A 56,406-nucleotide genomic window follows, 5' to 3' on the forward strand; every position below is an offset into this window, starting at 1 on the left:
AAGCCTCGGGGGCCAGCTGCAATGACGGCAACGCGTGCACGACCGGTGACGTGTGCAACGGCTCCGGCACTTGCGGTGGCTCGGCGCTGAGCTGCAACAGCCCTCCCAGCCAGTGCTACGAGGCGGCTGGATGGTGAACTCCACGCGGCGGTTGAGGGCCATGCCCTCCTCCGTGGCGTTGTCGGCCAGGGGCATGCTGCGCCCGTAGCCCTGCGAGCACACGCGCTCCGCGGCGACGCCGGTCTCGATGAGGAAGCGCTTCACGCTGGCGGCGCGGCGCTTGGACAGCTCCAGGTTGTACTGGTCGCTGGCGCGCGAGTCGGTGTGACCCTCGATGAGGATGCGGTCCATCTTCGGGTTCTCCTCCATCACCCGCGCGACCTCCTCCAGCACCGGATAGGACTCGGAGAGGATGACGTCCTGGTCGGTGGCGAAGTTCACCTGCTCCAGGATGACGATCTTGTTCCCCGACGTGCGCGCGAGCGGACAGCCGTCACGGCCGCGCTTGCCCTGCGGGACGTCCGGGCACTTGTCGATGCGGTCCACCACGCCGTCGGAGTCCGCGTCGGTGTCCGGGCAGCCGCTGTTCTCCACCGGGCCCGCGAGGTTGGGGCAGCGGTCGCGCTCACCGATGACGCCATCGTTGTCGGGGTCCACGGGCGGCGGGGGCGGCTCGGGCGGCTCCTTGAAGCGCTCGATGGCCTCCCACTCGCGCGTCTTTGCGGGCACCCAGATGATGGACGTGAAGAAGCTCAGGTTCGGCGACGCCAGCGAGCAGCCGCAGCCCAGGCCACCGCCGAAGGTGAAGGTGACGCCCAGCGAGCTGTACCAACGCAGGCCGATGAGCAGCTCCGCGGGAATCTGCCGCTCCTGGCCCGGAGCCTTCTTGAGGCCGAACGCGCCGTTCACCATGCCGAGCGCGGTGATGCCGCTGCCGCGCAAGAGGGGCACCTCCGTGCCCAGGCCGAACGGCGCCATGTCGCCCAGCTGCGTGCCGCTGAAGATGACGTCCGGCCGCTTCCAGAAGCCGCCGTTGAAGGCGAGGAGGATGCCGGACTCGAAGCGGTAGTCGAGCACCAGGCCCGGCGCCCAGGTGAGCTCGCCGTCGCCCGCGAAGGCCTCCTGCACGCCGGTGGGGAAGCTGACGTTGAGCGTGAGTGACGCGCCCCAGCCGTGGCCCTCCGCGGAGCGGCGGAAGCCGGGGATGGCCACCTTGCCCATGAGGCGGAGGTCGCCCAGGGCGAAGCTCTCCACGGGCCCTTCGGTGCCGATGACCTCCAGGTTCTGGCCGCCCTGCAGGAGCACGAGCGGCATGTCCACGCCGACCTCGAACCAGTCGAAGAGGCCCACCGTGGCCATGACATCCAGCTGGAGCCGGTTGCCCACGAGGCTGATGGAGCCCAGGTCACCGTCCTTGGGGACGAGGGAGAGCGGGTTGAGGGAGTAGCTGAAGTAGGGCCCGGCGGCGACGGACAGGTGGGACAGGGGGCGGGACTGGGTGACCATCACCAGGTCCTGCGGCGCGCCGGACGGGCGGAAGACCTGGATGTTGAAGCGCGGATCCGGCGCGGCGTGGGCGGCGGTGGACAGCGCGAGGGCCAGCAGCAGCGGGAGGAGCGGCGTGCGGGAGGGCTTCATCGGACGCGGCGAGTGGAGCGCAGGAAGAGGAAGCCCAGGGCGAGGGTGACCAGCATGGCGGTGCTGCCGGTGGGGGTGTCCTCGGCGGTGGTGCCGCAGCAGAAGGCGCCGCCCTGGGGTTCAGTGCCGGGTTTGCGGCGGCCGCGTTCGCACTGCTGGGTTTCGGCGGAGCAGAACTCGACGCCCAGGCAGTCGCCGCTGTCGGCGCAGGTTTCGAGGCAGGTGTTGGAGGTGAGGTCGCAGGTGCCGCCGCAGGGGCAGTGGGCATCGGCGAAGCACTCGACGCACGTGGAGCCGTCGCACACGCGCCCCTGCTCGCACGTCACGGCGCAGGCGCCGGTGTTGGTGCAGGTGCGGGTGGTGGGGTCGCACTTGCCGCTGCCGCAGTCGGTGTCGTTGACGCAGCCCACGCACACGCTGTTCTGCGCGGTGCCGTCGGAGAGGCAGAACGGAGCGCCCTCGCCGCACGAGTCGCAGCGCGGGCCGCAGCGCTTGTCGGTGGTGCAGGAGCTGCATTCACCGCTGACGCAGGTCTGGCCGTCGCCGCATTCCAGGTCGTTGCGGCACTGGACGCAGACCTCGCCGTCGAGACAGTAGGGGCGCTCACCGGGGCACTTGGAGCAGCCGGGGCCGCAGCGGTCGGAGGTGTTGCACTCGGCGACGCTGTCGACGCAGGCGCCGTTCAGGGTGTCGCAGCGCTGGCCGTTGGAGCACTGGCTGTCGGTGGTGCACTCGACGCAGGAGGGCGGGGCGCCGGGAGTGGGTGCGGCGCACTGGGTGCCATTGGGGCAGCAGTTGCAGGAGTTGCCGGCGCAGGCGTCGTTGGTGTTGCAGGGCGTGCAGACGTTGTTGGAGCAGCTCTCACCGCGGTCGCATTGGGTGTCTTTGTTGCACTCGACGCAGGTGTTCGCGGTGAGGTTGCAAACCTGGCTGCCGGGGCACTCCGCGTCGGAGGTGCACTGGACGCAGGTGAAGTTCGGCTCGTCGCAGACCTGGCCGGAGCCGCAGTCGGAGTCGCGGACGCAGCCGGTGCACACGTTGGTGGTGGTGTCGCAGCGGCCCGTGGCGCAGTCACTGTTCTGGGTGCAAGCGACGCAGGTGAACTGGCCGTTGACCTCGGCGCAGATGGGCGCGGTTGGTCCGCACGGCGTGCACGTGCTTCCGCAAAGGAGGTTCGTGTCACAGGGCGCGCAGAGCGCAGCGGAGTTGCAGTAGTAGGACGAACCGCAACTGCCATTGCCGGGCTGATTCGCGAACTGGCGGTTGCACTGGACGCACTGGTCCAGGTTGTCCGGGAACGACGGCCGGCCGGTTTCGGTCTGGAACAGCTGCGCGGGCTGGACCAGGGTGAATCCGGCGGTGTTGAGCGGAACGACCGGAACTTGATTCGCCGGGCGGTCGTAGTCCGTGAACGCGCCGTCTAGAACCGAGAACTCCAGCGCCGCGTGCTCCACGATCTGCACGTAGAGCAGCTCAATGGCATAGAGCCCGGATTGGTTGAAGGTGACGGAGTTGGTGGTGCGTCGCGTGGGTGCACCGAGCTCTGGTGGCCGGATGACGATGTCGTACCGCGCGCTGGCCTTGTCGAACAGCACGAGGCTGATGGCGTCGTCGGCATAGAAGCCGAAGTGCAGGACCCGCCCGACCATGCTCGGAGTGACGTTCAAGTAGCCGCGGAAGCGGGAGACGAACCGGGTGGTCGAATCGTTGTAGTGGAATGGGCAACCGCCCTGCGCGCAGCCCGAGACCACATTGATGAAGTCGCCGTAGCTCAGGATGCGACCGTCGTTCAGGTTGTTCGACAGGTCGAACGCGGAGCGCAGCACGGAGGTCATGCGCGTCCCGCGGTTCTCCTCCATGTATGCATTCAGGACGTCCGTATAGAGCGACTGACTTTGCGGATACTCCGCCGCGGTGCGCGTCCACACGTTGGACGCCATGCAGAGCCCTGTGCCGACATCGTTGACCGGAGAGGGCGCCGCGGGTGCCCCCGTCACCACGACGGCCGGCAGCTTCTGTGCCACGGCAGGCGCGCTCGCGAGGCACACGGCGAGCAGGGACAGCGCGGCGTACGCGCGGAGCGGGAGGGGAGCTGTGCGCAAAGCGCGCGCAGCCTTACAGATTAAGTTGACGTTCTCAACCTTCCGCCCACGTCCCGAGTCCCAGTGCCTGAATGCGACCTGCAGGGTCCTCTGTCCCTCAGGGCCGCCATCAATCCGGACAGCGCGCAAAACAGGAAACCGTCACGCGCGACGGCACGCGACGTCCCCGTCCTGCGAGCGGATGAACGCCGCGGCGAGTTCGTTCCCCAGGGCCGCGCACAGCACCTCGAACGTCCGCCGCCGGGCTCCACCGAAGAAGCCCGGCTGCCGCGCCAGGGTCTCCGGGTGACGCACGAAGACGTTGTACCCGAGGATGCACCCGTCCGCGCGCAGCACGGTGATGCCGTCGGTGGCCATCATGCCGCGCAAGAGCTGCGCGGCCGCCCGCACCGCTGACGCCGCGCTGCCGTCCTGGGTCGCGTGGTGCCGGTCCAGCAACGCCACCACGTCCATGGGCCGGGGCAACAGGATGCCGTCCACGAACAGCGCTGAACCCGCGCGCTCGCGGGGCAGCACCGCCACCAGCGTGCCGTGCGAGGACTGCATCACCTCGAACAGCACCCGCCGGAAGAAGCCCCGCGCGTACTCGCGGCTGGAGGGCAGGACCTGCTCGGTCACCGCGCTCGCCAGCGCGTCCAGCACCGCGGAGGGCGGCTCCAGGTCGACGCGCGCGCCGGACAGGTACACGTGCCGGCACAGCCCGCCGCCTCCGCGCAGCTCGATGATGTTGTCAGCGAGCTGCAACACGCCCACCACCCGTGCGCCCCGGTCCGGCGCGTGCCGCAGGCGCTCCAGCGGCGTCTCCGCCAGGGGGAACGGATCCGTCCGGAAGATGCCGTAGGTGAGGCCCGAGGGCTCACGCAGCAGGTACAGCGCCCACCAGCGCCCCTGTCCCAGCGGCGCGCACTGCTTGAGCGCACGCTGGATGGTGTCGCGGTTGCGCGGCCCCGAGCCCAGGGGAATCGGGTCGTGCCCGCCCAGCATCTCCAGCATCGCGCCCAGGTCGTCACCCAGGAACGCGGTGGGGAACAGCAGTGCGCCCTCTTCGCGGTAGCGCGACAGCGTCACCAGCAGTTCGCTGAGCGCGTCCGCCGTCTGCGGACATGTCATGTCCGCCTCGTCGAGGAACGCACTGACGGACTCGGTCAGCAGGTGACGGAACGACAGGATGAGAGGAGAACCCGCCTCCGGGCCCGGACCGGTCATGGCGGACCCAGCATGACGCATCGGTGGCGACGAGGCACGAAGTCTCGCCGCCATCGCGGAGGCCGGGCCCTGTCAGAAACCGGCCGCCTACTCCGCCGCCCGCCGTGCCGTCTCCAGGGTGGAGGCGGTGCGCAGCCAGCCTTCCGCCTGGCCGTCCAGGTGGGACAACAGCTCCGCGAAGAAGCGCTTCTCCATGGCCTGAGCCAGCGTGGCCCCGTGCGCGTCCGCCCACTTGCGCGTCACCGTCGCGCGCACCTGGGCGCCCAGCAGATCCACGAAGCGCTCCAGCAGCGGCGTGGACAGGAGCGTCCCCGCCCACACCACCGCGTCATGGCCCAGGCCGCCGGTGGCCACCGTCACCACCGCCGCCGCCCCGGACGGCACCGAGTACACCAGCGTGGTGAGCGCCTGGAGCAACTCCTCGCGCATGCCGCCCTGCAGCTCGCTGCCCACCAGCTGGCGACAGAAGTCATACAGCGTGGCCCGGTCCGCCGCGTGCGCGTGCAGCGCGCCCAGGTCGAGCGGTGCATCCAGCCTGCCGAGCATCGCGGGCCCGAAGGACTGCTCCAGCTTCTCCCGCGTCTCCGCGTCTCCGCGCCACGCGGCCACTTCCGGCGCGAAGGCGTCCACCAGCCTGCGCAGCCCGTCCTTCAGCGAGTCATCCACCGCCTGCGTGGGCAGCGCCTCATTCGGCCGGGGGCCGGTGAAGGAGTCACGCACCTTGCGGCTCACGAACGAGAGCGCCGTGGCCAGCCCGCGGAACGGCAGGCGCACAAAGCGGTGGAAGGTGCTGCGCGCATCCAACTCGTCGCGGAACGCATCCACGAGCACGTCCGCGGGCACGGCCTTCAGCGCCGCCTGCGCGCCAATGCCTTGCAGGTCGTGCCGCAGCCGCTGCCGCAGTCGTTCCGGCTCACGGGCCGCGCGGGTCGCCGCTCGCGCCACCGCGTCCAGCTCCGAGCGCGCATCCGACAGCGAAGCCTCCAGCGCCCGTGCCTTCAACTCGCGCGCATGTTCCGCCTGTCCCAGCAGCGCGGCGAGCGGCGGCCGTCCATCCAGCGCCTCCGTGGCCAGCGGCTTCAGCCCCGCCTCCACCTCCGGCTGGTGCGGCGCCAGGTATCGCGCGATGGGCGGATGGCCCACGTCCTGGGCCAGCTTGTCCAGGTGGCCGCGCGCCACCTCCTCGCGCGTGGCCTCGTTGTAGACGAGCAGGTACGGCTTGCCGTGGCCCACCGCGGCGCGCAGGAAGTCCACCAGCGCCGCGTTCTGGTACGTCTGCCGGCTCACCACGAACACCAGCACGTCCACCGTGACGAGCAGGGCCTCCGCCCGCTCGCGGTTGTCGCGGTACACGCTGTCGAAGTCCGGCGTGTCCATCACCAGCAGTCCGCGCGGTACGGCATCCGACAGCACCAGGTACAGCCGGCCGGCAGGCCCGGGCTCGTCCACGGGCGCCACGGTGCCGTCGGCCACCGGGATGATGTCGTAGCGCTGGGTGAGCACGTCCTTCGGCGCGCCCGTCCACGTCTCTTGATTCGCAGCGGCCAGGCACTGCTTGGTGAGTCCGCCCTCGGGACGCGCGGGGGACAGGGACGCCTTCGCCAGCGCGTTGAAGAGGGTGGACTTCCCGACGTTGTTGGGGCCGGCGATGGCCACGAGGAGCAGCGGCGCATCCTCGGCGCCGGAGCCCAGGCGGGGCAGCAGGTCGCGGCGCAGGCGTTCAGCCAGGCGGCGGGCCACGTCGGCGTCACCGCTGTCGGGGAAGCGCTCGGAGGCGGGCAGGGCGTCCAGGGCGGACGCGAGGGCGGTGCGCAGGGCGCGAGGGTCCTTCATGGGCATAAGGGGCCATGTGCAAGACAGCACGCACGCGGCGTGGTGCCCAGCGCAGTGTGCGTACACTGTCCACCGGGGACACCCCTGGAGAGGCGCGATAGGGTGCGCCGCATGCGCTCCCTCCTCGCCTGCCTGCTCCTGTCGGGGTCCATCGCCTGCACGGCCACGAACGCCAATGCGCCCGCGTCCGCCGAGGCCCATGCCGAAGGCCCGCTGCCCTTCATCCCGGATGACTACGCCCGCGCGCTCGCGGACGCGAAGGCGAAGGGCGTGCCCCTGTTCGTCGACACCTGGGCGCCGTGGTGTCACACCTGCCGCTCCATGCGCGCGTATGTCTTCACGGACAAGGCGCTGGCGAAGCACGCGGACCGCTTCGTGTGGCTGGAGCTCAACACCGACCTGACCCAGAACGCGACGTTCCAGGAGAAGTACCCGGTCGAGTTCTGGCCCACCTTCTTCATCATCGACCCGCGCGAGGAGAAGGCCCTGCTGCGCTTCGCCGGCAGCGCGACGGTGCCGCAGCTGGAGCGCCTCTTCGAGGACGGCGAGCGCGCCTACCAGGGCGGTGCCACCGGCGCGGAAGCGCTGCTCGCTCGCGGTGATGCCCTCTACGGAGAGCGCAAGCCCGCGGAGGCCGCCGAGGCCCTGTCGCTCGCGCTCGCGGAGGCCCCCGCGGACTGGTCCCGCCGGGGCCGCGCGCTGGAGTCGCTGCTGATGGCGCAGTACGGAGCGAAGCAGTACGAGGACTGCGCGCGGAAGGCGGTCGTGGAGCTGCCGAGGGTGCCGCGCTCGCTCAGCCTGGCCAACGGCGTCCTCAATGGCCTCGGCTGCGCGCTGGCCATCCCGGAAGGCACGCCCGAGGCGGCGGACCTGCGGCACGCGCTGGAGGCGAAGGCGCGTGAGGTGCTCGCGCCGCCGGCCATCGACATGGAAGCGGATGACCGCTCCGGCCTGTACGAAGTGCTGGTGGAGGCGCGCAAGCAGGACAAGGACACCGCGGGCGCGAAGCAGGTGGCCCAGGAGTGGCTGATGTTCCTGGAGGGCGAGGCCGCGAAGGCGCCGAACCCCGAGGCGCGCAGCGTGTTCGACTCGCACCGAATGCTCGCGGCGATGACGCTGGAGCAGCCGCAGCGGGCCATCCCCGCGCTCGAACAGAGCGAGAAGGACCTGCCCCAGGACTACAATCCACCCGCGCGGCTCGCGACGCTGTACCGCCTGTCGGGCCGGCTGGACGACGCGCTCGCAGCGAACGACCGGGCGCTGGCGCGAGTGCAGGGAGCGCGGCGGCTGTCCGTGCTCTCCGGCCGCGCGGACATCCAGGTCGCGCGCAAGGACTCCGCGGGCGCGGTGAAGACGCTGGAGGAGGCGCTGACCTTCGCGAAGACGCTGCCCGCCGCGCAGGTGTCCCCGCGTCAGGTGGAGTCGCTGGAGAAGAAGCTCGCCGGGCTCAAGACCCCGGCCGCCGTCCCTGGTGCGGCGCCGTAACAGAAGCACGAGCCTTCGCGCGCGCCCCGCATGAGGCACGCGCGAACGTTCACCGAGCCAGCGGCACCGCGCGACGCGCGTCCAGGTCGAGCAGCTCGAAGTCCTCCGCGCGGCCCTCGCGCATGGCGCCGTCGGTGAACACCATCACCGCCTCACCCGCGCCCGTCACTGGCGGCGGGCCGTGCGCATAGTCCACCCGCGCCCCGTCCGTCACCAGGTGGCGCAGCACTCCATCTCGCACGGGACCGGGGGACACCAGCTCCCGCACCCGCTTGTCCCGCGTGTGGCCCACGACCTGGGTCAGCCCGAGCGGCAACCGCCGGGGATCAAACCTGCGACGAGGCGTCCCCTGCACGCGCTCCTCGTCCTCCGCGGCCAGGCTGGGCCGCTGGTAGAAGATGCCCACGCCCTCGCCATCCTTCGCAGTGCCCGGATGGTGCAGTCCTGGCAACACGAGCGGCCCGCCCTTCCACCCGGCCACCGCCCGGTCCATCACGCCGTTGAGCGCCTCCGCCACCGCGCGCGCATCCCCCCATCGCTCGGGCTCGAGCCCTACGACTCCCAGGTCCTCGCGAGTGACACCCGCGTGCAGCACCAGCAGCGAATCCCCGGCCGCATGCGCCACGCGGAAGCGCCGTGCGCGCAGCAGATACTCCACCCACGCGCGCTGTTCCTCGGTCCAGGTGCTGAAGTCCCGCGCCGCCAGCTCCGCCGTGGGCAATCCAGGCCAGCGCTGGAGGAAGTCGCGCTCCGCCGCCGCGTCGGTGTCGTCCCCCGCATAGACGCGGTCCGCCTCCACCTGCGCGGCGCGGAACGACGCATCGGTGAAGTCCGCCAGCTCTCCCACGCGTCCCAGGTCGTGGTTGCCCAGGAGCATCACCGCCTGGTCCGCCGGATGGGACGCGAGCCACGCCACCAGCCGGAGCGCGCTTCGGGCCACGCGCTCCCGGTCCGCCGCGGGACCCCAGTCGAAGTGGTCGCCCACGGAGACCAGGCACACGTCTGGCCGCAGCCCTCCCTCTTCGTCCAGCAGCCCGTGCAGCGACAGGATGGACAGCACCCGGTCGAAGTCCGCCTGCGGGTCTCCCATCGCCACGTGCAGCGTGCGGCGCTGGCCATCCGCCGCCAGCGCGTGTGGCCCCTTCGCCACCGCCGCGTCGGCGCGGGCCAGCGCCTTCCTCAAGAGCACGTCGTCCATCCCTCCATCCTAGTCATGCGCCGGGCAGTGCCCACCGGCCCATCAGGACTGGAAGAAGCGCGAGATGAGGGCGGAGCGGCTCTCCACCTGTGCCTTGTTCAAGAGGTGCGTGACGTGCACCTCCACCGTGCGCTCGGCGCAGCCCAGGTGCAGGGCGATGGCCTTGTTCGTCTCCCCTTGCACCACGTGCTCCAGCACCTGCGCCTCGCGCGCGGTGAGCCCCCAGCGCTGGGTCAGCACCGGCAGGCGCGAGGTCGGATCCATCGGCGGTCCGGGGTCCAGCACCAGGTAGTGGTCAGGCAGCCCCTGCGTGCGCAGCGGCCCGGAGGAGAACAGCGGCCCCGCGCCCGGGGGGCTCCGCAGACACTCGCGCACCTGCGTCGCCAGCGCCTGCGAGTCCTGCTCCCACCGCGCCTGCCCCGCCTTGTTCGCGTGCATCACCCGGCCGCTGAACGTGACGACCCATGCGGGCCGCCCCAGCACCTCCAGCGCCGCGCCCAGGGCCGGCCCCAAGAGGCCCGCCTCGCGCAGCCGCCGGTCCATGGCCATCCGCCGCTGGATGGCGGGCGTCAGCGCCTGCAACAGCCGCTGCTCCCGCTCCGTGAAGGGTTCGGCCCGGAAGGCGCCCACCCAACCCAGCATCATGTCGCCTTCACACACCAGCACCCGCAGCTGCGCGAACTGCTCCAATCCCAATTGCCGGTAGAGATTGAAGGCATACCCGGCCAGCTGCGTCCGCGCGTGCTCCCACTCCGCCTCGCTCAATCCCAGCCGCTCCCACAGCGGGCCTTCTCCCTCGCCGGTGATGGGCAGGGCCCGCAGCGTCTCCGAGATTCCCAGGGGCGAGAAGCGCATCGCCCGGTTGCGCTGGGCCAGCGGCGGACGCGCGGGATCGAAGTAGCCGAAGCGGCTCCCCGCCGGCGGCAGCGACGCGTCGAAGGCCTCGGAGAGGATGGAGGGCGGCTGCGGGAAGCCGACGCCGTGGACGAACGCCGTGTGATAGCGGTCCGGGCCCACGTCCACGCCGTAGGCCGCCGTCCGCTCCGCGCGCAGGGCGCTTCGGAGCGCGGCGAGGACCGTCGGCAGGGCCTCGGAGCCGGGCTCCAATCCCTCCAGCAGGCCCTCCAACTCCTGCAAGAGACGTTGGTCCTCGGAAATCAAATCAATCACGATTTTCTTACTATAGCCGTTGGGGACAATTGGAAGACTTGTGAGGTCGGGAGTGGAATCAGTGCTTCTTCCGCCTGTCCAGGTCGGAAGTGATTTCCTGCCCCCCGAGTCGTTTGGGACTCGCGTGATTTCCTCAATAGAAATGACTTTCGGCTGACGGCACCATGGCGTCACGTGCCCTTCCGGGGGGGTGGGCCGACCTAGGAGTCGAAGTATCCGCGTGTGCGCGCGCCGGGCGTTCCCCCAGGGATGTCCGGCGCGCTGCCCCTTTTGCGGCTCCTCTCCCTGCCTGTCCACCACCCCACGCGCCCGGTGCCATCATGCTCCGGACCCGAGGGGGCGCGGCGATGATGTCCGCGCCCGGAGGCACTGACATGCCGCGTGATTACGCCTACTACGCCCAGGCGCTGGAGGGACGGAGGCTGCCCCTGGCCTTCGCGGACCTGGACCTGCTGAACGAAAACGCGGCGGCGCTGGTGCGGCGCGCGGGCGGGTTGCCGGTGCGGGTGGCCACGAAGTCGGTGCGGTGCGTCGCGCTGCTGCGGCGCGTGCTCGACGGGCATCCCGGCTTCCGGGGCCTCATGTGCTTCAGCGCCGACGAGGCCGTGCACCTGCGTGAGCGCGGCTTTACCGACCTGCTCATGGGCTACCCCGTCGTGGATGCCGAGGCCCTGGCGGAGCTGTGCCGGCCGCCAGCGCCCGTGACGCTGATGGTGGACTCGGTGGAACACGTGGCGCTCGCCGCCCGCGCGGCCCGCCGGCATGGGACGCGAGCGCCGCTGTGCCTGGACGTGGACCTGTCCGTCGACCTGCCGGGCCTGCGCTTCGGGGTGCACCGCTCGCCGGTGCGCTCGCCGGAGGACGCGCTGGTGGTGGCCCGGAGCATCGCGGCGGAAGGGGACGCCGTGTTCCTCGCGGGCGTCATGGGCTACGAGGCGCAGCTCGCGGGTGTGCCGGACGCCGCGCCGCACGCGGGGCCGAAGAACGTGGTCATCCGCGCGCTCAAGCGGGGCTCGGTGGGCCGCGTGCACTCGCGCAGGCAGGCGGTGGTGGCCGCGCTGAAGGAAGCGGGTTTCGCGCCGCGCTTCGTGAACGGCGGTGGCACCGGCAGCCTGGAGTCCACGCGCGAGGACGCGAGCGTCACGGAGCTCACCGCGGGCAGCGGCCTGTACTCGCCCGCGCTCTTCGACGGCTATCGCGGCTTCCACCATCAGCCCGCGGTGGCGTTCGCCATCCCCGTCACGCGACGTCCCGGCCCGGGCCTCTTCACGCTGCAGGGGGGAGGCTTCGTGGCCTCCGGCTCGGCGGGCGTGGACAAGCTGCCCGTGCCCTACCTTCCCGAGGGCGCGAAGCTCCTCCCGCTGGAGGGTGCGGGCGAGGTACAGACGCCCATCGCGTACGCGGGGCCGGTGCCGCTGCCCCTGGGCGCGCCGGTGTTCTTCCGGCACGCGAAGGCGGGCGAGGTGTGTGAGCACTTCCGCACGCTGCTGCTCATCTCCGGCGGCCGCGTCGTGGAAGAGGTCCCGACCTACCGGGGCGAATGGGGGTGACGGCATGACGACCGAGGCGGCGAAGACGAAGACGTGGCGCAACTGGTCCGGCGGGGTGGTGGCCCATCCCTCCGGCTTCCTCCAGCCGGACTCCGTGGACGCCCTGAAGGCCGCGCTCCGCGACGCCAGCGCTCAATCGCGCACCGTGCGCGTGGTGGGCAGCGGCCACTCGTTCCCGCCGCTGTGCGCGACGGACGAGACGATGGTGTCGCTCGAAGCGCTGCGGGGCCTGGTGTCCGTGGACGACCGCACGCGCGAGGCCGTGGTGTGGGCGGGCACGAGCCTGCGCGAACTGGGGACGCTGCTCGCGTCGCACCGGCTCGCGATGGAGAACCTGGGCGACATCAACAAGCAGTCGCTGGGCGGCGCGCTGGGCACGGGCACGCACGGCACGGGCGTGGGACTGGGCATCCTCTCCACGCAGGCGGCGGAGATGACGCTCGTCACGGCGAGCGGGGACGAGGTGACGTGCTCGGAGGACACGTCGCCGGAGTTGCTCCAGGCCGCGCGGGTGTCCCTGGGCGCGCTGGGCGTGGTGACGCGGGTGCGGCTGCGCTTGCTGCCGGAGTACCGGCTGCGGCTGACGCGGCGGAACCTGGGGCTGGAGGAGTGCCTGGCGGGATTGGATGAGGCGCGGGCGCGCCACCGGCACTACGAGTTCTTCTGGTTCCCGCACTCCGACCGCGTGATGACGAAGGCGATGGACCTCACGGACGAGACCCCGCACGGGGTGGGCATGGGGCGCTGGTTCAGTGAGATGGTGATGGAGAACGCGGTCTTCGGCGCGGTGAGCCGTGCGTGCCGGATGCGGCCTGCGTGGTGCGCGCCGGTGAGCCGGCTGTCGGCGAAGCTGGCGTCGGAAGGCGTGCTGGCGGGGCAGAGCCACACGCTGTTCGCCACGCCGCGGCTCGTGCGCTTCCAGGAGATGGAATACGCCGTGCCGGTGGAGCGAGGGCCTGACTGCCTGCGCGAGCTGTCCGAATACATCACGCGCGAGCAACTGCCCGTGCACTTCCCGGTGGAGTACCGCTTCGTGCGCGGCGACGACGTGTTCCTCAGCCCGGCGCACGGCGGGGACCGCGCGTTCATCGCGGTGCATCAATACCGGGGCATGCCGCTGGAGCCCTACTTCTCCGGCGCGGAGGCCATCTTCCGCAACCACGGCGGCCGGCCGCACTGGGGCAAGCTGCACACCCAGACGGCGGAGACACTGAAACACCTGTATCCCCGCTGGGATGACTTCCAGCGCGTGCGCGAGCAACTGGACCCGGAGGGACGCTTCCTCAATCCCTATCTGAAACGTCTCTTCCTGGAGGAGGGTTCCCACCGGACCCGGGGTGAAATCGGAAGCGCGAGGCTCGCGTAAGGCGCGAAGCGCGTGACGCACCTTGGAGGCGGATTTTCGCGTCGTATCGCGTCAGACGATCCAGCAACCTCTCGATAATGCACAATCCAGCGCCCGGCATGCGGTTGGCTAGGGCACTGGCTGGCGCCAGGCCCGGTGGCGCCTTTTCGAGGGGGATGGATGCGGACGAAGTCTTCATGGAAGCGCGCGGTGACGGCGTCGATGCTGATGCTCGCCGTGGGGTGTCGCACGCCCGCCGTGGGCTTGAGGGCCGCGGGGGCGTCGGACTCGGGCAACTCGTCGGACTCGGGCGCTTCCAGCCAGGGTGACTCCAGTCAGTCGGACTCGGGCAACTCCAGCCAGGGTGACTCCAGCCAGGGCGAGTCCAGCAAGTCCGACTCGGGCAACTCCAGCGGTGGGGATTCGAGCAAGTCGGGTTCCAATGGCTCCAGCGACGAGGGCTCCAGCGAGTCGGGCTCGGGCGAGTCCAGCGACTCCGACTCGGGCAACTCCAGCCAGGGGGATTCGAGCAAGTCGGACTCGGGCGACTCCTCGGGTTCCAGCGACCACAGCTCCAGAGAAGGGGGCTCCAGCCACTCCGGTTCCAGCGAGAACAGCAACGCGGGCACCAGCGAGTCGAACCAGGTGGACCAGGGCGACGACTCGCGCACGCGCAGCGAGAGCAGCAACGGCCGCGAGAATCAGCTCCTGTCGACGGCCACGGTGGCGCTGACGGTGATGGGCCTGGGCATCATCATCTGGCAGTCGTACGCGCGCGCGGAGCGGCGCAAGGGCAAGCGCCCCTCACCGAAGGAGGTGGGGCACGCGGCCCAGGTGTACCTGCGGGCTCGCACGCACCAGCTGCGAGAGGACCTGGCGTTGGGCGCGGGCCCGACGGTGGAGGACCTGGCGCAGGCGGCGCGCATCCGCCGTGAGAACCTGGATGTCTTCGGCAAGTTGCTGCGCACGCACCGCAAGGAGCTGCTGATGATGGCGGACGCGAAGACGCTGACGCCCGAGCGCGCCCGCGCATGGCTGGAGCGCGTGGGCCAGCTGGCGCGCACCGAACCCCGGCTCGAAGAGGACCGTCAGGCCTTCATCCTGGAACAGGAGGGTGCGACCCAAGCGGCCGAGGCCCTCCAGTGAGGCCTCGCACAGCCTGGATGGGGTTGCTCACGGTGCTGCTGTTGCCGGTGAGCGCGCAGGCTCATGAGCAGCTCCAGGACACACCGTTCGAAGAACCCCTGGGCCACCTCGCGGTGCCTGCGTTCTTGAAGGAGCAGTCCCCGGAGGTCGTCCTGGCCGAGCGGGTCGCGGCACTGGAGGCCACGTCGGGCATCCTCCTGCGCGGTGCCGCGGCGCGGGATGCCTCGCTGGTCTCGGACGTGGAGGCGGGGCTCGCCGCCCTTCCTCCCGCGATGCGCCGTCCCCCAGGAGGCAAATTGGAGTTCGCGCTCCACCCGGAGCCCGCGCCGCTGGGCCTGGGTGACGGCACGAAGGCCCGTCCGGACTGGTCGGAGCAGCGCGAGCAGTTCCACCTCTACCGCTACGCCCCTTCCGAGGAGCGTCGCGCCACGTTGCGCCTGTCACGCCTCACCGACACGGAGGCCGAACATCTGTGGCGCCGCCGTGCCGTGGTGCACGCCGTGATGCAGCGCTGGGACGACGCTCGCGGTTGGAGCCGGCGTCCCCAGTGGCGCAGGCTGGACGGATGGCTGCTCCCCTTCGAGCGCCCGCTCACGTGGAAGGAGTCCGCGAGCATCACCTACGCGGGAGCCTTCAGCCGAGCCCGGGGCCAGGTCAGCGCCTCGCTGGACCTCGTCACGTTCGCGGAGGAGCTGTTCGTCCCCGTTGAGTCCCTGCGTCCGGACGCATTGCCCGAGGATGATCAGGTGCGCTGTCAGGAGCTGTCCAAGACGCGCGCCCTGTCGGAGTTCATCTCGGAGGCGCGCCTGGGCACGCTGCCCACGCGAGGAGACTGCCCGGCCTTCGACACGTGGGCGGAAGCGGATGCGCTCTCCCATCTGGAGGTCCTGCTCGTCGCGGCCACGGGCCGCCAGCCCCAATCCCTCTTCGGCCACCTGCTCCTGCGCCCGGTCTGGCGCGAAGGCGCCACGGTGCAGGGCCCCGGCTTCGAGCGCGTCGTGCAGCTCGTGGCCCTCACCGGAATGGAGGAGAAGGGCCTGGGCTACCTGATGAAGGGCATGACGGGCGGCTACAGCACCGTCTTCCTCACGGGCACCCTCGGCGACAGCACCCACGAGTCGCTGGAGCTGGAGCAGCGCACCATCCGACGCTTCCGGCTGAACCTCACGCCCGGCGAGTCCCAGCGCATGCTGGAGCGCATCTGGGAACTCGAGCGTCGCGGCTACCTGGGCTACTACTTCTTCACCGACAACTGCGCCGCCGCGCTGCTCTTCCTCCTCAATGGCTCGCTGGAGAACGGCCGTCACGTGAGCGCCCCCGGCACGCTGTGGGTCCTGCCCACGGCCACGCTGGACACGCTGGCGAAGACGAACGTCGTGGACGCGAAGGGACTCACGGTGCCGCTGCTGGAGCACGTCCCGGACGCCCTCGAATCCACGGGAGACCGCGCCCGGCGCGCGCTCGTGGAAGAGGAGCGGCTGCTCACGAAGCTGGCCTCCCTGCTTCCGTCCCCCGCGCTCGCGCCGTTGCACCACGTGCACCGCCGCCTCCAGTCCCCTGAACCCGACGTGCGCAGGCAGGCCTACGAGCTGCTGCCTCACGCCGTGACGACAGCGCTCGACGCCGCTCCTCCATCCGCGCGCGCCGAAGTCCGCGATGCCCTGCACGCCTACGTGGCGCACGCGGTGCGGGTGGAGCGCGCGGCGGTGGACCAGGCCGAAGGGGAGAAGCTCGCCATCGAACGTGAGCGCTTCGTCGCCCTCGAGCTGAAAGGGCAGGGCGGCGCCGCCCAGGGCGTCAAGGACCGGCAACTCCTCTTCGAGCGCGAGGACGACATGCAGCGCAAGCTCGCGGTGCTCGACCGCACGGCCCTGCTCCAGCAGGCCCTGGACACGGCCATCAAGCGGCCGCCCACGCCGGACGAGCTCAAGGCCCTGGTCCGCGCGGAGCACACCGAAGCCGCCTTCGCCGCGGCCACCGAGGCGCAGGGCGAGCTCAACGACGGACCGCTCGCGGATGTGGATCCGCGGGCCTTCCTCGCGAAGGACCATGAACAGAAGGTGGAGCTCGAGACCACCTGGGCCCGGGGCGCGCTGCGCGAATCCGGCGCGGCCCGCACGGTGGTCAGCGGCGGCGTGGACTTCCCGGAGGTGGGCGCCGCGCGGCCGGTGGTGAGCCTGCGCACCTCCGCGATGAACGAGGCCCTGGGCGACGCGCGCCTGCACGGCTTCCAGTCCAGCAGCGAGCTGCGCGTGCTGGACGGAGAGCTGTCGGTGGAGCCGCGCTGGGGCGTGCCGCGCATCCTCGGCTCGCGGCTGACGCTGGTGGGCTACCGCACGCTGCTGCCCGAACTGCCCCAGCAACAACGGTCGTTCTCCGACTCATTGGGCTGGGGCGCGGAAGCGAAGATGTCCACGGACATCGACCGTCCGCTGCCCTACCGCGCGACGGTGGAGGCGGAGGCGCTGGGCGTGGTGGCGGCCTCGGAGCGCTTCGACACCTTCCTCGCGGTGGGGGTGGGCGCCCAGGCCACGATGGCCTGGAGCCCCCGGGAGACGGTCCCCACGGTGGGGCCCCGTCTGTCATTGTCCCATCGCATGGGCCTGCCCGGCCCGGGCAACAGCGCCCTGCGCCTGGAGGCCACGTACGTGCCGTCGTGGCGCACGGGCATCACGCCGGGCTTCACGCACGAGGCGGACGCGACGCTCCAGGTGGAGTGGTACCTGGGGCGCATCTCCCGGTGGAGCGTGCTGCTCACTCCCCGCGCACAGGTCCACTGGGAGGGGACACTCGCGTCGTGGGCAGGTCCCGGGAGAAGTCTCGCGAGCCTTCCGGAAGGGCTGGCGCGACATCGCCTTGCGCTAGGAGTGGAGGTCCGCTGACGTACTGCGAGCGGAAGATGGGGACCTCACCGGTCCACACCGGACGGCTGGAGGCGCCGCAGAGGGCCCCGATGAACAGGCCGATGACGTGCAGCATCGTCCAGTTCCACCAGCCCAGGCCGTAGAAGACGCGCACGGAGCCCACGCTGAAGACGTTGAAGGCCACGAAGAACGCGGCGGGCACCACCACCGAAGCGACGAGCGCGGCGGCCAGCGCCCGGCGGGGGCGTCCCGCGTGGAAGCCGCCGAACGTGCCGGCCAGCAGGCCGTTGAACAACGGAATGAAGAACGTGACGGCGCTGATGAGCACCATCGTCAGCACGCTCACGTCGAACCGGTTGTGCTTCCAGACGACGCGGCTCTCCTCCACGCGCGTGTCGGGCGGGAGGGTCGCGTACTCGGACCGCCCGTTCTCCATCTCGAAGCGGCGCTCCGGAAGCGCGACGCGTCCGGATTCCTCCGTATAGGTCTCATCCATGGAGCTTGTCCTCCGTGCGGGCGGGGGAAGAACGTGCCCGGACACCTTGGGAGATGGTGCTGGAAGCGGGCGGGTGGAAGGGCTGACGGCTCCACCGGTCCTCGGGGAGGAAGGCGCATGCCGTGCCTGCCCGCCGGGAATTTCCCGACCCGGCGTGGGGGCGGATGCCGCACACGGGGGCTGTAACGCACCGGAGACTTGGCGTCCGGTGGCTGGCGGCTATGCTGCCGCGCCTCCGCCGTACCGCTTCCCAGCCTGGATGGATTCCATGAGCCTTCGCCGCAACCTGCTGACCATCGCCGTCCTCTCCTCCGCGCTGCTGTCCGCCTGCGCGCTGCGCCCGCGCTACAACGAAGTCATCCAGGCGAACGGCGCCACCGAGCTCCAGGCGGGCCAGCTCGTGGTGCTGCGCGTGACGGACGCCGCGACGGGCCAGCCGGTGAAGGGCGCCAAGATTCTCGGTGGCGAGTACCGCAACCACATCAACGCGACCACCGACGAGAACGGCGAGTTCTCCCTCCAGCTCGACCCGGGACTGGTGAAGGAGAACCCCCTGGTGGAGGTCGTGCTGCCCAAGGGCGTGGCCCACTACAAGCTCCAGGTGGTGCCCTCCGGTCAGGCCCCGGCTCCCGAAGGCGCCCCCATCGCTCCCCCGGCTGAGTCCGCCGTGGAGCCGTCCACCACGCCCGCGACGCCCGGCGCTCCGTCCGAGACCGCGGCCCCGGCTGCCTCCGAAACGGCGAAGTAGGTCCGGTTCGTCAGGTGAACCAGCGAATCAGGCGCCTGCCCTGCAAGCGCCTGAACGCACCCAGCCGCCGCTGGAAGTCCTCGCCGATGGTGACGAAGCGCACGCCGCAGCGTCCCCGCGTGCGCTCTCCGGCGGAACGGCGGGACCACATCACCTGGGCCTGGAAGGGGACCTCCTCGTCCCCCAGCAGCAACGCGCCTTCGACGAGATCGCCCGCCTTCATCGGCTGGAGCATCTCCGCGCAGAAGCCGCTCTCCGACACATCCCGCGTGTAGAGCGGCAGCATGCCGCGCAGACGGACGGCCAGGCGATGCTCGAAGCGAGGCACGGCTCGGGGGAGGTGCATGCCCTCGAATCCTGGCGGATTCCGTTCAAGTAGTAAAATTGCGCCAATAGAAAGCAGGCGGGCAGGCGGACCCGCTGTGCAAAGCCCGAGATTCGTTGAGAAATCTCCTGGGAGGAGGGAGCGGGCCATGTCGAAGGCATTCACCAAGGAAGACGGGGGCGGCGACGAGGGGCTCACCCCCGCGCGTCCACGGTCGACGTCGGCGGAGCAGCGCTACATCACGCCGGAGGGCTACCGCGCGCTCCAGGAGGAGCTGCTGGAGTCGCAGGGCCCCGCTCCTCAGGACTGGCCGGAACTGGAAGCGGGAGTGCGCAAGCGCGAACGGGAGCGACGGGCGCGCGAGCTCACCGCCATCTTGGAGGACGTGCGGGTGGTGGAGCCGGATCCATCGCAGGCGGGCCGCGTCTTCTTCGGCGCGTGGGTGGTGCTGGAGGACGAGGACGGCGCGCGCATGCGCTATCGCATCGTCGGTCCGGATGAGGCGGACGTGAAGGCGGGGCGGCTGAGCGTGGAGTCCCCGCTGGCGCGCGCGCTCCTGGGCAAGGAGGCCGGAGAGGCCGTGCAGGTGGAGCGTCCGCGCGGCACGGTGGAGTACGAAATCCTCGCGGTGGAGTACGCGGAGTCCGAAGCGGCCACTGCCGCGCCGTGATTCAGCGCTTCGTGGCGACGACGGTGACGAGCCGGCCAAAGGGCTCCGGCATGTCGCCCTCGCGCACCTCCACGTCGAATCCCGCCGCCTCCAGCAGCGTGCGGGCGCGGGGCACGAGGAACGTCAGGTAGTACATGACGAACGGCGGCTTCCAGAGCGCGTTGCGCACGCGCATGGCGGCGTTGAAGCCCTTGGCCACCCAGTAGCCGGGGTTGAGCGCCGACGGCGGCTGCGCGGTGACGAAGACGAAGCGGCCACCGGGCTTCAGCGCTCGTGTGATGCCTTCGACGAGGCGCGGCTCGTCCTCCTCCAGGATGTGCCCGAAGGCGCCGAAGCTGGTGATGAGGTCGAACGCCGCGTCGAAGGGCAGCGCCAGCGCATCGCCCCGGACGAAGTCGAGCGCCGCGTTGCCCGGTGCATCCGCGAGCCTGCGCCGCGCTTCATCCAACATGCCCTGGCTCAGGTCGAACCCGACGACGCGCTCGCGGCACAGCGGGCGCAGCACGCGCATCGCGGCGCCGGTGCCGCAGCACACGTCCAGCGCGCTGCCCACGCTGCCTTCCGGGCCCACGTGCGCGAGGGCGGCCTTGAGCACCGGATCCGGCGTGCGGAACGGCGTGTGCTCGAACTTGGGCGCGAGCAGGTCGTAGCCCTGCTCGACGGAGGTGAGGGCCTGCCGTGCAAGTTCGCGGAAGGTGGGGCCGTCGCGGTGGAGCATGGGACGAGGTGTACCCACATCCCCCCTGGCTTCGCCACCGGGGTGGAGAAGGACTCGATGGGATTTGAATGTTCCGGCGGGGGCCCCGTCAGTCAGGACAAGCAACTCGGACGGAGGATGGAAGACATGGCTTTCAAGCTCGGACTCGCGACCCTGGCCTTCGGTGCAATGCTGCTCGGTTCCTCCACGTCGTTCGCGGCGGACTGGCGCGGCCCGACCCGGGCGGATGCGCAGTGGGGCGGCCAGCAGCGGTACAACGGCGGCTGGGATTCCGCGCCGCAGGGCCAGGCGTTCCGCTACGACAATGACGACGCGAAGACGCGCCGCTTCATGGGCTGCCGCGGCCCGAACTGCAACCAGGGCCCCATGCCGCGCCCGGTGGATTCGCGCGGCCGCTACGAGCTGCAGACGGTGGAGCGCTGGGTGCCGGCGCGCTACGAGCAGGTCTGGGTCCCCGAGCAGTGTGTGTCCCGTGGCCGCCACGGCCGCCACACGCGGTGCACGCCGGGCTACTACGACCAGCGCTATGTGGCGGGCGGCTACCAGGCGGTGACGGAGTGGGTCTGGGTGCCGTACGGCGGGCGCCGCTGGCAGACGGTGGTCTACTACCCGTAGCCAACACGAGGAGACGAGACGGGACGGACGACGCAAAGGGGAAGCAGGGGAACAACGCGGGGCGGCACCTGGTGTGGGGACTCCAGGTGTCGCCCCGCGTTGTTTTTTCGCGGGCGGGCCTGTTAGGCAGGGCCCGCATATGGGGACCGCATTCATCACGGGCGCGGGCGTGCGCATCGGCAGCGCGGTGGCGCGAGCACTCGGCCGCGCCGGCTACGACCTGGCGCTTCACGCGAACCGCTCCATGGGGCCGCTGGAAGCACTGGCGCAAGAGCTGCGGGAGCTGGGCCGCGGCGTCACGCTGTACAGCGGCGACCTCTCCGACGCGCAGGCCGTGGACGCGCTGGGCGCTCGGGTCCGGGAGGCGCACCCCGCGCTGGACGTGGTCGTCCACAACGCGGGGCTCTACGAACGCGTGGACTTCGAAGCCGTGACGCGCGAGCAGTACCGCCGCATGCTCGCCGTGAACGTGGACGCGCCCTTCTTCCTCACGCAGGCGCTGCTGCCGTCGCTGCGCGCGGGGAAGGACCCGCTGGTGGTGCACCTCACGGACATCGGCGGGGAGCGGGCGGTGAGCCACTACTCGCACTATTCGGTGAGCAAGGCAGGGCTCGTGATGCTGACGCGAGCGTTGGCGGTGGAGCTGGCGCCGCACGTGCGAGTCAACGCCATCTCGCCGGGCGTGGTGGCCTTCCCGGAGCACTTCGACGAAGCCGCGCGGAAGGAAGTGCTCGACCGCGTGCCCATGGGCCGCGAGGGCAGCGTGGAGGACGTGGCGCGCACGGTGGTGTTCCTTGCGCGCGAGGCGCCGTACCTCACCGGGCAGGTCATCGCCGTGGATGGCGGAAGGAGCGCGCAGCTGTGAGCCATGAACCCGTGTGGATGCACCCCGTGGTCACTGACGCCCAGGGCCGTCCGCTGGACGTGATGGAGCTGCGTGGGCTCACGGTGGACGTCATCGTGGGCCTCTACAACCGCGAGCGCGTGACGCCGCAGCCCCTGCGGCTGGACGTGGCGCTCTTCCTGGACGCGAGGCAGGCGGCGGTGGGCGGGAGGCTGGCGAACACCGTGCACTACGGGCGCCTGGCCGGCGAGCTGCGCTTCCTCCTGGATGCGTGCCGCTTCGAGTTGTTGGAGTCCGCGGCGGAGGCGGTGTGCCGCTATCTCCTGGCGCCGCCCACGGACGCCGCGCCGCACGCGCTGTTGCACGCGGCCACGGTGCGGGTCACCAAGCCGGAGGCGCTGACGGGGTGGGCCATCCCGTCGCTCCAGGTGCACCGCACCGCGGAGGAGATGGTGTACCGGACGGAGGCGAAGCCCTTCGGTCACGTGGACGTCATCCACGAAGGAGCGACCTATGGGGTGTACCGGCTGCGGGTGGATCCGGGAGGGAGCATCCCGCCGCGCGCGGACGGCCACACGGAAGGAATGGAGCTGGTGCTGGGCGCGGGGCTGGTGCTGCAGGGGCAGCCGGTGGGGCGGGGGATGGCGTTCAGCGGACCGGAGGTCTTCGGGCACGGCTACGACAACCCGACGGCGACCGAGCAGACAGTGCTGGGAGTGTACCGGCCGCGCCTGGTGCTCTCCGAGGGGGGCGCTTCCGGAGAGGCCGCGCCGGTAGGGGCGGGCACGCTGTACTACCTGCCCGAATAGGCCCCGGGCGTCCAAGCGACGGGGGCGGGAGGGTATGCTAGCTGTAGAGGCGCCTCGTTCTTGAAGGACGCAACGGATGATCCTGGACCGGCGGATTCAGCTTTTCGTGGTGCTCGCGGGGCTGTTCATCACCTCGCTGGTGGTGGGCGACATCATCGGGGTGAAGCTGTTCGAGGTGCACCTGGGCCCGGTGGTGGCGGTGATGTCGGTGGGGATGTTGCCGTTCCCGGTGACGTTCCTGCTGACGGACATCCTCAACGAGTTCTACGGCAAGAAGGTCGCGCGGTTCGTGACGTGGGTGGGCTTTGTCATGGCCATCTTCACGTTCGTGATTGTCGCGCTGGCGGGCCAGATTCCGTGGGCGCCAATGACGGAGGCCAAGGACTACAGCGGCACGGTGGCGTCGTCGTTCAACAACGTCTTCGGCGGTTCGCAGCGCATCCTGGCGGCGTCGATGGTGGCGTACCTGGTGGCGCAGTTCCTGGACATCTCGGTGTTCAACCTGCTCAAGCGGGTGACGAACAACCGGATGCTGTGGCTGCGGGCCACGGGCTCCACGGTGGTGTCGCAGCTCATCGACACGGTGGTGGTGCAGTTCATCGCCTGGACGGGCGTGCTGCCACGGGAGGTCATCTTCCGGATCATCTTCACCTCGTACGCGGTGAAGCTGCTGGTGGCCATTGGCCTGACGCCGCTCGTCTACCTGGGGCACGCGCTGGTGGAGCGCAAGCTGGGCATCGCGCCAGTGGTGCTGGGCGAGGACGGTGAGCCGGTGAACCTCGTGACCACCAAGGCCGAGCCCCCGTCCGCGGCCGCGGCCTGAACGCGGTAGAGGATCTGCGGACCGTGGTCGGCTTGAACCCGCCTCCTGGTTCTGTTCCGCTTCAGCGACAGGAGGGTGCCCCATGCAGTTCACGCTCGCGGATGTCTGTGGTCCACCGCCGCCGACGGTAGGGTTCTTCTACGCACTCTGGCTCTCGCCGGTGGTGGTGTTCCTGCTGCTGCGATGGTTGCGGCGCGGAGCCCGCGACGGCCATGACGTCCTGGGCCTGATGGCACCGTCGTCCCGGAGCTCCGTCTCGGCCTTCCGTGACCTTCTGACCTGGGGCTGCGTGGCGGTGGCCTTCATCGGACCGCTGCTGCTCGGCATGGCGATCCTCATCAGCGAGGCCATGCTGGTGGAGCCTGTCGCGCGGGAAGGGGATGGCATCGACCCCACCCACTGGAAGTGGTTCGCCGCGATGACGCTGCTGTTCGTCCTCGTGCGCATGAAGTGGCTGCGGAGTGCTTCGTCCCACGGGGACGTGCTCCACATCGCCTGAACGAACAAAAGGGGCAGGGCTCGAAGCAGGAGCCCTGCTCACACCGTGTTTCAGCGGGCGTTCGTCGCCGGGTGCTTGAGCACCTGCATCGTGCCTCGCGTGACGCCGAACTGCTCGTGCACCGCGGCGCGCTTCACCGCCTCCGCGGGCGACAGCCGGCCCGCGAGCAGTTCCTGATACGCGCCCAGCACCCGCGTGGCCTCCTCGCGCGTCTCTCGCACGAACTCCACGCGGAAGCGTCGCACGCCGCGCTCCAGCAGCCGGGGCACCAGTGACGCCGCGCTCTGCGCCTGCGCGTTGAACACCGTGTTGCGGCACCCCACGTCCACGATGACCGGGTGCTCCAATCCCAACCGGTCCTTCAGCGCGATGGCGTGCTTCTCACACGGCCGTCCACAGGTCTTGTAGTCGCGCCCGTTGGACAGCGTGTGTGAATACACGCAGTGCTCCGTGTGGAACGTCGCGATGTGGTGGTGCAGCGCCACCGCGAACCGGTGCGCCGGCGCCTGCTCCAGCAGTGCGAAGAGCTGCTCTGAATCCAGGTCGTGCGACACCGTCAGCGTGTCCAGCCCCAGGCTCAACAGGTGCGCCGCCGTCAGCGAGTTCGTGACGTTCAGCGAGAAGTCTCCGTGCAGCACCGGCCGCGAAGCCCCCGCCGGCTGCTCCAGGAAGTGCATCATCGCGCCCCAGTGGCGCACCAGCACCGCGTCCGGGCGCAGCCGGTCCAGGCGCGTGTCGTAGCCCTCCTCGCCGGGCTTCTGCACGCGCACCGTGGCGATGGTGACGCGCAGCCCCGCCGCGCGAGCCCGCTCCACTGCCTTCTGGAGCCCCACCATCTCCATCCAATCCAACTCCACCTCGCGCAGGCCCGCGGCGATGACCGCCTCCAGCTGCGCGTCGTTGCGGCACAGCGGCAGCAACCGGGGTGCATCCTCCGCCGGTCGCGAAGCCACCTTCCCCAGCAGGTCCTGACGCACGCCGGCCTCCACCGCCTCCGTGCTCACGGTCCGCGCGGGGCCACGCTCGACGTCAGCCGTCAGCTCCGCCACCAGCTGTCGCCGCAGCGCCTTCAGCTCCGACACCGGCAGGTGCAGCCCCGGCGCCAATCCAGACGCATCCAGCTCCGCCAGGTGGAACGAAGTGCCGCCCAGCGCGGCCAGCTTGTCCTTGAGCAGCGCCGCGTCCACGCCCGCGCCCCTCGACGGCGCGAGGACCGTCGTACCCACCGCCTCACGCGTGAACCGCCCGGTGCTCATCCGCACGCGCAGCGGCGTGCCCTCCGCGCCGGACACCACCAGTGACAGCGGGATGCGGCCCTCGGGCTCACCCTCCGCCAGCAGATCTCCCGTGCGCCGAGCGAGCGCCGGATCGCTGTTCAGCCACACACGCTGCCCCGGCGCCACGCGGCCCAGATCCGGACCCGGGTGGCCGAAGCCCAGCACCCACGCGTCGCCCTCGCGCTCCACTCGGAAGATGGGACCGCCCGGCTCGTGCTTGTCTTCCGGCGCTCCCGCGTCGAACACCACGCCCATGCCCGGACGCGGATCCACATCCGCGGGGTCGGGCTCGCCCGTGAGCGGCGCGGACACGTTGCCCGCAGGGGCCTCCGGGCGCTCGTCGCCAAGACCCAGCGCGCCCGTCCACGGCCGGTCGTCCGGCACCACGAGCACGTCCTTGCCAGCCACCGCATGCACCCGGCCCAGGTACAGCCCGCGGTGCTTCGGGAAGCGACCCTCCACCAGCGTCTGGTGGTCGGAGCCCGCCAGGAAGCCGTGAGAGAACCCTCGGCTGTACGACAGCGCCATCTCCGCCAGGTCCTTCGCCAGCCGCGCGCTGTCGGGCTTGCCCGCCATCACGCCGTCCAACCAGCGGCGATAACCCTGCACCGTGCTGGAGACGTATGCCGGACCCTTGAGCCGGCCTTCAATCTTCAGGCTGTGCACGCCGATGTCCGCCAGCTCCGGCACCGCGCGCACGCCCGCCAGGTCCTTGGGGCTGAGCAGGTACTTCACCTCGCCCAGGTCGCGCGTCTCGCCGTCCACCACCAGGTCGTACGGCAGCCGGCACGATTGCGCGCACTGGCCCCGGTTCGCGGACCGTCCGCCCCACGCTTCGCTCGTGAGGCATTGACCGCTCCACGACATGCAGAGCGCGCCGTGGATGAAGACCTCCAGCTCGATGTCCGTCTGCGACGCCAGCCGGCGGATCTCCGCCACCGACAGCTCGCGCGGCACCACCATGCGCGTGAAACCCAGGCCCGTGGCGAACCGCGCCCCTTCCGCGCTGGACAGCGTCATCTGCGTGGAGGCGTGCAGCTCCAGCTGCGGGCAGATGGCTCGCGCCAGCAGCGCCACCGCCGGGTCCTGCACGATGAGCGCGTCCACCCCAGCCTTCGCCACGCCGCGCAGCAGGTGCTCCACCACCGGCAGCTCCGGCTCGAACACCAGCGTGTTCAGCGTCACGTAGGCGCGCGCGCCGGCCCGGTGGATGAGCCCCACCGTCTCAGCCAACCGCTCGAGCGAGAAGTTCTCCGCACGGGCTCGCGCGTTGAAGCCTTCATCGAGCCCGAAGTAGACGGCGTCAGCGCCACTGGCCAGGGCGGCACGCAACGACTCCAGGTCACCAGCGGGGGCGAGGATTTCGGGGCGTCGGGGAGACATGACTCCTACCTAGCACGCCCGTTCCCGCCGCTCCCCTCTTGCGACCTGTCCACTCCACCCCGGACGGGCACCCGTTTGAGGGGAGGGATGCCATCCCATGCGAGGCACGGGGATGTTGTTCGTGGAGAACGGACAGGGGCGTGAGCGCCCTCGTGCCGGGTTGCGGACCGTGGATGGAGTCCCCACCCTTTGATGCAGGAGGTCGTGATGCTCGAGGTCGTCGTCTACATGAAGCGCACCTGCCCCTATTCGCGGCAGGCCATGGACCTGCTCAACGAGAAGGGCTGCGAGTTCCAGAAGGTCGACGTCGCCGCGGACGAAGAGCGTCACAAGGAGATGCTGCGGCGCTGCGGCCGTCAGACCGTGCCGCAGATCTTCATCGCGGGCCGCCACGTCGGTGGCTGCGATGACCTGTACGACCTGGAGGCACGCGGGGAACTGGACGCGCTCCTCGGTCGGAAGGCCCAGGACTCCACCTCACCCTGAAGCCGTCCTCCGCCGTCGCGTCCGGGTCGTGTTCCTCCTGCCGGGGGACACGGCCTGCGTGTTTCCCGGGCGCTCGCGTCGCCCCTCCGGGCAGTGGCTGGGACGGGGCCGGCGGCGGAACTTGTTGCGCTCTTGGGACGGGGCCTCGCGGTAGGAGCCTTGAAGCCCGTCCTGCGCGCGGTGCCCACCCTCCGGCACATCCGCGGGCCCCTGTCGCCAGGCCCAACCGCGTGGATTCACATTCCTGCTCGTCTGCCCTGCGACCGGGCGGCGGTGATGCCCACGGCTGACGGGGAATGCCCGGCACGCATGTTCCCGTTGCCCGCCGACCCCGCGAGCGCACCCCGCGCCGTGAACCCCTACGAGGAGTCCACATGCGCTTCCGCCAGACCCTGACGACCATCGTCTGTGCCACCGGGATGCTCGCGGGCACCGTCGGCTGTACCGGCAAGGTCGAGCCCGCGCCCGCGACAGCCACACCTCCGGGCACATCCGGTCCACCCATCATCACTCCGCCTGGGCGGCCCCAGACTCCGGCCGACGCGGGCACATCCCCTGACGAGGACGGAGGCGTCGCCACGGACGGCGGCACCCCCCCCACGGATCCAGTGGACCCACCGCCCACGGAGGAGCCCCAGGAGCCCGAACCACCGCCGCCCGCCGAGCCGCAATACACGCGCGTGCTCTGGGTCTCTCCCAGCGGCAATGACTCCGCTGCGGGCACGGAAGCGCTGCCCCTGCGCACGGTGGCGCGAGCCCTGTCCCTGGTGAAGCCCGGCGAGGCGGTGTTCCTCAAGTCCGGCACCTGGCGCGAACACGTGCCGCTGACGGAGCGGCAGGGCACGGCGGACAAGCCGCTGACGCTGAGGGCCGCACCGGGCGCCACGGCCATCCTCAAGGGCGGCTCCATTGGCGAGACGGCGCTGGTGGACGTGAGCGGGGCGTACTGGAACATCCAGGGGCTCACGGTGGACGTGGGCGGCGAGTCCACCTTCGCGGTGATGTGGCGTGGCGCGGGCGCGCACCACGGCGTGCTCCGGGACAGCATCCTGAAGAACGGCACGGAGGGCGCGGGCGTCTACGTGACGGAGAAGGCGCACGACGTCCTCATCGAGGACAACGACATCTCCCACTTCGACAAGGGCGACGTGGACAGCCACGGCGTCTGTGTGCAGACCTCCGCGAGCAACGTGGTGGTGCGCGGCAATGACATCCACCACAACTCCGGCGACGGGGTGCAGTGCCTGGGGCCGGAGGGTGGCGCCACCCATCCAGGCACGCCGTTCGACAACCTGCTCGTGGAGGACAACCAGCTCCACGACAATCGGGAGAACGGCGCGGACATCAAGACGTGCACCCGCGTCACGCTGCGCGGCAACACCATCTACAACCACCGTGAGGTGTCCACCTCCGCGGGCGAGGGCATCATCGTCCACATGTCCCCGTCCGACGTCACGCTGGAGGACAACGTCTTCTACGCCAACGCGCGCGCCATCCAGATTGGCGGCAACCGCGAGGGCGCGCCCCCCACGCGCGTCATCCTTCGCCGCAACCTCATCCACGACGGCCTGGGCGAGGCGGACGGAGAAGAAGGCACCGGCATCCGCATCGACGCGTCCGTGGACGTGAAGGTGCAGCACAACACCGTGTGGAACCTGAGCGGCGCGTGCCTCATCTTCGGCACGGGCTCCAACGGCGCGAGCCAGGGCCTGGATGTGCGCAACAACATCTTCGCCGGCTGTGGCATTGCCGCTCGCGGCGGCGCGGGCCGGAGCGGCGCGGTGGTGGACGGCAACCTGTACTTCCGGAGCAGTGGCGCGGCGGTGTTCAACCTGGAGGGTGCCACCCTGGGCCTGGCGGACTGGCGCACGAAGGCCGGCCTGGACAAGCGCTCCCAGGAGCGCGCGCCCGGCTTCGTGGACACGGGCTCGGACGACTACCAGCTCTCCACGCAGTCCCCCGCGCGCGAAGCGGGCCTGTCCCTGGGCCTGCCCTTCTGCGGCTCGGCGCCGGACCAGGGTGCCTTCGAGTCAGGCTGCCCCTGACCCCGGGGGTTGTGTAGACTCCGGGGCCCCTCGCTCCGGAGTCCAGCGCCCCGTGTCGGCCCCGTCGGAACCCGCCTTCGGCATCGTCCTGGTCCCCCCAGGGTCGGTGGCTCGAGAACCCCTGAACGCCGCCGCCGAGCGCGCGGGCCTGCGCGTGGTGGACGACCCGGACGACGCCGCCCTGGCGCTGGTGGACCTCACCGCCCCCGGCTGCGGCCCCGCGGTGGTGGAGTTGCTCACGTCCCACAACGGGCCGCACCTCACGCTCCTCGCGGTGGTGTCCCCGGAGCCGCGTGGCTTCGCCGCCGTGGACACGCTGCGCCCCGCGGACATCGTCACCCACCAGAGCCTTCCGCACGAACTCACCTGGCGCCTGCAGCGCGCCGCGGAACGCCACCGCGAGCGTGAGGAGCAGGCCCGCAGCCAGACGGACCTGGCGCTGCTGCTGGAACTCACCGCTGACTACGCGGAGAGCTCCGACGTGGAAGCGCTCCTGCACGGCGTGACGCGGCGTCTGGCGGAGCAGCTGGACATCGCGCGCGCCACGCTGGTGATGGTGGGCGGCGGCGTGGACGAAGGCGTCATCGTCGCCGCCAGCGACGACCCGGGCATGAAGGACCTGCGCATCGACCTGGCGCGCTACCCGGAAATCCGCGAGGTGGTGCGCACCGGCAAGCCCGTGGTCATGCAGGAGGCCGCCACCCACCCGCTGCTGGGCGACCTGGAGCGTCGGGCCGTGGCCGCGCGAGGCATCCACGCCATCGCCGCGCTGCCCCTGCCCATCCGCGGCCAGGTGCGCGGCGTGCTGCTGCTCCGCGCGGCCGGGCGCAGGCGGGCCTTCAGCACCCGTGAAATCGACTTCCTCACCACGGTGGCCCACGCGACGGCGGTGGCGCTGCGGAGCGCGTCGGTGCTCCAGTCCGTGCAGACGGCGCGGCTGGCGGCGGAGGAGAAGGCCGCGTCCTTCAAGCCCTACCAGCTCTTCTTCGCCCACGTGAGCGAGGGCGTGGCCATCCTCGATGACGAGGCCGCAGTGCTGTCGCTCAACCCCGCCGGCGCGCAGATGCTGGACACGACCGCTGGCGAGGCGCGGGGCAAGCACCTGAATCAAATCACCCAGCCGGTGGACGACGGCGTGCTGATGGAGCTGGTGACGTCCGCGTCGCGTGGCGAGGCGCGCATGGGCGTGGACGTGGTGGTGCGCACGCCCGCGGGCCGCTGCCTCACGCTGTCCATGTCCGCGGCGCCGCTGCGCGACGAGGACGCGGCCACCATCCTGTCCTTCCGCGACGTGACGCACGCTCGCAAGCTGGAGGACGAGCTGCGCAACACGAAGGACTTCCTGGAGCGGCTCATCGACTCGTCGGTGGACGCCATCATCGCGGCCGACCTGAAGGGGCGCATCATCCTCTTCAACAAGGGCGCGGAGGCCATGTGCGGCTACACCGCGCAGGAGGCCCAGGAGAAGCTCAACGCGCTCCAGCTCTACCCGCCCGGCGTCGCCCAACGCATCATGGTCCAGCTGCGCGGGCCCGACATGGGTGGCAAGGGCCGGCTGTCACTCACGCGCCAGGAGCTGATGCACCGCTCTGGTGAGCGCGTGCCCGTGAACATGACGGCCTCCATCGTCTACGAGGGCGGCCGCGAGTCCTTCACCGTGGGCATCTTCACGGATCTCCGGGACCGGATGCAGCTGGAGCGCAAGCTGTCCGACGTGGAGACGCGGCTGGAGGAGAGCGAGAAGAACGCCGTCATCGTCGCGCTCGCAGGCACCGCGGCCCACGAGCTCAACCAGCCCCTCACCTCCGTGATGGGCTACGCGGAGCTGCTCAAGCGCAAGCTCAAGGAGGAGGACTTCGCCTGGAGGCCGGTGGACATCATCTACCGCGAGGCGGAGCGCATGGCGGAGATCGTCCGGAAGATTGGAAAGATCACCCGCTACGAGACGAAGTCGTACGTGGGGACGCAGCAGATCCTCGACCTCGACAAGGCCAGCTCCCATGAAGAGTGAGGTCCGCGCCGTGCGTCCGTCCGGAAATCTGGCCCCCGACGCCTTCCAGGCCTTCTTCGACGCGCTGGACGAGCCCGCCGCCGTCTGCGACGTGTCCCTGCGCATCGCGGCCGTGAACCCCGCGCTGCGCCGCTTCTGCGCCATGCACGAAATCAGCGTGGACCTGGTGGCCGAGGCCCTGGCGAGCGCCGTCGCGCCGGAGGACGGGCAGTCCCACGAGTTCGACCTCGTGCTCCAGAGCGGCACGTCGCTGGTGCTCACCCTGTCGCGCCGGGCGGACACCGTGGCGGTGCGCGCCCGCGTGGACACCGAAATCATCAGCGGCCGCCTGGTGGTGGCGGAGCGGGCCCTCCTGGAGCAGGCGCGCACCGAAGGCGTGCTCCTGGACCTGGGCCGCAGCGTGGCGGAAGCCGGCGGCGAGGAGGAACTGGTGGCCGCGGTGGCGCGCGGCGTGAAGGAGCTCTTCCCCGGCCGTTCCTTCTGCATCCGCATCGTGGACGCGCGCACCGGAGGCCTCACGTCGCTCTACGCGGAAGGCCGCCTCAAGGAGGGCGCGCACGAACCGCTGGTCCTCTTCCAGCGCTCGGTGGAGAAGACCAACCTCACGCTGACGGCGCTGCCCCAGGGGCGGGTGACCATCTCCGAAGAGGTGCCGCTGCTCTTCCACGGCAGCACCCGCGGGGTAAGCGCCCCGCTGGTCGCGAGCGGCCAGCTCTTCGGCGCCATCAACATGGAGTACCCGGAGGGCCTGGACGCGGACCCCGCGCACGACGAGCGCGTGCTGCTCCAGTTGGCCAGCCAGGTCGCCGTCGCGGTGAAGAACGCGAAGCTCATCGACGAGCTGACGTTCGTGCGCAAGTACCTGGAGGAGCTGCTGGAGAAGGCCAACGCGCTCATCCTGGTGGTGAACCGGGACAAGCAGGTGGTGGTCTTCAATCAGGCGCTGAGCGCGCTCACCGGCCTCACCAAGGAGCAGGTGCTGGGGCGGGATTTGTCCTCGCTGGTGGCGGACAGCGAGCAGCTGCGGCTGGCGCCCGTGCTGGCGGCGGCCATGCGCGGCGAGTCCGTGAACAACTTCGAGACGCGCCTGCTCACCCGCGACGGCGGCGAGGTGCGCGTGTCCTTCGCCACCTCCTCCATGCAAACCCAGCCGGGTGAAGTGGAGGGCGTCATCGCCATCGGCCAGGACGTCACGGTGGTGAAGGAGCTGGAGAAGCGCATCATCCACGCGGAGAAGCTGGCCTCCATCGGGCAGCTCGCGGCCAGCGTGGTGCATGAAATCAACAACCCGATGACGGCGGTGGCCACCTACGCGGACGCGCTCCTGCAGCGCTCGCGGATGACGCCGGGCGCGAACCCCGCGGACCAGGAGAAGCTGAAGAAGATCCTGGAGAGCAGCCACCGCATCCTGCGCTTCACCCGCGACCTGGTGAGCTACGCGCGGCCCGCGCAGGACCGGCCGGAGCGCGTGTCACTCAACGCCGTCGTGGACATGGCGGTGGGCTTCTGCGAGCACGTCGTCTCCCAGGCCCGCGTCAGCGTGCAGCGCGAATACGCGAGCGACGTGCCGCCCCTGGCCGCCGTGCGGGCCAACTTGGTGCAGGTGTTCGTCAACCTCATCACCAACGCCTGCCACGCCATGCAGCCCGGCGGAGAGGTGTACCTGTCCACGCTTCAGGAGGGCCCGGAGGCGGTGGTGCGCGTGCGCGACACCGGCACCGGCATCGAGCAGCGCAACCTGTCGCGCATCTTCGAGCCCTTCTTCACCACCAAGCCCGAAGGGCGCGGCACCGGCCTGGGCCTGTCCATCTGCCAGGGCATCGTGGAGAACCACGGCGGACGCCTCACCGTGGAGAGCACGCTGGGGCAGGGCACCACCTTCACGGTGCGGCTGCCCCTGGCCGCGGATTGAGCGCGAGCGGTGCGGGGCGCTTCAGCCCTCGCCGCTCTCGTCGTCCAGCTCGCGCCGGAACTCCTCGTTCGTGAGCAGGCCCTTGCGCGCCATGATGCGCATCAGCGCCCAGAAGCGGCGCTCCAGCTCCTCCAGCCGGTCCGGCTCCTCGCGCGCCGCCTGGCCGAAGAGGTAGTCCAGGTCGTCCAGCACGCCGCCCCCACCGGACGCCGGAGCCCGCGGCTTGCCCTTGTCCACCGCGCCGCCGCGCTTGCGCTTCGCCTGCTCCTCGCGCTCGCGGATGAGGTCCGCCAACGACGTGCGCTGCGTCTTCTCCGACGCGGGCAGCTCCTCGCCGACGATGACCTCCTCGTCGTCCTCCACCACGGCCGGCCGCGCGGGCGCCGGAGCGGCCCTTGCGGGCGGACGCGCCGGAGCGGGGCGGGGACCCGTGGCCACGGGGACCTTGTGGTAGTAGCGCAGGATGGCGCCGCGCACCGCGGACAGCGCCGTCACCCGGCCGCTGACCTTCAGTCCGCTGGTGAACTCAATCTCTTCAATGGCTGTGATGTTCAGCGGATCAGCCATGGCCACCACCAGCTGGCGCTTGCCGCCCACGCTCTCCAACGCGTAGGGGAACAGGTCGTGCTGTTCGCAGAAGCGCGCGCGCAGCAGGTGCACCGCCGCCCAGTCCGGGGTGATCGCCGCCAGGTCCACCTGCGGCATCCCCAGCGCCTCGCTCAGCGCCTGCGCGAGCGTGGCCTCCGTGATGGCGCCCTGACCGATGAGCGTCACGCCCAACCGCTGCCGCGTCTGCCGCTGCGCCGCGAGCCCCGCCTCCAACTGCTCCGGGGTGATCGCGCCGCGCTCCACGAGCAGCTCACCAATGCGCTTCCTGGCCATGGTTTCCCCGCCTAACACGTCACCCGAAGGTGCCCAAATCGCTGGCACGCCTGTTGCGCAAGCCGCTGGAAAGGGCCTGGTACTTGCCCTGTGGAGCGACTTGGCAAGCCGCGAGCCAACGCAAAATTCCTGTGAGATTTCAGTAACTAACGCTGAGGGTGCCTGCCTTGACACGCCTGGGAGCGGTTCCTAGACTCGGCGCCACCGTGATCCAAAATTCCTGCTGCTGACCTGGGTGGATGTCCACCCGGCCGGTAGCAGTGCGGAACGGCTCGCAAGCGCGCGCCGCGCCGCCCATCTGGAGGCTTTCCGTGATGAACCTGGGGTTCGTAGCCAATCTGTCCGTTCTCGCCAACGCCGGCGGAAGCAATGAGACCTTCCTGCAGGAGCTGGGGCGCCGCTGGGAATCCGGTCAGGCCGGCATGTACCCCATCGCGGTCTGCCTGGTGGTCGCGCTCTCCATCATCATCGAGCGCAGCATCGTCCTGTTCGGCAAGGCCTCCATCAACAAGGAAGGCTTCCTGCGCGGCCTGAAGAAGCACATCTACGCGGGCGACCTGGACAAGGCCATCAACTACGTGGCCGGCCAGAAGAACACGCCGCTGACCAACGTCATCAAGGCCGGTCTGATGAACGTGCCGAAGGGCCAGGAAGAGGTCCAGGCGGCGCTCGACGAGGCCAGCCTGCGTGAGACGCCCCGCCTGGAGGCTCGTACGGGCTACCTGGCGATGCTCGGCAACGCGGCGATGCTCGCCGGCCTCCTGGGCACGGTGAACGGTCTCATCACCTGCTTCGAGGCCGTGGCGAACGTGAACCCGGCCGACAAGGCGACCATTCTGGCGAACGGCATCTCGGAAGCCATGAACTGCACGGGCTTCGGTCTGCTCACGGCCATCCCGGCGCTGATCGCCTTCTCCGTGCTGATGGGCCGCACCCAGGGCCTCATCAACGACATCAACGAGACCAGCGTCTCCGTGCTGAACCTCATCGTGGCCAACCGCGACAAGTTCAAGAACCTGAACATCCCCGCGTCCGCCCACGCGCACGCCGAGGAGTAGTTCTCCTCACGGCAGCGCCGGTTTGGAACCGGATGTACCGGCGCGCTGTCTGGTAGCCCCGAAGTGGTGGACCCAGACAGGCGCGTCCGTTCCCAGAGTCTTCTTGAACGTCGTTCGTGCGCGAAGAGCGCGGTAGAGCAGGGAGGTAGTCGCCATGGCCGGCGGAATGGACCTGGGCACAGGTGGGAAGGGTGGCAAGAAGCCGCTCGATACCGCCATCAACATGGTGCCCTTCATCGACCTGATGGCAGTGACCATCAGCTTCCTCATCATGACGGCGGTCTGGACCCAGATTGGCCGTCTCCAGGTGTCGCAGGCCGGCGGGGCCTCCACGGACGAACAGCAGGAGGAGGAGAAGACCAAGACGGTCCAGCTCACCCTCCTGGTGTCCGCCACGGAGATGCGCCTCACCGCCGACCAGAGCTCCTTCGACCCCATTCCCCTCACCCGGGATGACAAGGGCCGGCCGGACCTGACCAAGCTGGTGGCGCGCTTCAAGGAGTTGAAGGCGCAGCTGCCGGACCAGTCCGCCATCACCCTTCAGACCGAGGACCTGGTCCGCTACGAGGACCTGGTCCGCATCATCGACGAGTGCATCGGCTCCGGGTTGCCCCAGGTGTCGGTCTCCGCGGCGATGGGCTAACAGGAGAGCACCCAAGCCATGGGCATCAAGGTTCCCGGTAAGCGGTACGGCAAGCGGCTGGAGCACTCCAAGGTCTTCGGCCACGGCGGTCACGGCAAGAAGAACGGCAACGCGGACCTGCTCATCACCCCACTCGTCGACATGTTCGTCATCATCGTGCTCTTCCTCATCGCGAACTTCTCCGCGACGGGCGAGGTGCTGATGATGACCAAGGACATCGTCCTTCCCGAAGCCGTCAACGTGAAGGAAGTGGAGATGCACCCGGTGGTGATGGTGTCCAACGACCAGGTCAGCGTGTCGGGCACCATCGTGGGCCGGGTGGAGGACCTCACCAAGGACGAGTACCTCAACATCCCCGCGCTGGAAGAGAAGCTGCGGGACATGAAGAAGCAGTTCGAGGACCTGCACTCCATGGCCGGCGGTGGCGAAACCTTCAAGGGTGACGTCAACATCCAGGCCAACAAGGACGTTCAGTTCAAGGTCATCAAGCGGGTGATGTTCAGCTGCGCCACGGCCGGCTACAACAACATCAACTTCGCCGTCATCCAGGCCGGTGGCGCCGCGGCCGGTGAGAAGACCGCCGCCGCCGCCCCGTAACAAAGCTTCGCGGCGGATCCCGGCCGGTTCCGGGATCCGCGCTTTACAAAAGACGCCCTGACCCTGCATGGGTCGGGGCGTTCGCGTTTTTGCAAAGAAAGGCTCTCCGCCGTCATGCGCCTGCGCGCCGTGCTCTTCGACCTGGATGGGACGCTGGTGGACTCGCTGGGGGACATCGCCACGGCGATGAACCACGCGCTCACGCAGCACGGCCTGCCGCCGCACCCGGAGGCCGCCTACCTGCGCTTCGTGGGGGAGGGCGTGGCGAAGCTCGCGGAGCGGGCCACGGCCAGCGCGCCGGCCGCGCTCCAGGGGCAGGTGCTGGCCACCTACCACGCCTACTACGACACCCACCTGTTCGACCGGACGTGCGCCTACCCGGGCGTGGAGGCCGCGCTCGCGGAGCTGGCGGCGGAAGGCATCCGGCTGGGCGTGCTCAGCAACAAGTCCGACGACTTCGTGAAGCGGCTGGCGGCGCGGCTCCTGCCGGGGGTGACGTTCACGGCCGTATACGGCGAGCGGCCGGGCATCCCGCGCAAGCCGGACCCCACCGCGGCGCTGGCCCTGGCGGCGGAGCTGGGCGTGGCGCCGGACGCGTGCGGCTTCGTGGGGGACACCTCCGTGGACATGGACACCGCGAAGGCCGCGGGCATGTACGGCGTGGGCGTCACCTGGGGCTTCCGCACGGCGGAGGAGCTGCACGCGCACGGGGCTCGCGCGGTGGTCTCCTCGGCGGGCGAGCTGCTGGCCGCGCTCCGGACCGCGGCCCCCTGAGAAAGCGGAAGGGGCCGCCTCCTTCGCGTGAGCGTAAGGAGAACGGCCCCTGGGTTACCGCAAGGTGGCTTCGTGGATCAGGCGGCCACGGCGAGGTTCGACTTGGACTGCTCCGCGGCTGCGTCCACCGCGGGCGGGCGGCTCAGCATCTTGAGCATCCGGTAGTGCGACGCCACGGCGCTGCGGAAGGTCTTCGCCTCGATGTAGGGCAGGCCGTGCTCGTGGGCGGTGGCCTGCACGATTTCGCTCAGGGCCGGGTAGTGGATGCTGCACACCTTGGGGAACAGGTGGTGCTCCACCTGGAAGTTGAGCCCGCCCACGTACCAGCTCAGCAGGCGGTTCTTGCGGGCGAAGTTCGCGGTGGTGCGCAGCTGGTGCACCATCCACGCGTCCTCCACCTTGCCCTCCGTGTCAGGCAGGGGGAACTCCGCGTCCTCCACCACGTGGGCCAACTGGAAGACGATGCCCAGGATGAAGCCCGCCGTCATGTGCATGGCCAGCTGCCCCACCACGAACTGCCACCAGGTCACGTCCAGCACCAGCCACGGAATCACCAGCGTCCAGCCGTAGTACACGGCCTTCATCGCAATCAGGCGGGCCCACTCGGCCGGCGCGTGCTTCTTGTCCTTGTAGGGGCCCAGGTCCTTCTGGAAGAAGTACTTGTAGTCCTTGGCGAACACCCAGAAGACGGTGGTCAGCGAGTAGGCCACGAACGCGTACAGGTGCTGGAAGCGGTGGTACGCCTTCCACTCGCTGTGCGGCGACAGCCGCAGCTGCGGGCTCACCGTCAGGTCCTCGTCCATGCCCTGGATGTTGGTGTAGGTGTGGTGGAGGACGTTGTGGGTGATGCGCCACATGTAGCTGTTCGCCCCGATGACGTCGAACGCGAGGCCCACCACCGCGTTCGCCCGCGCGTCGTCGCTGTAGGAGCCGTGCACGCCGTCATGGCCGATGCAGAAGCCGATGCCCGCGATGGCCACGCCCATCAGCACCGCCAGGCCCAGCATGCCCCAGGCGTTGAAGTGGCCGCTGAGCAGCAGGCCGTAGACGCCCCCCGTGAAGCCCATGATGGAGAGGGCCTTCACGTACATGGCCTTGTTGGCCCGCTGCGAGAGGTTCCGGGTCTCGAAGTACTCGGAGACGCGCCGCTTCAGGTCTTCCGCGAAGGAGGCATCGCGCTGGCCAAAGGTCACACGGGTCGGGTTTGTCACTGGGAGGGACGCCTCACGGGAGGGGACGGCAGGGTGGAGCGGTACGGCGGGCTCCACGATAGGACACGTCCAGGCGGAAGTGTTCGGGGGTAGAAACTATTCCAAAACACCGCCGGACCCGAAACCTGTTACCCCTGGTTGCCTGGAGCGTCAGCCAGCGGGAAATGTACCGCCCCGAGAAGGCGTTTCACCCCGAGATCGAGGTTGTTACCTTCGTCGGCGTGAGGGAGACCGGGAGTGGTTCCCGGCTCGACTTCATGCCTGTTCAGGGTTAAGGCGCGGTCTTCGCCCCAAAATATGGGGGCGGGCAGTCCGGCGATTTCGCAGGGTTGCCAGTGGGACAAGGAAGCAGATCATGGCAAGTGGTACGGTGAAGTGGTTCAATGATGCGAAGGGCTTTGGTTTCATCACGCAGGACAGCGGTGGTCCGGACGTGTTCTGCCATCACACGGCCATCCAGTCGGACGGCTTCCGCACCCTGGCCGAGGGCCAGAAGGTGGAGTTCGAGGTGAAGAAGGGCCCCAAGGGGCTCCAGGCGGAGAACGTCCGCCCGGTCGGCTGAGCCTACCGGCTCGGCTGCTCTTCACGCATCCACGAGGTCCGGCCTTGACGGGGCCGGGCCTCTTTTTCGGCCAATGTTTTCCAGGAGGTTCCATGCAGGGAAGGTCCACGAAGCGGCAGAAGGAGATGGCGCGCGCGCAGAAGCAGCGCGAGAAGGACGCCAAGAAGGCCGGGCGCAAGACCGAGAAGGACCAGCGTCCGACTCGCGGGCCGGGCGAAGAAGATCCCGACATCGCCGGTATCATCCCGGGCCCGCAGCCGTTGCCCGACGCGTTCAACACCTGAGGTTGATGCAACGACACCGCCCCGGCCCATGAGGGCACCGGGGCGGCGGTGGGCAAGGGGCCGGTGGGCCCCTTTTTCATGTCCGCGCTCGTTCGGGCTCCCGAGCTCCGGAATCGCGTGACCAGCCCATGCCGTATCTCATCCGCTCCTTGTCCTCGGCGCGGTTGTAGGCGGTGGCCGCGGCGATGACGTGGCACACCCAGCCGAGGATGCCGCCCGTGCCCAGCCAGAAGCCGGGGGTGATGATGAGCCAGAAGACCCCGCGCAGGATGTCACCGTTGTAGATCTGCCCCACGCCGGGGATGAAGAACGACAGCAGCGCAGCAAGACCGGGACGCGACATGGATTTCGTTCCTCCTTGCCCCTTCCTACGGCCCCCAAGGGTGTCCATTGCATCCCCTGCCGGACACCGCCTGCCCGCCGGGCGGGCGTCCTGGCGGATGGGGTGCAACGCACTGCGGTCCCCGCTAGCATGACGCATGTTCCTCCGGCCCTGGTGTCACGGCCTGGAAGGGACGGGGGGATTCATCATCCAAGGTCGTCCTCAGGCCCGTGTGGCGGCGTTCCCGGTCCGGGGCCTCGTGGAGGTCCTCGCGCTGGCGGCGGTGTACCTGGTGGCCGCGAGAGTGGCCCTGTCGCTGGCCGCGGAGCAGAGCCACATCTGTCCCGTGTGGTTGCCGTCGGGCGTCGCCCTGGGTGGGCTGCTGCTCCTGGGCGTGTCGCGCTGGCCCGCGGTGGCGCTGGGCGCGGGCGCGGTGGCGTACGCCATGGGGGTGACCCCGGGGGTGGGGCTGTCCGTCGTGCTGGGCTCCACGCTGGAGGCGGTGCTGCCGGCGCTGCTGTTCCAACGGATGGGGGGCGCGAGGGAGCTGCACCGCGTGCGCGACGTGGTGTGGCTGGGCGCGGGCGCGGGGCTGGGAGCGCTCCTGGGCTCTGGGCTGGGCACGCTGGGGCTCGTGCTGGGCGGGGTGGTGCCCGCCCAGCAGTGGGGCGCTTCCGGCTGGCTGTGGTGGATGGCGGACCTGCTGGGCATGCTGCTGGTGACACCGGTGCTGCTCTTGCGCAGGCCGCGGCGCATGGCGCGCTCGTGGGAAGCGCTGCTGCTCACGGCGCTGACGGTGATGGTGTGCGTGGGCGTCTTCGCCTTCCCTCGGCCGGGCTCCGGCGCGGCGCACGCGATGACGTTCCTGCTCTTCCCGCTGATGGCCTGGGCGGCCCTGGGCTTCGGGCAGCGGGGGGCGGCGCTGTCCTCGCTCTCCATCGCGCTGGCGGCCATCGCCGGCACGGCGCGGGAGCTGGGCCCGTTCTTCACGGTGGACCTGCCGCACCGGGGGCTGGTGGTGCTGCAGCTCTTCATCGGCATCACCGCGCTGACGGGCCTGCTGCTCGCGGCGGCGCGCGCGGAGCGCCGCCAGGCGGTGGAGTTGCTGGAGTTGTTGGCCACCACCGTGCGCGCGGTGCACGAGGGCGTGCTCATCTGCGAGGTGCGCGAGTCGGGCGGCCTTCACACCGTCTTCGTCAACGAGGCCCTGTGCGCGCTGGTGGGCCGGCGGCGCGAGGAGCTCGTCGGCGCGGCGCCCGGGGAGCTGCTGGCGTCCGCGGACGGCGGGGACCGGCAGCGGCTGTTGGAGGCGCTGCGCGAGGAGCGTTCGCTGCGCGCGGAGGTGGTGCTGACGCGGCCGGACGGCACGCGGGTGTGGAGCGAGATGCAGCTGTCCCCGGTGCGCGCCAACGGCCAGGCCGTGACGCACTTCGTGGCGACCCACCGCGACGTCACCGCGACCAAGGAGCTGCAGGCGCGGCTGGTGGCCGCCGAGCGCGTGGCGGCCGTGGGCACGCTGGCCGCGGGCGTGGGCCATGAAATCAACAACCCCCTGGCCTACCTGGCGCTGAACCTGGAGGCCGCCCGGAAGAATCTGGCGGCGAGCCTCGCGGCGGAAGGGGCGCAGCCTCCGTCTGGGGTGCGCGACGCGCTCTCCAGCGTGCGCGGGGCCCAGGAGGGCGCGGAGCGCATCCGCCTCATCGTCCGGGACCTGCAGGTGTTCAGCCGCGAGGACGCGCCGGAGCGTGGACTGGTGGACCTGAACGCGCTGGTGCCGCCCGCGGTGCGCGTGGTGCTTCACGCCCTGCGCTCGCGCGCGCGGCTGGTGGAGGACTTCGGACCGGTGCCGCGCGTGATGGGCAGCGAGGCGCGGTTGGGGCAGGTGTTGCTCAACCTGCTGGTGAACGCCCTGCAGGCCATCCCGGAAGGGGACCCTGGCCGCCACGAGGTGCGCGTGCGCACCCGCACGGACGCGTCCGGCCATGCGCGCGTGGAGGTGGAGGACACGGGTGGCGGCATCCCGCCGGACGTGCTGCCGCGCATCTTCGACCCGTTCTTCACCACCAAGGGGAGCGACGAGGGCACCGGCCTGGGGCTCGCCATCTGTCAGCAGATTGTCCGCACGCACGGGGGCGAACTGAGCGTGCACAGCGTGCCGGGCCAGGGCGCCACCTTCACGCTGCTCCTGCCGCCCGCGCCCGTGCAGAGCGCGGGGAGTCCGCCGTCGCTGCACGCGGTGGCGCGCGGCGAGGAGGCTTCACCGGAGCTGTCTCCGGAGCCGACACCGGAGCTGTCGGGGCCGGAGCCGGCGGCCTCCGGGCGGCGCGGGCGGGTGCTCATCGTGGACGACGAGCCCCGGCTGGCGCAGTCCATGCGCCTGCTCCTGGAGCCTGCCCACGAGGTCGTCACCGTCACGCGCGGCGAGGACGCGCTGGCGAAGGTGGCCGCGGGCGAGTCCTTCGACGTGGTGCTGTGCGACCTTCAGATGCCGGGCATGGACGGCATCGCGGTGTACCGGTGGCTCCAGCAGGAGGCGCCCGCGCTGGCGTCTCGGATGGTGTTCATCTCCGGAGGTGCGTCATCCCCGGAGGCGCGCGCGTTCGTGGAGACGGTGGCCCTCCAGGTGCTGGAGAAGCCGGTGCGCCCGGACGTGCTGCTGTCCACGGTGGAGGCGGTGCTGGAGGGCAGCGCCCCAAAGCTGGCGGTGGGCGGTACGCGCCGCGGCCAGGCCCGCTGAGTCAGCTCAGACGCGCAGCCACTTGCGCGCGGTGGGGCCGAAGAAGCGCACCACTCCGCCCACCAGGAAGAAGCGCACCGAGCGGCCGATGATGGACGCCAGCAGGAAGCGCTCCAGCGGCACCGACACCAGGCCGCTGCCGATGGCGACGATCTTGAACGGCGTGGGCAGGATGGAGCACAGGAGCGCCAGCACCCAGAAGTTCTGGCCCAGCAGCTCGCCCACCGTGCCGGACACGCCGAAGCGGTCCACTCGCACGTTCAGGTCGATGTGCAGCAGCTGCGTGATGCCCTCGCCCACGAACGCCCCCAGGCCGTAGCCGATGAGGCCGCCCACCAGGCTCGCCAGGGTGCCCAGCAGGCAGTAGCGCACCCACTTCTTCGGCTGGGCCAGGACCATGGGGACCAGCACCGCGAAGGGCGGGATGGGGAAGACGGAGCCATCCACCACCGACACCGCCATCATCGTGGCGAGCGCGTGCGGGGTGGAGGAGGCGGCCTCCACGCGCAGGTACAGCCGGCGGTACCAGGACAGCTTCGGGGCGTCAGCGGCCGGGGAGGCCGGGGAGGTCTGGGGGGAAGGCTCGGTAGAGGACATTCGGGGGCGCACCCTAGCGGAACCCGGGGCCCTTGCCACCGGGACCCCGGGCCCGGGCGCCTGCCTGATTGGAATGCGCCCCATGCCCCGGGGGCTTACACACGGGGAAGGGTGACCATGACCGCACAAGAAACCGTGGAACGCGCCGCCGGTGCGCTGAAGGTGTTTCCCCTGCCGTCGGCGGTCCTGTTCCCGCACACCGTGATTCCCCTGCACATCTTCGAGCCGCGCTACCGGGCGCTGGTGAAGGACGCCCTCGCCACGGACCGGGTGCTGGCGCTGGGCCAGCTGGAGCCGGGCTGGGAGGGCAACTACGAGGGCCGTCCCCCGCTGCAACCCCTGATGTGCGCGGGCGTCATCGTCTGGGACGAACAGGTGGAGGACGGGCGCTACAACATCCTCCTGCAGGGCGTCAGCCGCGTACAGATGGTGAAGGAGCTGTCGCCGGACACGCTCTACCGCCAGGTGCGCGCCCAGGTGCTGGCGGATCCGCTCTACACCGGGCCGGAGGAGGAGCAGCTGCGCCAGGCCGTCTTCGAGCTGGCGGGCAGGGTGCCGCCCTCGTTCGCGGAGAGCCTGCTGCCGGTGGCCGCCCGCGCCGGTGGGGGGATGCTGGCGGACGTGGTGGCGTCCGCGCTGGTGCCGGAGCCCGGACGGCGCCAGGAGCTGCTGGGCGAACTGGACGTGCGCCGCCGCCTGGAGCAGGTGCTGGTGGACGTGAGCGACCTCTTGAGCCAGTTGCAGCCGGTGCGCCCCAGCGGACCGCTGAACTAGCCAGAGGCCCTCCCGGCGGGGGAACTGAACGCCCCGGGGCCCGGGGCCGCATCATCCGCTTGCCCTGGCCCCCCCATGCGCGCATTGCTCGGGGGCGTCACGCCTTCTTGAGGGAGAGCGACGCACCATGCGGCTCGTGAAGATTGGCATCGCCAGCGTCAACACCACCGTGGGCGCCTTCCAGGCGAACACCGACCGGGTGCTGGACCTGGCGAGGAAGATGGCGGCGGACGACGTCACGCTGGGCGTCTTCCCCGAACAGGTGATTGCCGGCTACCCCGCGGAGGACCTGGTCCAGTGGCAGGGCTTCATCGACCACCAGTGGCCGGAGCTGGAGCGCTTCGCGAGGGAGACCGCGGCGCTGCCGCTGGTGAGCATCCTGGGCGTGGGCGTGGCCCACCAGGGCGTGCGCCTCAACTGCGCCGCGGTGGTGGCGGGCGGCAAGGTCCTGGGCCTGGTGCCGAAGGAGAAGCTGCCCACGTACAACGTCTTCTACGAGGGCCGCACCTTCGGCCACGGCCAGCCGGGCATGGCGGAGACGCACCGGGGCGTGCCGCTGGGTGACTCCCTCTTCCAGTTCGACTTCGGCACGCTGGCGCCGGAGGTGTGCGAGGACATCTGGAGCGCGGACGGCCCCATGCGCCGGCGCGCGTACTCCGGCGGCGAGCTGGTGGTGAACCTGTCCGCGTCCCCCTTCCGGCTGGGCTTCTGGGAGACGCGCCGCGAGCTCATCGCCACGCGCGCGTCCGACCACCAGGTCACCATCGCGTACGCGAACGCGGTGGGCAGCAACGACGGCCTCATCTTCGACGGCGGCGGCTTCATCAACCAGAACGGCCGCCACGTGCTGGAGACGCCGCGCTTCCAGCAGGGCTTCAGCTCCGCCGTGGTGGACCTGGACCGCACGCTGCGCCTGCGCACGGAGAACACCACCTGGCGCGTGGACCGCGAGGACTGGGTGACGGCCGGTGGCAGGAAGGTGCCCACCCTGGACTGCACGCAGGCGGTGAAGACGCAGCGCCAGAAGCTGACGTATCCCGTGCCCGCGCACCGCAGCTTCTTCCTGCCCGCGCCGGACACCCGCCGCACCGCGCGCGTGGCGCTGTGCGAGGACATCCTGGACGCGCTGTCGCTGGGCGTGGGCGACTACTTCGAGAAGACGCGCGCCTTCAAGCTGTTCGGCATCGCGCTGTCGGGCGGACGGGACTCGCTGCTCACGCTGCTCGTCGCGCACCGGTACGCGAAGCGCGCGCGGCCGGACAACCCGGGCTCGCTCATCCAGGCGTTCTACATGCCCAGCCCGTACTCCAGTCAGCAGACGCGCGACGCGGCGGAGACCATCGCGCGCGAATTGGGCGTGCCCTTCCAGGTGGTCTCCATCGAAGAGGCCTTCGAGCGGGAGAAGGCCGCCGCCCAGACGATGCTGGGCGAGACGAAGCTCACCCCCATCACCGAGCAGAACATCCAGGCCCGCATCCGCGCCCAGCGCATGTGGAACTGGAGCAACTCCTGCGGCGGCCTGTTCCTGCAGACGGGCAACATGAGCGAGAAGTCCGTGGGCTACACCACCATCGGCGGCGACCTGATGGGCGCGCTCGCGGTCATCGCCAACGTGCCCAAGACGGTGGTGATGTACCTGCTGGACTACCTGCAGGAGACCACCGGCTACGAGGGCATCCGCAAGGTGCTGGCCAAGCCCGCCGGTCCGGAGCTGGCGCATGATCAGGTGGGTGAGGAGGAACTCATGCCCTTCCCCATCCTGGACGCGTGCTTCTACCTGCACGCGGGCGAGAAGCTCACCCCGTCGGAGATGCGCACCGCGCTCACCGCGATGTTCCCGGAGGTGGATGCGGACCGGCTGGGCGGGTACGTGGACCGCTTCGTGCGCCTGTTCCATCAGTCCATCTACAAGTGGGTGCAGGCGCCGCTGTCGCTGCACATCGGCAATCTGGATCTGGACCGTGAGCGCGCGCTGCAATTGCCTGTCGTCACCGGTTCGGCCTGGCTGCGCAAAGCCTGACGGATGTTGATGGATGTCTGTTTTTGACGGTGGATAGGGGGGCGTCCGAGCCCTCCGTCCCCGTGAAGTGGCTCTGAAACCACGCCTTCACCTTTGGGGGGCAGGCGGGCAGGCCAGCTGTCTTTGACGGTCCGCGCAAGGCTTGCCGGATGTCCCGCTCAAGACAACCTTCATGTCAGTCAGTCGACGATGGAGGGTTGGATGAAAGCGAAGATTCTGGCGGGCGCCATCGCGGCGCTCATGTATGGGACGGGCGCGGGTGCGGCGGAGAAGGATTGCCCTCCAGGGCAGGCCGCTGTTCCCAAGGACACGCAGAACAAGGACACGACGGCGCAATCCTCTCAGGGTGGGGTCCAGGAGGAGGACCTCGTTATCGAGGAGGCGCCGGTGGATGAATCGCTTCAGGGCACGGGCGGCAGCGGCTCGTCCGGGTCGATCAATGACTCCTCGAAGAGCAGCAAGGACCTGAGCGGCTCCAGCGGCACGGGCGGCAGCGGCGTGGTCTACCTGAACACGCCGATGCGCTGCGAGCCGGTGAACCCGCAAGGGGTGGGCGGCAGTGGCTCCAGCGGCACCATGCCGCAGAACGAACCGATCGCGCCGCCTCCCCCGGCGCCGCCTCCCGCGGCGGCGCCTCCTGCTCCGCCTCCGCCTCCGTCCGGCACGAGCAGCGGCGGCATGAGCCAGAGCGAGAGCGCGCCGTACGGCCATGAGGCCACGGGCGGCAGCGGAGTGACCACGCCGCCTCCCACGAGCTACCAGCCCTCGGCGTCAGCCAATGAGGAAGTGCAGCCGCTGGAGGTGGAGAAGAAGAGCAAGAGCGACAAGAAGGGCCTGACGCTCCTCATCGGTGGCGGTGTGGAAGGTTACACCGGCGCCCTGGCTCCGCAGCTTGCCCCCGGCCCCTCCGCGGCCGTGACGGCGTCGCTCAAGCCGACGTCCGTGCTGGGTGTTGAAGTCGGCTACTCCGGCGCCTTGAACAACATCAAGAACGCCGGCTCCTTGGGCGCGGATGACGGTCCGGACCTGGTGCGCAACGGTGGCCAGGCGGCCCTGACGCTCGCCATCACGCCGACGGCGGTGCAGCCGTACCTGCTGGGCGGCATCGGCATCAGCAACTACCACTTCCGCGGCGGTGAGGCGCTCGGCTACAGCGACGACACCGTGGGCAACGTCCCGGCGGGCGTGGGCGTGCGCGGCCACTTCGGCCACTTCACCGCGGACCTGCGTGGCTACTACAACTTCCTGTTCGACAAGCAGTTCGCTCCGGACATCGATCCGGGCGGCGGCGACCCGTCGGGCGGCGGTAGCTACACGACCACGCTGAACGTGGGTGGCACGTTCTGACCTGAAGTCCATGGCAGGCGCTGACGGCGGGGTATCCGGAATCATCCGGAGCCCCGCCGTCACTTTTATTCCGGTCCGGGGCGGGGCATTCAGGGAGGCGGGAGGCTGCGCCCGGCATTAGAGTGCGCATCTTTCCAAGGGCGGATTCCCGCCTTGAGGAGCCTGGCATGAGCTTGGGAGTGGAAGACGTGAAGGTCGGGACCGGGACGGAAGCGGTCGCGGGCAAGCGGGTGACGGTGCACTACGTGGGCACCCTCACGGACGGCAAGAAGTTCGACAGCAGCCGGGACCGCGGTCAGGGCTTCACCTTCGGGCTGGGCGCGGGCCAGGTCATCCAGGGCTGGGACCAGGGCGTCGCGGGCATGAAGGTGGGCGGCGTCCGCAAGCTCACCATCCCGCCGGAGCTGGGCTACGGCTCGCGCGGCGCGGCCGGTGTGATTCCCCCCAACGCCACCCTCTTGTTCGAGGTGGAGCTGTTGGACGTTCGGTAGGAGGACTTCATGGCGACGCTCGAAATCACGAAGGACAATTTCAAGGAGACGGTGGGCAAGAGCGGCATCGTCATCCTGGACTGGTGGGCGACCTGGTGTGGTCCCTGCCGCGCGTTCGCACCCATCTTCGAGAGCACCTCCACCAAGCACGCGGACGTCGTGTTCGGGAAGATCGACACCGACGCGCAGCCGGAGCTGTCTGGTGCTTTCGAGATCCGTTCCATCCCCACGCTGATGGTGTTCCGGGACGGCATCCTCCTGTTCGAGCAGCCGGGCGCGATGCCGGCGGCGGCGCTGGAGGACCTCTTGCGGCAGGTCCGCGCGCTGAACATGGACGACGTGAAGCGCGAGGTCGAAGCGCAGCGCGCCGCGAAGGAAGCGCCCAAGGCCTGAGGTCCCGCCGGGGCCTTCCCGCGTGACGGGGAGGCCCTACGGCGCGGCGACGGTGCAGACTCCGCCGCCGTTGAGGTGCGCCTGATCCACGATGCTCTGGGTGACGAACTCCTGGAGCGTGCGCAGGGCGTAGGCTCCGGGCTGGTAGACGACAGGCTGGCCCTGGGCGTCTCGCAGCTCTCCGCCGTCCAGCCCGCGCAGGTCGAGCAGTTCCTGAGACGCCAGTCCCTCCGGCGTGATGGCGTGGTTCGCGTCCGCGGTGGCGGCGATGGCCTCGAAGCGCAGCTGCACGCCGCGGTGGGTGCCCAGCCGGTCGTAGAACATGTGCTCGGCGTGGATGGTGACCTCCGCCTCCGCCATGGAGCTCTCCGGCACGACGATGCCCTGGGTGCCGTCCACGCCGTTGATGCAGTCCACCATCCGCGCGTCGACGGGGAAGCCCATGCGGAAGGTGTAGAGGCCCAGCGTGGGGTCGCGGTTCTGCGCGCGGCCCTCCACGAAGTAGCTGAAGCCGCGCTCGCGCATCATCGTCAGGTCCTCCGCGGACACGGACGTGCCCGCCACGGTGCGTGCCTCCGGGGGGCTCACGCGGAAGGCCACGCCGTAGCGCCCCGCCTCCAGGCCCGTGAGGCCGGTGAGCGGCACGTCCCCCTTCTGCACGTCCACCAGCAGGTGCTCCGTCGTCGCGTGCACGTCGCCGGCCGCGGAGGTGAGGGTGAAGTCGCCCAGGGACACCAGGTACTTCGTGAACTGCACGGACCAGCCGTCCTGGAAGAGGTGATCCGCGTAGCCGCGCTGCGTGCCGTCCCCGCCGCTCAACGACACCCGCACGTCGCCCCGCGCCACGGCGTCACCGCAGCCGGAGGCCATGAGCGCCAGCGCGCCTGGCAGCAGACCCCGGGTCCACTTGCTTCGTCGGTTCATGCATCCGGTTGGTATTTGTAACCATGTTGCAAGTCAAGTCTGGGTTGCGATATCCACGGACGGCCGTTGGAAAGGCTGCCCGTGCCGGGTGGGCCCCGAAGGCCGAGGTCGTTGCCCGTGTTCATCCCGACGCTGGTGCTCTGGCTGTTGAGCGCGTCGCCCGAAGCGCCCGTGACGCCGCCCGTTCCCGTGGAGGCACCGCCGCCCGTGATGCCGGCGGACGTCCCGCCGTTGACGGAGGCCGTGCGGGTGTTGCTGCGGCTGACCATCGACAGCGGGGGCGAGGTGTCCCAGGTGGAGGTCCAGGAGTCCGGGGGCACCGCGTTCGACCGGGCCGCGATGGCGGCGGCCCTGCGTTGGCGCTTCGAGCCCGCGCGCCAGGGAGAAGAACCGCTGGAGGTGCGAGTGGACGTGCCGGTGATGTTCGAGCCGGTGGCCTCGTCGCCTGTGGTGGAGGTGGAGGTGGAGGAGCCCGCGCCCCCTCCGAAGCCGGAGCCGCCCGCGTTCTCCACCACGGTGCGGGGGCAGTCCGCCGCTCCGCCTCCGGTCGCGGTGGGCGACTTCCACATCACGGTGGGGCAGCTGGCGGATGTGCCTCGCAACTCGGCCACGGACCTGATGCTGCTGGCGCCGGGGGTGATGCTGGCCAACCACGGCGGGGAAGGGCACGCGGAGACCGTCTACCTGCGCGGCTTCGACGCGGGCGAAGGCAAGGACGTGGAGATCCGCCTGGACGGGGTGCCCCTCAACGAGGTCTCCAACGCCCACGGTCACGGCTACGCGGACACGTACTTCATCATCCCGGAGCTGGTGCAGTCCCTGCGCGTGACGGAGGGCCCGTATGATCCGTCCCAGGGCGACTTCGGCGTGGCGGGCACCGTGGAGTACCAACTGGGGCTGGAACAGCGGGGCATCACCGCGTCCGCCAGCTACGGCAGCTTCGCGTCGCGCCGGTTGTCCCTGGTGTGGGGCCCGCCCGAGTCCACCGCCGCCACCTTCGTCGGCGTGCTGCTGCGCCAGGGGCACGGCTTCGGCCCCAACCGCGCATACGCGAACGCGGGCCTGATGGCCCAGACGGAGCTGCGCCTGGGCCCGGAGACGAAGCTGCGCCTGTTCGGCGCGAGCTACGGCGCGCGCTATGGCTCCGCGGGCGTGGTGCGGGAGACGGACGTCGTGGACGCGCGGCTGCCGTGTGAGCCGGATGCGGACTCGCAGTTCTTCTGCCTCTACGACCCGAACCAGGGCGGCGGGAGCCAGCGCTACATGGCTTCCGTGGAGCTGACGTCCCGGCTGGAGCGTGGGGGCCGCTTCGTGCAGCAGGCCTTCGCCATCGCCCGGCAGATGCGCAGCCGCGAGAACTTCACCGGCTTCCTCCAGGACACGCCTCCCATCGGCGAGGCCCAGCGCGGCGACAACACGGAGCAGTCCTATCAGGGCACCACCGTGGGCCTGCGCGGCCGCTACACGCCGGGCCTCACCTGGTGGGGGCAGCCGCAGCCGGTGGAGCTGGGCTACGTGGCCCGCTACGACAACGTGCACACCCGCGCGCGGCGCCTGCGCGACAAGGGCGGCGCGCCCTACGCCACCGTGTTCGACAACCAGGTGCGCGTGACGAACCTGGGCGCGTACTTGTCCCTGCGCGGCGCGCCGCTGGAGTGGCTCACGCTGCGCGGTGGCGTGCGCGTGGACACGTTCCTGTTCGGCGTGGAGGACCTGAACCGGCCGGCGGAGGACCGGCAGGGGGCTCGCATCCCGGAGGAGTCCGTGGAGGCCTACGGCTTCTTCGCCAGCCCTCGCGCCAGCGTGGAGGTGCGCCTGACGCCGCGCCTCACGTGGCTGACCAGCGCGGGCCTGGGGGCGCGCTCCAGCGACGCGGCGGGCCTGTCCGACGCGGAGTTCGCGCCCTACGCGCGAGTGACATCCGGGGAGACGGGCCTGGGCTGGCGGTGGGGCGACGGTCGGTCCTCGCTGGAGCTGCGGAGCGCGGTGTTCGCCACGCGCGTGTCGCAGGACCTGGTGTTCAGCGAGACGACGGGGCGCAACCAGCCCATTGGCCCGTCGCAGCGGCTGGGCGCGTTCGGCAGCGCGCGCTTCCATTGGGAGCAACACCTGGACGTGCAGGCGAGCCTCGCGTGGGCCCGCGCGACGCAGCCGTTGCCTGGGGCGCCCTCATGGAGGCTGTGGGACGGCGCGGTGTTGCCGTACATCCCGCAGCTGCTGGGGCGCGTGGATGCGTCTTGGCGGGGCACGGCCACCGTGGCCCGGCAGCCGGTGGGGTGGAGCGTGGCGCTGGGGCACAGCGCCATCGGGCCCAAGCCCCTGCCGTTGGATCGCTACAGCGAGTCCATCTTCCTCTTCGACGTGGCGGCCCGAGCGCGCTGGCGCGCCGTGGAGCTGGGCCTGTCCGTGGAGAACCTGCTGGACGCGCGCTGGCGGGAGTCCGAGTTCAACTACGTGTCCAACTTCCGTGGCCCCGACGCGCCCGCGTCCCTGCTGGCCACGCGCCACTTCTCCGCCGGTGCACCCCGCACCGTGCGCGGCACCCTCACCGTGTACCTGGACCTCCAGGAGGACCGGCCATGAAGCACTACTCGCGTCGTGCCTTCACGTGGATGTTGGGCGGAGCGCTCGCGGCGGGCTGTGGCCTGTCCGGCACTGGAGGTCGGAGCATCACCTTCCGCATGGGGCTGCGCACGGCGCTCGCGTCCGGTGAGTCCACCGTCGGCGCCTTCACGACCGACACCGGCTGGCGCGTGACGCTCACCACCGCGCGCCTGGTGCTGGGGCCCATCTACTTGTTCGAGAAGGCCTCGCCCCTCCAGCCCCAGGCCCTGCTGCGCCGCGTGGGAGACGTGCTGCTGCCCACCGCGCACGCGCACGAAGGGGACTTCTTCTCCGGGGGCCGCGTGCTGGGCGAGTGGGACAGGGAAGTGGTCTTCGACCTGCTCGCGGACGCAGGGCAGGCGCGCGTGTTGGGGCGCTCTCCTGGCATCGCGGGCATGGCGCGGTCGCTGTCGCTGCTGCTCCAGCCGCCGTCGAGCGCCCTGGGAGCGGAGGCGGACGTGATGCAGGGGCGTTCCCTGTTCCTGGAGGGCGTCGCGACCCAGGACTCGGCGCGCGTGCCCTTCCGCGTCGCGATGGATTTCCCGCCGCCCGTGGAGCTCCAGCGCGTGGACTTCGTGCCCATCGAGGTGGACCTGGATGACGAGGGCCTCTTCGTCCTGGAGCCACAGCCGCACCGTTGGTTCACCGGCGCGCGCTTCGAGCGGCTGACGGTGCCCGCGGATGGGACGCCGGTGGACGTGGGGACGGAGACCCAGGTGTACCGGGCGCTGAGCGTCAACGTGCGCCGCTTCGACGCGTTCACGGGCGCGTGGGAGCCCGCGGTGTGATTCACACCTGCGTCCAGAACGGCGCGAGCACCAGGTCCGCCTTGCCGAAGGGGTCGGCGCGCACGCGGTCCTCGCTCACGAAGGTGTTCAGCAGCACCCAGCGCTCGTGGTCCTGGCGGAACACCTCCACCACGCGGTGCACGGGGTTGATGATCCACGCGTGTCGGATGCCCGCGCGGGCGTAGCGCGGCAGCTTGATGGTCAGGTCCAGCTTCGCGGTGGCGGGCGAAAGCACCTCGCAGACCCAATCCGGCACGCGGTCGATGAACGAGCCATCCGGCAGTGTCGGCGGCCGTCCGCTCATCCAGCCCGCCAGGTCCGGGACGAGCACGTCCTCGCCCAACAGCAGCCGGGGCTCGGAGGTCCACCACCAGCCCTCCGGCGCGCGTCCCATGAGCGGCGTCATGCCCTGCTTGCGCGTGATGGGTGGCGACGAGACGTAGAGGATGCCATCCAGTGCTTCGCCCACCAGGTAGTGGGGCAACGTCTGCACTTCCTCGTGAGGGGCGAGCGTCCTTCGGGGAGCGGCGTGGCGCATGCGGGAGGCCTCCGGGTCCGAGAGATACCGTCACCGTAGCGGGCAGACCTTCACGCGGCATTGGACCGGCGGGGTGGCCCACCTTGTCCTGGTGGACGCACGCCCTCCCCTCGGGCTGAGGGGGATTGCTATTCGCGCTCCAGCACGAACTGGATGTGCTCCGTGGCCACGGGACCGAACTGGAACAGGTGGATCTGATCCCCCGGCTCCGACGTGAACGTCACCGTGTGCGTGATGCCGGCGCAGATGAACCGCGCGGGGGCGAGCACCGACGCCACGTCCGTCCCCGCCGTGTCGTTGGTGACCTTCGTGGGGACCTGCTGGTTCAGGTAGAGCGTGACGTGCTCGGCGTTCTCCGGGTCGGAGATGAAGCCCGTGTAGCCACCGAAGCCCGACTCACCCGGGCGCAGGGTGACGTCGTAGCGCGCGTGGCCAGTGTGCGTGTCGGGCGGGAAGTCGAAGGGCGTGCGTCCCGCGGTGACCGCCTCCGGCGTGTTGACGAGCGTGTGCGTGCACGCGTGCTCCAGCTCCGGGTCCCGCTCGCCGGTGGTGAAGTCCAGCGCGGTGTCGCCGCCCAGCCCCACGGTGGCTGGTGACAGCGCGCGTCCGGCCGCGTCCTTCAGCGCGTCCAGCGCCAGGGCGTGGTGCGTGGAGACCTCCAGCGGCCGGGTGCTCTCCTCGGTGCGCGGCACGGTGACGGTGAGCGTGCGCGCGTCCTCGGACCAGGTGCCGGTGAGGACGCGGGCCGGGGCGGTGGTGTCCGTGCGGTCGTGCAGCGTGACCTGGGCGGCGGACGGGTCCATGGGCTCGCTGAAGGTGAGCGTCAGCACCTTGCGGAAGGCGATGACCGGCGTCTGTCCGGACGCGTCCAGGTACATCTCCAGTGGGTAGACATCCGTCTCGCCCTCGGAAGGATGGGACGTGGTGACGGTAGCGGTGGACGCGGTCGTGCCCGCGTCGGTGCCGGTGCCCGCGTCAGAGCCCGCGTCCGTCGATGTGCCCGCGTCCGGTGTGACGATGGGGGCGTCGTCATCGCAGCCGCTCAGTGCGAGGGCGGCACAGGTGGCGAACAAGAAGGTGGCGGAGGAGGGACGCATCGGGGAGTCCTTCGTGCGGTGGTGCAGGCCCGCGGCGGAAGCGGTGAGCCGCGTTGGGGAAAGACGTGACGGAGGCGCGTCATCGAGCGCCCTCCAGGGAAAGGCCCGCGCCGGAGCACCGTTCCGAGGTGAGATGCTCCGGCGCGGGAGCGGACCGGTTCAGGCCCGCGTCAGGGGACCGCGGTCAGCACTGCGACCCGTCGCAGTTGTCGTCGATGCCGTTGCCACAGATTTCAGTGGCGCCCGGGTTGATGCTGGCGCCGGAGCCCGGCGTGTCGTTGCAGTCGAAGCGCTGCGTCGTGTAGCCGGCGGGCGGCGTGCACGCGGTGAGGACGGACGTGGAGTTGTTGCCGTACCCGTCACCGTCCGCGTCCTGGTAGTAGCGCGTGCGCGTGTCGTTGAGGAACTCCGGCCCCACGGTGAGCGCGTCGCCGGACGCCGGCCCCGCCGCGAGGATGTACGTCGTGCCCGCCGTCAGGTCGTAGACGGACACGTGCGTGAGCGAGCACCCCGAGGACGACACGGTGTGCGTCAGCGTGGAGGGCACCGTGGCGCTGGTGGCGCCGTTGACGACGGTGAAGGCCACGTTCTGCGTCCGGTAGAACGCGTATGAGCCGGTGGTGGCCGGTACGTACGTCACGGAGCCCTCGGCGCCGGACGGCAGCGCCAGGTCATAGGCCTTGTGCTTCGTGCTGATGTCGGGCGCGCTGGTGACGCGCGTGGCGCTCGCCGTGACGGACACGTGGTCCGTGGGGTTGCCGGAGTGGGTGCACGCGTGCGTGGTGATGCCCGTGCCCAGCGACGTGCAACCGGCCTCCAACTCCTGTGCATCCTGCGCCTCGAAGGAGGCCTCCGGCGCCTCCTCCATCGGTCCGCAGGCCGTCAGGCCGAGAGACAACAACGCGCCCAGCGCGATGCGCTTCATCTTCAACATGGGTGTTTCCTTTCGGGATGCCGGGCGCGGCGGGGTGCCAGGCGGACAGGAAGCCGCCGGTGCGTCCGGTGACTCACTCATGCCGTAAGCGCAACTTGGTTGCAATAATGACCGGTGCGATTCAGCCCCTCACTGGAGGTGTTCGATGACGAGCCCGAGACTCGTGAGCGCGGTGGGGCCGAAGGTGACGGTGTACTGGACCTTGTCCGTCAGCTCGTAGCCGACCATCTGCTTCAGGCCGTCGCAGAAGCCGCCCGTGGCCTGGGTGCCCATGGGCTCCACGACGCGCTCGCCTTCCTTCACGGTGACGGCCACGTCGGGCGTGCTCAGGTAGAGGATGAAGTCACCGCTCGCCCAGGCCTTGAAGCTGAAGGTGCCCACGGACTGGCCGTTCTCCGGGCGCAGCTGGACGGTGTAGTGCGTGTGGAAGTCATCCACGCGTGGCTGGCGCTCCGGCGACGCGGTGACGGTGGCGAAGGGGCCGTGGGTGACGTGCCAGCAGGCGTGCTCGCCGTTGTCCCCGAAGTCGAAGTCCGTGCGCGGCACGTAGTCCGGGTCCGCCACGCACGACAGGCCCTCTTCGCTGGCCAGGTAGCCCCGGTTGCAGTGGCACCAGTCGCCCTCAGGCTCGCGGTGGATGTGGCCGTTGGGGGCGCATGGGTCGCCCTGCTCCTGGGGCGTGTCGTCCGGGCCGGGCGAGGCGTCGTCGCCGCAGGCGGTCAGGACCGCGAGGCCGCCGGCCAGGAGGAGGGCTGGAAACGGGGTGCGCATGGGGCTGCCTCATCGGAATCCGTGATGTAGATGCAATTGAGATACAGAAGTTTTTGGATGTTGGGAAGGCCCGTGGGCCTTGGAGGTGTCCACGGGCCTTCACTCACGCGGGCCTACTCTTCGTGGTGGTCGTGGCCCGTCTCCTCGACGACGAGGAGGAACGTGGCGGGCTGGGGAACGACGGCCGCGAAGTCCAGGCGGTAGTCCACGCCGCCCTCCAGGTCGGCCGTGACGGCGGTGCGCAGGTTGCCGCAGACCTCCTGCGGGACGTGGTAGCGGCACTCGAGGCCGACCTCCTCATTCGTGGCCGCGTTGAAGACGCGGACGGCGCGGTAGCCGGAGGTGAGGAAGGCGTACTCGGTGGACTCTTCCGGCGTGAAGATGACGGAGCCCGCGTAGCCCAGCGTCCACTTCCGGTAGCTGATGGCCGGCAGGGTGACGTTGTACGCGGTGTGCCCCACGCTCACGTCCACGAAGGACGGGCCTCCATAGGGCGCGGCGGTGACGGACTCGAAGGGACCGTATTCGGCGTGGATGCAGGAGTGCTCGGCCACCTCCGCCAGCTCCTCCGTGTCCTCGCAGACGGCGAGCAGCTCCGACTCCTGGGTGACGGGGGCTTGCGACTCCGGGGCTGGGGCTTCTTCGGTACCGCAGCCGGCGAGCAGGACGACGGCGCCAGCGGCGAGCAGGGCATGCTTCAACATGGACATGGGGGGCCTTGGGTGGGTACCGCGGGTGAAGGCAGGACCCGTAATAAGTGCCATAGGGATTCAAATGCAATCAAGTTGCATTTGATGAGGTGGTGTCCGGGGAGTGTCGTGCGGGGCGGGCTGTCACCTCGATTCCACGAAGGAGGGCTG

At 70.2% G+C, this 56,406-nt stretch carries 49 protein-coding genes; 30 read left to right on the forward strand and 19 right to left on the reverse strand.

Annotated features, from left to right (window positions below):
- The 4 genes from traB to D7Y15_RS06165 all read right to left on the reverse strand — a co-directional run.
- The coding region (gene traB, locus D7Y15_RS06150; RefSeq protein WP_233604841.1) for an outer membrane exchange protein TraB at nt 1-1,638 on the reverse strand (1,638 nt) is incomplete at its 3' end.
- Nucleotides 1,635-3,740 (reverse strand): outer membrane exchange protein TraA, encoded by a 2,106-nt coding sequence (gene traA / locus D7Y15_RS06155; RefSeq protein WP_233604842.1) that lies wholly within the window; start codon nt 3,738-3,740, stop codon nt 1,635-1,637. The genes traA and traB, both read right to left, overlap by 4 nt.
- A gap of 141 nt (nt 3,741-3,881) precedes the next feature.
- Entirely contained in the window at nt 3,882-4,946 is a 1,065-nt protein-coding gene (locus D7Y15_RS06160) for a hypothetical protein (RefSeq protein WP_120574821.1), read from the reverse strand.
- Between the two features lie 87 nt (nt 4,947-5,033).
- On the reverse strand, nt 5,034-6,779 hold the full coding sequence (locus D7Y15_RS06165; protein WP_121752010.1) for a GTPase: 1,746 nt from the start codon (nt 6,777-6,779) through the stop codon (nt 5,034-5,036).
- A gap of 111 nt (nt 6,780-6,890) precedes the next feature.
- Here D7Y15_RS06165 and D7Y15_RS06170 point away from each other — a divergent pair, with 111 nt between their 5' ends.
- The gene (locus D7Y15_RS06170) at nt 6,891-8,264 is read left to right on the forward strand and encodes a thioredoxin family protein (protein ID WP_121751970.1); all 1,374 of its coding nucleotides are present in this window, start codon (nt 6,891-6,893) and stop codon (nt 8,262-8,264) included.
- 49 nt (nt 8,265-8,313) lie between these two features.
- On the opposite strand, the gene D7Y15_RS06175 is transcribed toward D7Y15_RS06170, so the two are convergent.
- Together D7Y15_RS06175 and D7Y15_RS06180 are read right to left on the reverse strand one after the other, a co-directional pair.
- Nucleotides 8,314-9,462: a metallophosphoesterase gene (locus tag D7Y15_RS06175; RefSeq protein WP_121751971.1), complete on the reverse strand. Its 1,149-nt coding sequence runs from the start codon at nt 9,460-9,462 to the stop codon at nt 8,314-8,316.
- Between the two features lie 42 nt (nt 9,463-9,504).
- Nucleotides 9,505-10,632: a LuxR family transcriptional regulator gene (locus tag D7Y15_RS06180; protein ID WP_120574824.1), complete on the reverse strand. Its 1,128-nt coding sequence runs from the start codon at nt 10,630-10,632 to the stop codon at nt 9,505-9,507.
- 374 nt (nt 10,633-11,006) lie between these two features.
- Between D7Y15_RS06180 and D7Y15_RS06185 the strand changes: the two genes are divergently transcribed.
- From D7Y15_RS06185 to D7Y15_RS06210, 5 genes are all read left to right on the forward strand, one after another.
- Nucleotides 11,007-12,182, forward strand: a complete 1,176-nt coding sequence (locus tag D7Y15_RS06185; protein ID WP_121751972.1) for an amino acid deaminase/aldolase — start codon at nt 11,007-11,009, stop codon at nt 12,180-12,182.
- A 4-nt stretch (nt 12,183-12,186) separates the two neighbouring features.
- A complete protein-coding gene (locus tag D7Y15_RS06190) occupies nt 12,187-13,548 on the forward strand; it encodes a D-arabinono-1,4-lactone oxidase (RefSeq protein WP_120597391.1) in 1,362 nt (453 codons plus the stop codon).
- A gap of 159 nt (nt 13,549-13,707) precedes the next feature.
- A complete protein-coding gene (locus D7Y15_RS45600; protein ID WP_233604843.1) occupies nt 13,708-14,673 on the forward strand; it encodes a hypothetical protein in 966 nt (321 codons plus the stop codon).
- On the forward strand, nt 14,670-17,555 hold the full coding sequence (locus D7Y15_RS06200; RefSeq protein WP_121751973.1) for a DUF4105 domain-containing protein: 2,886 nt from the start codon (nt 14,670-14,672) through the stop codon (nt 17,553-17,555). The genes D7Y15_RS45600 and D7Y15_RS06200 overlap by 4 nt, the downstream gene beginning before the upstream one ends.
- 746 nt (nt 17,556-18,301) lie before the next feature.
- Nucleotides 18,302-18,781, forward strand: coding sequence for a hypothetical protein (locus D7Y15_RS06210; protein WP_121751974.1), 480 nt, complete (start codon nt 18,302-18,304; stop codon nt 18,779-18,781).
- Between the two features lie 10 nt (nt 18,782-18,791).
- Here D7Y15_RS06210 and D7Y15_RS06215 read toward each other — a convergent pair whose 3' ends face one another.
- Nucleotides 18,792-19,127 (reverse strand): PilZ domain-containing protein, encoded by a 336-nt coding sequence (locus D7Y15_RS06215; RefSeq protein WP_139919482.1) that lies wholly within the window; start codon nt 19,125-19,127, stop codon nt 18,792-18,794.
- Between the two features lie 127 nt (nt 19,128-19,254).
- On the opposite strand from D7Y15_RS06215, the gene D7Y15_RS06220 reads away from it, so the two are divergent.
- Complete coding sequence (locus D7Y15_RS06220; RefSeq protein WP_120574831.1) at nt 19,255-19,776, forward strand: GreA/GreB family elongation factor; 522 nt, start codon at nt 19,255-19,257, stop codon at nt 19,774-19,776.
- Between the two features lies 1 nt (nt 19,777).
- Here the strand turns inward: D7Y15_RS06220 and D7Y15_RS06225 are convergent, their stop codons facing one another.
- Nucleotides 19,778-20,494: a class I SAM-dependent methyltransferase gene (locus D7Y15_RS06225; protein WP_121751976.1), complete on the reverse strand. Its 717-nt coding sequence runs from the start codon at nt 20,492-20,494 to the stop codon at nt 19,778-19,780.
- A gap of 126 nt (nt 20,495-20,620) precedes the next feature.
- On the opposite strand from D7Y15_RS06225, the gene D7Y15_RS06230 reads away from it, so the two are divergent.
- From D7Y15_RS06230 to D7Y15_RS06250, 5 genes are all read left to right on the forward strand, one after another.
- On the forward strand, nt 20,621-21,109 hold the full coding sequence (locus D7Y15_RS06230) for a hypothetical protein (RefSeq protein ID WP_169825510.1): 489 nt from the start codon (nt 20,621-20,623) through the stop codon (nt 21,107-21,109).
- Nucleotides 21,110-21,248: 139 nt separating this feature from the next.
- Nucleotides 21,249-21,974: an SDR family oxidoreductase gene (locus D7Y15_RS06235; RefSeq protein WP_121751977.1), complete on the forward strand. Its 726-nt coding sequence runs from the start codon at nt 21,249-21,251 to the stop codon at nt 21,972-21,974.
- Nucleotides 21,975-21,991: 17 nt separating this feature from the next.
- The gene (locus D7Y15_RS06240; RefSeq protein WP_120574834.1) at nt 21,992-22,762 is read left to right on the forward strand and encodes a dihydroneopterin aldolase; all 771 of its coding nucleotides are present in this window, start codon (nt 21,992-21,994) and stop codon (nt 22,760-22,762) included.
- Nucleotides 22,763-22,838: 76 nt separating this feature from the next.
- Entirely contained in the window at nt 22,839-23,585 is a 747-nt protein-coding gene (locus tag D7Y15_RS06245) for a queuosine precursor transporter (RefSeq protein ID WP_121751978.1), read from the forward strand.
- Between the two features lie 82 nt (nt 23,586-23,667).
- Nucleotides 23,668-24,084 (forward strand): hypothetical protein, encoded by a 417-nt coding sequence (locus tag D7Y15_RS06250; protein ID WP_121751979.1) that lies wholly within the window; start codon nt 23,668-23,670, stop codon nt 24,082-24,084.
- Nucleotides 24,085-24,134: 50 nt separating this feature from the next.
- Here the strand turns inward: D7Y15_RS06250 and D7Y15_RS06255 are convergent, their stop codons facing one another.
- Nucleotides 24,135-26,744 carry a U32 family peptidase gene (locus tag D7Y15_RS06255; RefSeq protein WP_121751980.1) on the reverse strand — a complete coding sequence of 870 codons (2,610 nt, stop codon included), beginning with the start codon at nt 26,742-26,744 and terminating at the stop codon, nt 24,135-24,137.
- 207 nt (nt 26,745-26,951) lie between these two features.
- On the opposite strand from D7Y15_RS06255, the gene grxC reads away from it, so the two are divergent.
- From grxC to D7Y15_RS06275, 4 genes are all read left to right on the forward strand, one after another.
- Nucleotides 26,952-27,230 (forward strand): glutaredoxin 3, encoded by a 279-nt coding sequence (gene grxC / locus D7Y15_RS06260; protein ID WP_120574855.1) that lies wholly within the window; start codon nt 26,952-26,954, stop codon nt 27,228-27,230.
- A gap of 374 nt (nt 27,231-27,604) precedes the next feature.
- Nucleotides 27,605-29,275: a nitrous oxide reductase family maturation protein NosD gene (locus tag D7Y15_RS06265; protein ID WP_120574838.1), complete on the forward strand. Its 1,671-nt coding sequence runs from the start codon at nt 27,605-27,607 to the stop codon at nt 29,273-29,275.
- Between the two features lie 106 nt (nt 29,276-29,381).
- Nucleotides 29,382-31,286, forward strand: coding sequence for a PAS domain S-box protein (locus D7Y15_RS06270; RefSeq protein WP_120574856.1), 1,905 nt, complete (start codon nt 29,382-29,384; stop codon nt 31,284-31,286).
- Nucleotides 31,276-33,198: an ATP-binding protein gene (locus tag D7Y15_RS06275; protein WP_121751981.1), complete on the forward strand. Its 1,923-nt coding sequence runs from the start codon at nt 31,276-31,278 to the stop codon at nt 33,196-33,198. The genes D7Y15_RS06270 and D7Y15_RS06275 overlap by 11 nt, the downstream gene beginning before the upstream one ends.
- Nucleotides 33,199-33,219: 21 nt before the next feature.
- Here D7Y15_RS06275 and D7Y15_RS06280 read toward each other — a convergent pair whose 3' ends face one another.
- Nucleotides 33,220-34,080: a general secretion pathway protein GspE gene (locus D7Y15_RS06280; RefSeq protein WP_121751982.1), complete on the reverse strand. Its 861-nt coding sequence runs from the start codon at nt 34,078-34,080 to the stop codon at nt 33,220-33,222.
- Between the two features lie 314 nt (nt 34,081-34,394).
- On the opposite strand from D7Y15_RS06280, the gene D7Y15_RS06285 reads away from it, so the two are divergent.
- From D7Y15_RS06285 to D7Y15_RS06300, 4 genes are all read left to right on the forward strand, one after another.
- On the forward strand, nt 34,395-35,138 hold the full coding sequence (locus D7Y15_RS06285) for a MotA/TolQ/ExbB proton channel family protein (RefSeq protein ID WP_121751983.1): 744 nt from the start codon (nt 34,395-34,397) through the stop codon (nt 35,136-35,138).
- A 154-nt stretch (nt 35,139-35,292) separates the two neighbouring features.
- Nucleotides 35,293-35,781, forward strand: coding sequence for a biopolymer transporter ExbD (locus tag D7Y15_RS06290; RefSeq protein WP_120574842.1), 489 nt, complete (start codon nt 35,293-35,295; stop codon nt 35,779-35,781).
- An 18-nt stretch (nt 35,782-35,799) separates the two neighbouring features.
- Nucleotides 35,800-36,378, forward strand: coding sequence for a biopolymer transporter ExbD (locus D7Y15_RS06295; RefSeq protein WP_121751984.1), 579 nt, complete (start codon nt 35,800-35,802; stop codon nt 36,376-36,378).
- A 114-nt stretch (nt 36,379-36,492) separates the two neighbouring features.
- Nucleotides 36,493-37,152: an HAD family hydrolase gene (locus D7Y15_RS06300; RefSeq protein WP_121751985.1), complete on the forward strand. Its 660-nt coding sequence runs from the start codon at nt 36,493-36,495 to the stop codon at nt 37,150-37,152.
- 77 nt (nt 37,153-37,229) lie between these two features.
- Here the strand turns inward: D7Y15_RS06300 and D7Y15_RS06305 are convergent, their stop codons facing one another.
- Nucleotides 37,230-38,363: an acyl-CoA desaturase gene (locus D7Y15_RS06305; RefSeq protein ID WP_121751986.1), complete on the reverse strand. Its 1,134-nt coding sequence runs from the start codon at nt 38,361-38,363 to the stop codon at nt 37,230-37,232.
- Nucleotides 38,364-38,718: 355 nt separating this feature from the next.
- On the opposite strand from D7Y15_RS06305, the gene D7Y15_RS06310 reads away from it, so the two are divergent.
- Nucleotides 38,719-38,925: a cold-shock protein gene (locus tag D7Y15_RS06310; protein ID WP_120547587.1), complete on the forward strand. Its 207-nt coding sequence runs from the start codon at nt 38,719-38,721 to the stop codon at nt 38,923-38,925.
- Nucleotides 38,926-39,017: 92 nt separating this feature from the next.
- The gene (locus tag D7Y15_RS06315) at nt 39,018-39,209 is read left to right on the forward strand and encodes a hypothetical protein (RefSeq protein WP_120560974.1); all 192 of its coding nucleotides are present in this window, start codon (nt 39,018-39,020) and stop codon (nt 39,207-39,209) included.
- Between the two features lie 76 nt (nt 39,210-39,285).
- Here the strand turns inward: D7Y15_RS06315 and D7Y15_RS06320 are convergent, their stop codons facing one another.
- Nucleotides 39,286-39,552, reverse strand: coding sequence for a hypothetical protein (locus tag D7Y15_RS06320; protein ID WP_121751987.1), 267 nt, complete (start codon nt 39,550-39,552; stop codon nt 39,286-39,288).
- Nucleotides 39,553-39,763: 211 nt separating this feature from the next.
- Between D7Y15_RS06320 and D7Y15_RS06325 the strand changes: the two genes are divergently transcribed.
- A complete protein-coding gene (locus D7Y15_RS06325) occupies nt 39,764-42,268 on the forward strand; it encodes an ATP-binding protein (RefSeq protein ID WP_367303440.1) in 2,505 nt (834 codons plus the stop codon).
- Nucleotides 42,269-42,274: 6 nt separating this feature from the next.
- Here the strand turns inward: D7Y15_RS06325 and D7Y15_RS06330 are convergent, their stop codons facing one another.
- Nucleotides 42,275-42,865, reverse strand: a complete 591-nt coding sequence (locus D7Y15_RS06330) for a YqaA family protein (RefSeq protein WP_121751989.1) — start codon at nt 42,863-42,865, stop codon at nt 42,275-42,277.
- A gap of 117 nt (nt 42,866-42,982) precedes the next feature.
- Between D7Y15_RS06330 and D7Y15_RS06335 the strand changes: the two genes are divergently transcribed.
- The 5 genes from D7Y15_RS06335 (at nt 42,983) to trxA (ending at nt 47,890) form a co-directional block, all read left to right on the forward strand.
- The gene (locus D7Y15_RS06335; RefSeq protein WP_120580390.1) at nt 42,983-43,639 is read left to right on the forward strand and encodes an LON peptidase substrate-binding domain-containing protein; all 657 of its coding nucleotides are present in this window, start codon (nt 42,983-42,985) and stop codon (nt 43,637-43,639) included.
- A 127-nt stretch (nt 43,640-43,766) separates the two neighbouring features.
- The gene (nadE, locus tag D7Y15_RS06340) at nt 43,767-45,659 is read left to right on the forward strand and encodes an NAD(+) synthase (protein ID WP_121751990.1); all 1,893 of its coding nucleotides are present in this window, start codon (nt 43,767-43,769) and stop codon (nt 45,657-45,659) included.
- Between the two features lie 201 nt (nt 45,660-45,860).
- Nucleotides 45,861-47,006, forward strand: a complete 1,146-nt coding sequence (locus D7Y15_RS06345) for a hypothetical protein (protein ID WP_169821628.1) — start codon at nt 45,861-45,863, stop codon at nt 47,004-47,006.
- 167 nt (nt 47,007-47,173) lie between these two features.
- Entirely contained in the window at nt 47,174-47,497 is a 324-nt protein-coding gene (locus tag D7Y15_RS06350) for an FKBP-type peptidyl-prolyl cis-trans isomerase (RefSeq protein WP_120595922.1), read from the forward strand.
- A 9-nt stretch (nt 47,498-47,506) separates the two neighbouring features.
- Nucleotides 47,507-47,890 carry a thioredoxin gene (gene trxA, locus D7Y15_RS06355; protein ID WP_120595921.1) on the forward strand — a complete coding sequence of 128 codons (384 nt, stop codon included), beginning with the start codon at nt 47,507-47,509 and terminating at the stop codon, nt 47,888-47,890.
- Nucleotides 47,891-47,926: 36 nt separating this feature from the next.
- On the opposite strand, the gene D7Y15_RS06360 is transcribed toward trxA, so the two are convergent.
- On the reverse strand, nt 47,927-48,814 hold the full coding sequence (locus D7Y15_RS06360) for a hypothetical protein (protein ID WP_121751992.1): 888 nt from the start codon (nt 48,812-48,814) through the stop codon (nt 47,927-47,929).
- Between the two features lie 117 nt (nt 48,815-48,931).
- Between D7Y15_RS06360 and D7Y15_RS06365 the strand changes: the two genes are divergently transcribed.
- The gene (locus D7Y15_RS06365) at nt 48,932-51,397 is read left to right on the forward strand and encodes a TonB-dependent receptor (RefSeq protein ID WP_199745889.1); all 2,466 of its coding nucleotides are present in this window, start codon (nt 48,932-48,934) and stop codon (nt 51,395-51,397) included.
- Nucleotides 51,394-52,206 (forward strand): hypothetical protein, encoded by an 813-nt coding sequence (locus D7Y15_RS06370; protein ID WP_121751994.1) that lies wholly within the window; start codon nt 51,394-51,396, stop codon nt 52,204-52,206. The genes D7Y15_RS06365 and D7Y15_RS06370 overlap by 4 nt, the downstream gene beginning before the upstream one ends.
- 1 nt (nt 52,207) lies before the next feature.
- Here D7Y15_RS06370 and D7Y15_RS06375 read toward each other — a convergent pair whose 3' ends face one another.
- From D7Y15_RS06375 to D7Y15_RS06395, 5 genes are all read right to left on the reverse strand, one after another.
- Nucleotides 52,208-52,744 carry a Uma2 family endonuclease gene (locus D7Y15_RS06375; RefSeq protein ID WP_120580398.1) on the reverse strand — a complete coding sequence of 179 codons (537 nt, stop codon included), beginning with the start codon at nt 52,742-52,744 and terminating at the stop codon, nt 52,208-52,210.
- 128 nt (nt 52,745-52,872) lie between these two features.
- Complete coding sequence (locus tag D7Y15_RS06380) at nt 52,873-53,841, reverse strand: Ig-like domain-containing protein (RefSeq protein WP_121751995.1); 969 nt, start codon at nt 53,839-53,841, stop codon at nt 52,873-52,875.
- Between the two features lie 184 nt (nt 53,842-54,025).
- The gene (locus tag D7Y15_RS06385) at nt 54,026-54,775 is read right to left on the reverse strand and encodes a putative metal-binding motif-containing protein (RefSeq protein WP_121751996.1); all 750 of its coding nucleotides are present in this window, start codon (nt 54,773-54,775) and stop codon (nt 54,026-54,028) included.
- 129 nt (nt 54,776-54,904) lie between these two features.
- Nucleotides 54,905-55,546 (reverse strand): hypothetical protein, encoded by a 642-nt coding sequence (locus tag D7Y15_RS06390; protein ID WP_120595915.1) that lies wholly within the window; start codon nt 55,544-55,546, stop codon nt 54,905-54,907.
- Nucleotides 55,547-55,659: 113 nt separating this feature from the next.
- Complete coding sequence (locus tag D7Y15_RS06395) at nt 55,660-56,256, reverse strand: hypothetical protein (protein WP_233604844.1); 597 nt, start codon at nt 56,254-56,256, stop codon at nt 55,660-55,662.
- Between the last annotated feature and the right edge of the window lie 150 nt (nt 56,257-56,406).

The sequence above is a fragment of the Corallococcus sp. AB030 genome (assembly GCF_003668965.1).
Classification (GTDB): Bacteria; Myxococcota; Myxococcia; order Myxococcales; family Myxococcaceae; genus Corallococcus; species Corallococcus exiguus.

Bases quoted from the DNA above. Each gene is read 5' to 3' on its own strand.
- D7Y15_RS06250 (WP_121751979.1), top strand. From the start codon at position 23,668: ATGCAGTTCACGCTCGCGGATGTCTGTGGTCCACCGCCGCCGACGGTA.
- D7Y15_RS06290 (WP_120574842.1), top strand. From the start codon at position 35,293: ATGGCCGGCGGAATGGACCTGGGCACAGGTGGGAAGGGTGGCAAGAAG.
- D7Y15_RS06240 (WP_120574834.1), top strand. From the start codon at position 21,992: ATGCACCCCGTGGTCACTGACGCCCAGGGCCGTCCGCTGGACGTGATG.
- D7Y15_RS06165 (WP_121752010.1), bottom strand. From the start codon at position 6,779: ATGAAGGACCCTCGCGCCCTGCGCACCGCCCTCGCGTCCGCCCTGGAC.
- D7Y15_RS06295 (WP_121751984.1), top strand. From the start codon at position 35,800: ATGGGCATCAAGGTTCCCGGTAAGCGGTACGGCAAGCGGCTGGAGCAC.
- D7Y15_RS06175 (WP_121751971.1), bottom strand. From the start codon at position 9,462: ATGGACGACGTGCTCTTGAGGAAGGCGCTGGCCCGCGCCGACGCGGCG.
- grxC (WP_120574855.1), top strand. From the start codon at position 26,952: ATGCTCGAGGTCGTCGTCTACATGAAGCGCACCTGCCCCTATTCGCGG.
- D7Y15_RS06245 (WP_121751978.1), top strand. From the start codon at position 22,839: ATGATCCTGGACCGGCGGATTCAGCTTTTCGTGGTGCTCGCGGGGCTG.
- D7Y15_RS06285 (WP_121751983.1), top strand. From the start codon at position 34,395: ATGAACCTGGGGTTCGTAGCCAATCTGTCCGTTCTCGCCAACGCCGGC.
- D7Y15_RS06395 (WP_233604844.1), bottom strand. From the start codon at position 56,256: ATGTCCATGTTGAAGCATGCCCTGCTCGCCGCTGGCGCCGTCGTCCTG.
- D7Y15_RS06255 (WP_121751980.1), bottom strand. From the start codon at position 26,744: ATGTCTCCCCGACGCCCCGAAATCCTCGCCCCCGCTGGTGACCTGGAG.
- D7Y15_RS06215 (WP_139919482.1), bottom strand. From the start codon at position 19,127: ATGCACCTCCCCCGAGCCGTGCCTCGCTTCGAGCATCGCCTGGCCGTC.
- D7Y15_RS06375 (WP_120580398.1), bottom strand. From the start codon at position 52,744: ATGCGCCACGCCGCTCCCCGAAGGACGCTCGCCCCTCACGAGGAAGTG.
- D7Y15_RS06315 (WP_120560974.1), top strand. From the start codon at position 39,018: ATGCAGGGAAGGTCCACGAAGCGGCAGAAGGAGATGGCGCGCGCGCAG.
- D7Y15_RS06335 (WP_120580390.1), top strand. From the start codon at position 42,983: ATGACCGCACAAGAAACCGTGGAACGCGCCGCCGGTGCGCTGAAGGTG.
- D7Y15_RS06185 (WP_121751972.1), top strand. From the start codon at position 11,007: ATGCCGCGTGATTACGCCTACTACGCCCAGGCGCTGGAGGGACGGAGG.
- D7Y15_RS06220 (WP_120574831.1), top strand. From the start codon at position 19,255: ATGTCGAAGGCATTCACCAAGGAAGACGGGGGCGGCGACGAGGGGCTC.
- D7Y15_RS06210 (WP_121751974.1), top strand. From the start codon at position 18,302: ATGAGCCTTCGCCGCAACCTGCTGACCATCGCCGTCCTCTCCTCCGCG.
- D7Y15_RS06370 (WP_121751994.1), top strand. From the start codon at position 51,394: ATGAAGCACTACTCGCGTCGTGCCTTCACGTGGATGTTGGGCGGAGCG.
- D7Y15_RS06385 (WP_121751996.1), bottom strand. From the start codon at position 54,775: ATGTTGAAGATGAAGCGCATCGCGCTGGGCGCGTTGTTGTCTCTCGGC.
- D7Y15_RS06170 (WP_121751970.1), top strand. From the start codon at position 6,891: ATGCGCTCCCTCCTCGCCTGCCTGCTCCTGTCGGGGTCCATCGCCTGC.
- D7Y15_RS06275 (WP_121751981.1), top strand. From the start codon at position 31,276: ATGAAGAGTGAGGTCCGCGCCGTGCGTCCGTCCGGAAATCTGGCCCCC.
- D7Y15_RS06360 (WP_121751992.1), bottom strand. From the start codon at position 48,814: ATGAACCGACGAAGCAAGTGGACCCGGGGTCTGCTGCCAGGCGCGCTG.
- D7Y15_RS06345 (WP_169821628.1), top strand. From the start codon at position 45,861: ATGAAAGCGAAGATTCTGGCGGGCGCCATCGCGGCGCTCATGTATGGG.
- trxA (WP_120595921.1), top strand. From the start codon at position 47,507: ATGGCGACGCTCGAAATCACGAAGGACAATTTCAAGGAGACGGTGGGC.
- D7Y15_RS06230 (WP_169825510.1), top strand. From the start codon at position 20,621: ATGGCTTTCAAGCTCGGACTCGCGACCCTGGCCTTCGGTGCAATGCTG.
- nadE (WP_121751990.1), top strand. From the start codon at position 43,767: ATGCGGCTCGTGAAGATTGGCATCGCCAGCGTCAACACCACCGTGGGC.
- D7Y15_RS06160 (WP_120574821.1), bottom strand. From the start codon at position 4,946: ATGACCGGTCCGGGCCCGGAGGCGGGTTCTCCTCTCATCCTGTCGTTC.
- D7Y15_RS06235 (WP_121751977.1), top strand. From the start codon at position 21,249: ATGGGGACCGCATTCATCACGGGCGCGGGCGTGCGCATCGGCAGCGCG.
- D7Y15_RS45600 (WP_233604843.1), top strand. From the start codon at position 13,708: ATGCGGACGAAGTCTTCATGGAAGCGCGCGGTGACGGCGTCGATGCTG.
- D7Y15_RS06320 (WP_121751987.1), bottom strand. From the start codon at position 39,552: ATGTCGCGTCCCGGTCTTGCTGCGCTGCTGTCGTTCTTCATCCCCGGC.
- D7Y15_RS06330 (WP_121751989.1), bottom strand. From the start codon at position 42,865: ATGTCCTCTACCGAGCCTTCCCCCCAGACCTCCCCGGCCTCCCCGGCC.
- D7Y15_RS06380 (WP_121751995.1), bottom strand. From the start codon at position 53,841: ATGCGTCCCTCCTCCGCCACCTTCTTGTTCGCCACCTGTGCCGCCCTC.
- D7Y15_RS06350 (WP_120595922.1), top strand. From the start codon at position 47,174: ATGAGCTTGGGAGTGGAAGACGTGAAGGTCGGGACCGGGACGGAAGCG.
- D7Y15_RS06280 (WP_121751982.1), bottom strand. From the start codon at position 34,080: ATGGCCAGGAAGCGCATTGGTGAGCTGCTCGTGGAGCGCGGCGCGATC.
- D7Y15_RS06225 (WP_121751976.1), bottom strand. From the start codon at position 20,494: ATGCTCCACCGCGACGGCCCCACCTTCCGCGAACTTGCACGGCAGGCC.
- D7Y15_RS06190 (WP_120597391.1), top strand. From the start codon at position 12,187: ATGACGACCGAGGCGGCGAAGACGAAGACGTGGCGCAACTGGTCCGGC.
- D7Y15_RS06300 (WP_121751985.1), top strand. From the start codon at position 36,493: ATGCGCCTGCGCGCCGTGCTCTTCGACCTGGATGGGACGCTGGTGGAC.
- D7Y15_RS06310 (WP_120547587.1), top strand. From the start codon at position 38,719: ATGGCAAGTGGTACGGTGAAGTGGTTCAATGATGCGAAGGGCTTTGGT.
- D7Y15_RS06265 (WP_120574838.1), top strand. From the start codon at position 27,605: ATGCGCTTCCGCCAGACCCTGACGACCATCGTCTGTGCCACCGGGATG.
- D7Y15_RS06390 (WP_120595915.1), bottom strand. From the start codon at position 55,546: ATGCGCACCCCGTTTCCAGCCCTCCTCCTGGCCGGCGGCCTCGCGGTC.